Annotated in this window: 37 protein-coding genes and 1 pseudogene; 18 read left to right on the top strand and 20 right to left on the bottom strand. The window is 69.5% G+C overall.

Going from position 1 to position 41,819, the window contains the following annotated elements; translation table 11 throughout:
• Positions 1–140: 140 nt before the first annotated feature.
• Entirely contained in the window at positions 141–1,925 is a 1,785-nt protein-coding gene (gene fadD6, locus AWC19_RS00805) for a long-chain-acyl-CoA synthetase FadD6 (protein WP_085076204.1), read from the bottom strand.
• A gap of 44 nt (positions 1,926–1,969) precedes the next feature.
• A complete protein-coding gene (locus tag AWC19_RS00800) occupies positions 1,970–2,533 on the bottom strand; it encodes an LOG family protein (RefSeq protein ID WP_085076203.1) in 564 nt (187 codons plus the stop codon).
• A 61-nt stretch (positions 2,534–2,594) separates the two neighbouring features.
• On the opposite strand from AWC19_RS00800, the gene AWC19_RS00795 reads away from it, so the two are divergent.
• Together AWC19_RS00795 and AWC19_RS00790 are read left to right on the top strand one after the other, a co-directional pair.
• Complete coding sequence (locus AWC19_RS00795; protein ID WP_169718058.1) at positions 2,595–4,709, top strand: AAA family ATPase; 2,115 nt, start codon at positions 2,595–2,597, stop codon at positions 4,707–4,709.
• Between the two features lie 91 nt (positions 4,710–4,800).
• Positions 4,801–6,297 carry a cellulase family glycosylhydrolase gene (locus AWC19_RS00790; RefSeq protein ID WP_085076202.1) on the top strand — a complete coding sequence of 499 codons (1,497 nt, stop codon included), beginning with the start codon at positions 4,801–4,803 and terminating at the stop codon, positions 6,295–6,297.
• A gap of 11 nt (positions 6,298–6,308) precedes the next feature.
• On the opposite strand, the gene AWC19_RS00785 is transcribed toward AWC19_RS00790, so the two are convergent.
• From AWC19_RS00785 to dapE, 3 genes are read right to left on the bottom strand one after another with little or no spacing between them, the layout of a single operon-like run.
• Positions 6,309–6,704 carry a type II toxin-antitoxin system VapC family toxin gene (locus AWC19_RS00785; RefSeq protein WP_085076201.1) on the bottom strand — a complete coding sequence of 132 codons (396 nt, stop codon included), beginning with the start codon at positions 6,702–6,704 and terminating at the stop codon, positions 6,309–6,311.
• Position 6,705: 1 nt separating this feature from the next.
• On the bottom strand, positions 6,706–6,954 hold the full coding sequence (locus AWC19_RS00780) for a type II toxin-antitoxin system Phd/YefM family antitoxin (protein ID WP_085076200.1): 249 nt from the start codon (positions 6,952–6,954) through the stop codon (positions 6,706–6,708).
• Between the two features lie 27 nt (positions 6,955–6,981).
• The gene (gene dapE, locus AWC19_RS00775; RefSeq protein ID WP_085076199.1) at positions 6,982–8,055 is read right to left on the bottom strand and encodes a succinyl-diaminopimelate desuccinylase; all 1,074 of its coding nucleotides are present in this window, start codon (positions 8,053–8,055) and stop codon (positions 6,982–6,984) included.
• Between the two features lie 46 nt (positions 8,056–8,101).
• Here dapE and dapD point away from each other — a divergent pair, with 46 nt between their 5' ends.
• Positions 8,102–9,055 (top strand): 2,3,4,5-tetrahydropyridine-2,6-dicarboxylate N-succinyltransferase, encoded by a 954-nt coding sequence (dapD, locus tag AWC19_RS00770; RefSeq protein ID WP_142280901.1) that lies wholly within the window; start codon positions 8,102–8,104, stop codon positions 9,053–9,055.
• Here the strand turns inward: dapD and AWC19_RS00765 are convergent.
• From AWC19_RS00765 to AWC19_RS00750, 4 genes are all read right to left on the bottom strand, one after another.
• The gene (locus AWC19_RS00765) at positions 9,052–10,335 is read right to left on the bottom strand and encodes an MFS transporter (RefSeq protein ID WP_085076208.1); all 1,284 of its coding nucleotides are present in this window, start codon (positions 10,333–10,335) and stop codon (positions 9,052–9,054) included. The two genes, dapD and AWC19_RS00765, sit on opposite strands and share 4 nt — an antisense overlap.
• Positions 10,336–10,542: 207 nt before the next feature.
• Positions 10,543–11,964: an acyl-CoA synthetase gene (locus AWC19_RS00760; RefSeq protein WP_085076197.1), complete on the bottom strand. Its 1,422-nt coding sequence runs from the start codon at positions 11,962–11,964 to the stop codon at positions 10,543–10,545.
• Between the two features lie 38 nt (positions 11,965–12,002).
• Entirely contained in the window at positions 12,003–12,911 is a 909-nt protein-coding gene (locus tag AWC19_RS00755; RefSeq protein ID WP_085076196.1) for an alpha/beta fold hydrolase, read from the bottom strand.
• A gap of 54 nt (positions 12,912–12,965) precedes the next feature.
• Entirely contained in the window at positions 12,966–14,435 is a 1,470-nt protein-coding gene (locus tag AWC19_RS00750; protein WP_085076195.1) for an aldehyde dehydrogenase family protein, read from the bottom strand.
• Between the two features lie 212 nt (positions 14,436–14,647).
• On the opposite strand from AWC19_RS00750, the gene AWC19_RS00745 reads away from it, so the two are divergent.
• From AWC19_RS00745 to AWC19_RS00720, 6 genes are all read left to right on the top strand, one after another.
• Positions 14,648–15,826, top strand: a complete 1,179-nt coding sequence (locus AWC19_RS00745) for a cytochrome P450 (RefSeq protein ID WP_085076194.1) — start codon at positions 14,648–14,650, stop codon at positions 15,824–15,826.
• A gap of 88 nt (positions 15,827–15,914) precedes the next feature.
• Positions 15,915–16,391 (top strand): MaoC family dehydratase, encoded by a 477-nt coding sequence (locus tag AWC19_RS00740; protein ID WP_372508555.1) that lies wholly within the window; start codon positions 15,915–15,917, stop codon positions 16,389–16,391.
• Positions 16,391–16,804, top strand: a complete 414-nt coding sequence (locus AWC19_RS00735) for a Zn-ribbon domain-containing OB-fold protein (RefSeq protein ID WP_085076193.1) — start codon at positions 16,391–16,393, stop codon at positions 16,802–16,804. Before AWC19_RS00740 ends, AWC19_RS00735 begins: the two co-directional genes overlap by 1 nt.
• On the top strand, positions 16,801–17,259 hold the full coding sequence (locus AWC19_RS00730; protein ID WP_085076192.1) for a MaoC family dehydratase: 459 nt from the start codon (positions 16,801–16,803) through the stop codon (positions 17,257–17,259). Before AWC19_RS00735 ends, AWC19_RS00730 begins: the two co-directional genes overlap by 4 nt.
• The gene (locus AWC19_RS00725) at positions 17,256–18,425 is read left to right on the top strand and encodes a lipid-transfer protein (RefSeq protein WP_085076191.1); all 1,170 of its coding nucleotides are present in this window, start codon (positions 17,256–17,258) and stop codon (positions 18,423–18,425) included. Before AWC19_RS00730 ends, AWC19_RS00725 begins: the two co-directional genes overlap by 4 nt.
• Positions 18,422–19,024 (top strand): TetR/AcrR family transcriptional regulator, encoded by a 603-nt coding sequence (locus tag AWC19_RS00720; protein WP_085076190.1) that lies wholly within the window; start codon positions 18,422–18,424, stop codon positions 19,022–19,024. Before AWC19_RS00725 ends, AWC19_RS00720 begins: the two co-directional genes overlap by 4 nt.
• A gap of 261 nt (positions 19,025–19,285) precedes the next feature.
• Here the strand turns inward: AWC19_RS00720 and AWC19_RS00715 are convergent, their stop codons facing one another.
• The 3 genes from AWC19_RS00715 to pruA are packed head-to-tail and all read right to left on the bottom strand — an operon-like array spanning position 19,286 to position 22,107.
• Positions 19,286–19,507 (bottom strand): hypothetical protein, encoded by a 222-nt coding sequence (locus AWC19_RS00715; RefSeq protein ID WP_085076189.1) that lies wholly within the window; start codon positions 19,505–19,507, stop codon positions 19,286–19,288.
• A 3-nt stretch (positions 19,508–19,510) separates the two neighbouring features.
• Positions 19,511–20,476, bottom strand: coding sequence for a proline dehydrogenase family protein (locus AWC19_RS00710; protein WP_085076188.1), 966 nt, complete (start codon positions 20,474–20,476; stop codon positions 19,511–19,513).
• A complete protein-coding gene (pruA, locus tag AWC19_RS00705) occupies positions 20,476–22,107 on the bottom strand; it encodes an L-glutamate gamma-semialdehyde dehydrogenase (RefSeq protein ID WP_085076187.1) in 1,632 nt (543 codons plus the stop codon). The genes AWC19_RS00710 and pruA overlap by 1 nt, the downstream gene beginning before the upstream one ends.
• Before the next feature lie 83 nt (positions 22,108–22,190).
• Between pruA and AWC19_RS00700 the strand changes: the two are divergent.
• Positions 22,191–23,768, top strand: a pseudogene (locus tag AWC19_RS00700) (PucR family transcriptional regulator); the annotation flags it as partial.
• A 429-nt stretch (positions 23,769–24,197) separates the two neighbouring features.
• Positions 24,198–24,542, top strand: coding sequence for a hypothetical protein (locus AWC19_RS00690; protein ID WP_085076184.1), 345 nt, complete (start codon positions 24,198–24,200; stop codon positions 24,540–24,542).
• 15 nt (positions 24,543–24,557) lie between these two features.
• Here the strand turns inward: AWC19_RS00690 and AWC19_RS00685 are convergent, their stop codons facing one another.
• Entirely contained in the window at positions 24,558–25,547 is a 990-nt protein-coding gene (locus AWC19_RS00685; protein ID WP_158090815.1) for a class I SAM-dependent methyltransferase, read from the bottom strand.
• 165 nt (positions 25,548–25,712) lie between these two features.
• On the opposite strand from AWC19_RS00685, the gene stf0 reads away from it, so the two are divergent.
• From stf0 to AWC19_RS00665, 4 genes are all read left to right on the top strand, one after another.
• A complete protein-coding gene (gene stf0, locus AWC19_RS00680) occupies positions 25,713–26,516 on the top strand; it encodes a trehalose 2-sulfotransferase (protein ID WP_085076182.1) in 804 nt (267 codons plus the stop codon).
• Entirely contained in the window at positions 26,513–27,433 is a 921-nt protein-coding gene (gene cysD, locus AWC19_RS00675) for a sulfate adenylyltransferase subunit CysD (protein ID WP_085076181.1), read from the top strand. The genes stf0 and cysD overlap by 4 nt, the downstream gene beginning before the upstream one ends.
• Positions 27,433–29,358 carry an adenylyl-sulfate kinase gene (gene cysC / locus AWC19_RS00670; RefSeq protein WP_085076180.1) on the top strand — a complete coding sequence of 642 codons (1,926 nt, stop codon included), beginning with the start codon at positions 27,433–27,435 and terminating at the stop codon, positions 29,356–29,358. The genes cysD and cysC overlap by 1 nt, the downstream gene beginning before the upstream one ends.
• Positions 29,359–29,514: 156 nt before the next feature.
• Positions 29,515–30,651, top strand: coding sequence for a YeiH family protein (locus AWC19_RS00665; protein WP_372508554.1), 1,137 nt, complete (start codon positions 29,515–29,517; stop codon positions 30,649–30,651).
• 21 nt (positions 30,652–30,672) lie between these two features.
• Here AWC19_RS00665 and AWC19_RS00660 read toward each other — a convergent pair whose 3' ends face one another.
• The 3 genes from AWC19_RS00660 to fdxA all read right to left on the bottom strand — a co-directional run bounded on the left by AWC19_RS00660 (position 30,673) and on the right by fdxA (position 34,620).
• Positions 30,673–33,057, bottom strand: coding sequence for an APC family permease (locus tag AWC19_RS00660; protein ID WP_085076178.1), 2,385 nt, complete (start codon positions 33,055–33,057; stop codon positions 30,673–30,675).
• 100 nt (positions 33,058–33,157) lie between these two features.
• The gene (dapC, locus tag AWC19_RS00655; protein WP_085076206.1) at positions 33,158–34,249 is read right to left on the bottom strand and encodes a succinyldiaminopimelate transaminase; all 1,092 of its coding nucleotides are present in this window, start codon (positions 34,247–34,249) and stop codon (positions 33,158–33,160) included.
• A gap of 44 nt (positions 34,250–34,293) precedes the next feature.
• Entirely contained in the window at positions 34,294–34,620 is a 327-nt protein-coding gene (fdxA, locus tag AWC19_RS00650) for a ferredoxin (RefSeq protein WP_085076177.1), read from the bottom strand.
• Between the two features lie 405 nt (positions 34,621–35,025).
• Here fdxA and AWC19_RS00645 point away from each other — a divergent pair, with 405 nt between their 5' ends.
• Complete coding sequence (locus AWC19_RS00645; protein ID WP_085076205.1) at positions 35,026–35,358, top strand: hemophore-related protein; 333 nt, start codon at positions 35,026–35,028, stop codon at positions 35,356–35,358.
• Between the two features lie 16 nt (positions 35,359–35,374).
• On the opposite strand, the gene AWC19_RS00640 is transcribed toward AWC19_RS00645, so the two are convergent.
• Together AWC19_RS00640 and AWC19_RS00635 are read right to left on the bottom strand one after the other, a co-directional pair.
• Positions 35,375–35,755, bottom strand: a complete 381-nt coding sequence (locus AWC19_RS00640) for a maleylpyruvate isomerase N-terminal domain-containing protein (RefSeq protein ID WP_245848618.1) — start codon at positions 35,753–35,755, stop codon at positions 35,375–35,377.
• A 42-nt stretch (positions 35,756–35,797) separates the two neighbouring features.
• Positions 35,798–38,392 (bottom strand): bifunctional FO biosynthesis protein CofGH, encoded by a 2,595-nt coding sequence (locus tag AWC19_RS00635; RefSeq protein ID WP_142280899.1) that lies wholly within the window; start codon positions 38,390–38,392, stop codon positions 35,798–35,800.
• A gap of 230 nt (positions 38,393–38,622) precedes the next feature.
• Here AWC19_RS00635 and AWC19_RS31060 point away from each other — a divergent pair, with 230 nt between their 5' ends.
• Positions 38,623–39,561 carry a PE family protein gene (locus tag AWC19_RS31060; protein WP_085076175.1) on the top strand — a complete coding sequence of 313 codons (939 nt, stop codon included), beginning with the start codon at positions 38,623–38,625 and terminating at the stop codon, positions 39,559–39,561.
• A 9-nt stretch (positions 39,562–39,570) separates the two neighbouring features.
• Here AWC19_RS31060 and AWC19_RS00625 read toward each other — a convergent pair whose 3' ends face one another.
• Complete coding sequence (locus AWC19_RS00625; protein WP_085076174.1) at positions 39,571–40,026, bottom strand: hypothetical protein; 456 nt, start codon at positions 40,024–40,026, stop codon at positions 39,571–39,573.
• A 93-nt stretch (positions 40,027–40,119) separates the two neighbouring features.
• On the bottom strand, positions 40,120–41,034 hold the full coding sequence (gene mshB, locus AWC19_RS00620) for an N-acetyl-1-D-myo-inositol-2-amino-2-deoxy-alpha-D-glucopyranoside deacetylase (protein WP_085076173.1): 915 nt from the start codon (positions 41,032–41,034) through the stop codon (positions 40,120–40,122).
• 84 nt (positions 41,035–41,118) lie between these two features.
• On the opposite strand from mshB, the gene AWC19_RS00615 reads away from it, so the two are divergent.
• Positions 41,119–41,730 carry a TetR/AcrR family transcriptional regulator gene (locus AWC19_RS00615; RefSeq protein WP_085076172.1) on the top strand — a complete coding sequence of 204 codons (612 nt, stop codon included), beginning with the start codon at positions 41,119–41,121 and terminating at the stop codon, positions 41,728–41,730.
• Positions 41,731–41,819 lie beyond the last annotated feature (89 nt).

Below are 41,819 nucleotides of genomic sequence, written 5' to 3'. Positions count from 1 at the left end.
CGACACGCCACACCCCACCCGGGGGTTCTCCTCACATCAAGCCGACACGCCTGCTACCAACGTCCTGGCCGAGTACAGCTAGCCCCGTTCGCGTCGCTCAAGCACGCGCTGGACGCAGTCTCGGCGCAGCCGAAGCCGGCTCAGCCTTGCGGCCGCTTGCCCGCCGCCACCTCGTCGGGATACTCGTCGTAGTACGGCACGTAGCCCTCGTCGCGGCCGGCCAGCACATACAGCGGGTCCTTGACGTCGGGGCCGTAGCCCTGCTGGCGCAGCTCCACCTTGCGGCTCTTGAACGTCGTGGTGTGCTCGAGCGACTCGACCAGCCGCAGAAACAACGGCAGCGCGTAGGCCGGCAGCTGGTCGTACACCGCACGGCCCAGGGACTTGCCGTCGAACTCGGCGCCGTCGCGCAGCTTGACCGCGGCCATGCCGGCCCGCCCGCCGGTGCGCGGAATCTCCACACCGAAAACCGTGCACTCCTCGACCGACTCGTCGGAGGCCAGCGCCGCCTCGACCTGCGTGGTGGCGACGTTTTCGCCCTTCCACCGAAAGGTGTCGCCGAGCCGGTCGACGAACGCCGCGTGGCCCATGCCCTGCGGGCTCATCACGTCGCCCGAGTTGAACCAGCAGTCCCCCTCGCGAAAAGCGTTGCGCACCAACTTCTTTTCGGTGGACTCTTTGTCGGTGTAGCCGTCGAACGGCTGCAGCCGGTTGACCGGGCTCAGCAGCAGGCCGGGCTGGCCGGGGGGCACCCGGCGCACCCGCCCGTTCTCGTCGCGCAGCGGCTCGCCGGTGTCGGGGTCGTATTCCACGTAGGCCAGCGGCATCGGGAAGACCCCGGTGCTGCGCGGCACGTTGAACACGTTGATGAACGCGGTGTTGCCCTCACTGGAGGCGTAGAACTCGCAGACGCGCTCGATGCCGAATCGCTTGGTGAACTGGTCCCAGATCTCGGGGCGCAGCCCGTTGCCGGCGATCACGCGAACCTTGTGCGCGCGGTCGGTCGGCTTGGGCGGCTGATTGAGCAGGTAGCGGCAGATTTCGCCGATGTAGATGAACGCCGTCGCGTCGTTGGCGATCACCTCGTCCCAGAACTTCGACGCCGAGAACGACTTGCCCAGCGCCAGGGTGGCCCCGGAGTTGATCACCGACGACAGCGCCACCGTCAGCGCGTTGTTGTGGTACAGCGGCAGGCAGCAATACAGCGTGTCGGAGCTCTTGAGGCGCAACCCGATTCCCCCGAACGCCGCGAGCGCCTTCAGCCACCGCAGGTGGGTCATCACGCTGGCCTTGGGGAATCCCGTTGTACCCGAGGTGAAGATGTAGAAGGCGGTGTCGCGGGCCTGCACGGCCGACGCCGACTCCGGGTTGACGGCCGGCGCGCTCTGGGCGAACCGCTCCAGGTCTTCGACGGTCACCGTCTCCGCGCTGCCCGAGCCGCCACAGTCGGCCACCGCGCTGACCAGGTCGGTCTCGGCGATCAGCACCTTGGCGTCCAGCAGGCCCAGGCTGTGCGCCAGCACCTCGCCGCGCTGGTGATAGTTGAGCATTCCGGCCACCGCCCCACACTTGACCGTTGCCAGCATGGCCAGCACCGCGTTGGGCGAGTTGCGCAGCATGATCGCGACGACGTCGCCGCGGCCCACGCCGCGGGAGGCCAGCACCGCGGCGTACCGGTTGGCCGCCGCGTTGGCGTCGCGGTAGGTCAGGTGCTGGTCGCCGAACCGCAGGAAGACCCGGTCGCCGTAGCGGGCGGCGCGTTCCTGGAACACCTTGCCGATCGATTTCTTCGAACCCGGCTGGGCCAACAGCCCGGTCAGCGCCCCGCGCATGATCACCGGCGTGTCCGCCAGGACGCCAGGCACCCCAGATGCGATGTCGGTCAGCCTGACCGCCGTGCGCGCTGCCCCGTCGTGATCGGACACGTGATCCCCTCGATTCGTTGGCGGTCCCGCTAAGTCGCCGTCGGTCAGGCGGGAGCGCACGCCTCTAGTGCGGCACCCACCTTATCGACCAGCATCAACCGGTCCATCGCGGCTTGCGAGATGTAGCCGCTGTCCAGCAGTCCGTTCAGCCAGAGCCAGAGGCCCTCGTAGTGTCCGAACGGGTCCAGCATCACGATCGGTTTACCGTGCAGGCCGAGGTAACCCGTCGTCCAGGCGTCGAACAGTTCGTCGAGGGTGCCCACGCCGCCGGGCAACACGATGAACGCGTCGGCGCGGTCCTCCATCAGCTGCTTGCGCTCGTGCATGGTGTCGCTGACGATCAGCTCGTCGGCCTCGGCGTCGGCGATTTCGCGGCGCATCAGGATTTGCGGGATCACACCGACGGTGCGGCCGCCGCGGGCGCGGGCGGCGGTTGCCAACGCGCCCATCGCCGAGACCCGGCCGCCGCCCCACACCAAAGTCCAGCCACGCTCGGCGATCGCCTCGCCGAGTTCCGCAGCAAGCTCAAGCAATTCGGGATGCTCGGGTCCCGACGCGCAGTACACACACACCGCCCATGGGCGTGACGGATCGCGGGCGGCGGGCATACCACGAAAGGTAGACCAAGCCCGGTATGGGGCGCACATCGCGCGCAATAAAATTCGGGCGGTGCCGATTCGATGGAACGTGCCACAGCACGCGGCGGCCTCAGAGCGGCTGGACGCGGCGCTGCGCGCCGGGCGGGGGGCGGTGGTGCTCGGACCCGACGGCTGCGGCAAATCCACGCTGGCCCGCGTGGCCGCCGGAAGGGACGGCGGCGGGGTCACCCGCTGGGTCACCGGGACCCCCACCGAGCGCGTCGTTCCGTTCGGGGCGTTCGGCCACCTGGTCGATATCGCGGAGGTCGGCAAGCCCGCCGCGCTGCTGCGGGCGGCCCGGGCCTCGCTGAACGACTCCGCGCGTGGCGACCTGCTGCTCGTCGTCGACGACGCCCACCACCTCGACGTCCTGTCGGCCACCCTGGTCTACCAGCTGGCCCTGGCCGGCACGGCCCGGATGATCGTCACGGCCCGCGCCGAGGCCGCGCCGGAAGCCATCGCCGCGCTGTGGACGGACGACCTGCTGCAGCGCATCGACGTCGAGGCGCCCGGCGGGGTGACGACGCCGGGCGAGGTCGACGCCTTCCTGGCCGAGCTGCCGCCGGCGGCGCGGTCGGTGCTGGACTACCTCGCCGTCCAGGAGCCGCTGTCGCTGGCGGACCTGACCGCACTGGCCGGCGACGGCGCGGTGACGGAGGCGACGGAGTGGGGAGCCGCCGAAACCCGGATTCGCGGGGGACGTTCCGACGACCCGGTGGTCTACACGGCCCACCCGCTGTTCGCCGAGCGTGCGCTCGACGCGCTGGGCGCCGACGAGGCGCGACGGCGCCGCACCGAGGTGGTCAAGCTGCTGGCCCAGCACCCGCGCGACCACCTCAGCGACCGGCTGCGGCTGTCGTCGCTGGCGCTGGCCAGCGACGCGCCGCAGCGGTCCTCCGAGGTCGTCGCCGCCGCGCAGCAGGCGCTGCGGCTGGGCGATCTGGCGCTGGGCGAACGGCTGGCCCGCTCGGCGCTGGAGCGGTCCGGCGGTTTGGCGGCGCGGCTGGCGCTCGCGCACGCCCTGGCGTGGCAGGGGCGCGGACGCGAGGCCGACGAGGTGCTCGGCGCCGTCGACCACACCGCCCTGGCCGAGCCCGCGCTGATGGACTGGACGCTGCTGCGGGCGGCCAACCAGTTCTGGATGCTCAGCGAGCCCGAGCGCGCCACGGCGTTTCTGCGCACCATCCGCAGCCGGGTCACCGACGCGGGCCCGCGCACCACCCTGGACGCGCTGAGCGCCACCTTCGCGATGAACGCCGGCAACGTCGGGCACGCCGTCAAGGTCGCCGGGGAGGTGCTTGCGTCCCCCTCGGCCGACGACCAGGCGGTGGCGTGGGCGGCCAGCGCGGCGGCGTTGTGCGCGGCGCGGCAGGGCCGTTTCGACGACGTCGAGCCGTTGGCGCAACGCGCCCTGGCCGGCGAGCATCCGGGGCTGCTGCGCTTCACCATCGGGCTGGGTCAAACGACGGCGCTGCTGATGGCGGGCCGGCTGGACGCGTCGCGCCGACTCGCCCAGCAGTTCACCGACTTCGCCGAACTGCAGCAGCCGGGCCGCGCGATCGGCGAGGTGCTGCTCGCGCACGTGCTGCTCGCCGAAGGCGAATTCGCCCGCGCCGCAGCGTTACTCGCCCCTGCCGCCGCCATGCTGGAACGCACCGGCTACTCCTGGGGCCCGCTGTCGCTGACGCTGTTGGCCACCGCGCTGGCCCAGCAGGGCGACACCGCAGCGACCGCGAAAGCCCTGAGCAGGGCCGAGTCTCGGCACGGGACCAAGTCGGCGTTGTTCGCCCCGGAGCTCGGCGTGGCGCGGGCGTGGCGGCTGGCGGCGATGCGCGACCCGCACGGCGCGGTGGCCGCCGCCCGCGAGGCCGCCCGGATGGCAGAACGCGGCGGGCAGTTCGGCGTGGCGCTGCGCGCCTGGCACGAGGCGGTCCGCCTCGGCGACATCCGCGCGGTCGATCCGCTCACCCGGCTGTGCGGCGAAATCGACTGCGTCGTAGGCAGAATCGTCCTCGCCCATGCGCGGGCCCTGGCCGACCGAGACGGCGCGGCGCTGCGCGCGGTGTCCGACGACCTGGCCGAGGTCGGGATGCGCGCAGCGGCCGCCAGCGCCGCCGAGCAAGCGCGGGAGCTCCAAACCCGTTAGCCTGCAACGCAAACGGCGCGCCGCATTGTGCGCGAACCGTAACACCACCGTGTCGCCCCGGTGACCATTACCCCTCACTGTTTGCAGGACCATGCGTATCCGCCCCGCCCGCGTGGTCGGCCTGTTCGCGGCCGGCCTGCTGGTTGCCGCGCTGACGACCGACGCCTGGTCCGTCGTCGCGCCGCCGGCCGCGCGGGCCGCCCCCACCGGCCCGACGCTGCCGCTGGGCCACGCCGGCAGGTGGATCACCGACGCCGACGGCCGCGTCGTGGTGCTGCACGGGCTCAACCACGTCTACAAGATCCCCCCGTACGAGCCGGCGGCCGACGGTTTCGGCGACGACGACGCCGCCTTCTTGCAGGCCAACGGGTTCAACGCGATGCGGGTCGGCGTCATCTGGGCGGCCGTGGAGCCGCAGCCGCTCACCTACGACGACAACTACCTCACCTCGATCGCCCAGACCGTCGCGACGCTGGCGTCACACGGGATCGTCAGCCTGCTCGACTTCCATCAGGACCTCTACAACGAGGCGTTCCAGGGCGAGGGCGCACCCGCGTGGGCGGTGCAGACGGCCGGCCTGCCCAACCCCCAACTCGGCTTTCCCGGCAACTATTTCGCCAACCCCGCCGAAGAGCATGCCTGGCACGCGTTTTGGAGCGACGCACCGGCGCCCGACGGGATCGGGCTGCAGGACCACTACACGCGCGCCTGGGCGCACGTCGCGTCCTTCTTCCGCGGCAACCCGGGCGTATTCGGCTACGAGGTGCTCAACGAGCCGTGGCCCGGCTTCATCTGGGAGGGCTGCTTCAACCCCGTCCTGGGCTGCCCGCTGCAGGACCACAAGCTGACCGTGTTCTATCGCAAGGTGGTGCCCGCGATTCGCGCCGCCGACCCGACCACGCTGGTGTTCTTCGAACCAAACACGTTGTTCGACGAGGGAATTCACACCGATCTTGGCCACATCGTCGACCCGAGCACCGGCTTTTCCTTCCATGACTACTGCGCCATCGAAGCGGTGCTGCACCGAAACATCGCCTGCCGCTTCGAGGACGGTGTCACGATCACCAACGCGAGCCTCTACGCCGATTTCAATCACATCCCGCCGTTGTTGACCGAGTTCGGCGCCACCAACGACCTGAACAACATCGCCGAGGTGATGCGCCACACCGACCGCCATCGGATGGGCTGGCTGGAGTGGGCCTACACCGGCAACGACAAGACCAGCTCGTCCCCGAACGACCAGGCGCTGGTCTTCGATCCCAGCCGGCCGCCGACCGGCGCCAACGTCAACGCGGCCAAGCTCGGGGTGCTCGCCGCCCCGTACCCCCAGGTGGTGGCCGGCACACCGAGGGACTGGTCGTTTCGGTCGGGCGTTTTCCGGCTGCGCTATTCGACCGAGCGGGCCGACCGCGCGGGCAGCTTCGCGCCCGGCACGCAGACGTTCATCTCGGTGCCGCCGGTCGAGTACCCGAACGGATATCAGGTGAGTGTCGCAGGCGGACAAGCGGTTTCGGCGCCCAACGCGCCCGTGCTGGCCGTGGTGGCGGACGCCGGCGCGACCACGGTCGACGTCGCCGTGACGCCCTGACGTCCGTCGGCTCAAATTGCCAGGACCCAAACAAGGCCTTCGAGGCCCGCAAAATCGTCGCCGTTTCGGGTGTAAAGGTCCAGGCCGCTGGCGTGTGCGGTCGCCGCGATCGGTAGGTCGGCGAAGCGGCTCATCGGTCTCCTTCCTTCGCGAACGACTGCTGCAACGACGAGTCCATAGCTGCGTGCGGCGGCCGCATCGAACGGAATAGGTTCGAGGAGCGACTCGACCTCCTGCAGCCGGGCCTGCCGTTTCGCCGCTTCCACAGCGTCCGCGGTTACGTGCGGGCCCGCCGCCAATTCGGCTGCCGTGACCGCAGATATCGCGATCTCGTCGGGGAGTGCGGTCACCGCGGCTGGATCGTGCCATTCGACGACGACGGAGGTGTCGAGGAGGCCCGACGACAACTCAGAGCCCTTGGTCGATCAAGCCGTCAGTGTCGGCGCGGAAGCGTCGGTGATCGATGCGCACGGCGGACGTCGCCAGCGCCGCCACTTCGTCGCGGGAGATGAAAGCACGGCGGCCCGCTCGAATCGGGCGCAGCTCCGCAACCGGCTCGCCATTGCGCATGACGACGAAAGTCTTACCCGCCGTTACCGCTTCGATCACCTTGGCGTTCCCGTTGCGCAATTCCCGCTGGGCGACAGTCTTCACCATCCAGCGAGCAAGTTGTGCTACAGGAAGCTACGCGCTCAGGTAGCCCCGCAGCAGCTCCACCGCGGCGGTGATGTTGGCGACCGGGACCCGTTCGTCGCGGCGGTGCGCCACGTTGGGGTCGCCGGGCCCGAAGTTGACCGCCGGTATGCCCAGCGCGGCGAACCGCGCCACGTCGGTCCAGCCGTACTTCGCCCGGACGCGGCCGCCCGCGGCCTCGACCAGCGCCTTGGCGGCGGGCTGCGACAGGCCGGGCAACGCCCCCGCCGCGGCGTCGGTCAGCTCGATCCGGACGTCGAGCCCGTCGACGACGTCGCGCACGTGTTGCAGCGCCTGGTCCACCGACCGGTCCGGCGCGAAGCGGAAGTTGACCGTCACCGACGCGGCGTCGGGGATCACGTTGCCGGCGACCCCGCCGTCGATGCGCACCGCCGACAACCCCTCGCGGTATTCACACCCGTCGATGTCGACGGTGCGCGCGCCGTAGGACGCCAGCCGGTCCAGGACGGCGCCCAGCTTGTGAATGGCGTTGTCGCCCAACCATGATCGCGCCGAGTGGGCGCGGGCGCCGGTCGCGCTGATCACCACCCGGAGCGTGCCCTGGCAGCCGGCCTCGATGTAGCCGGCGGTGGGCTCGCCCAGGATCGCCACGTCGGCGGCCAGCCAGTCCGGCAGCTCGCGCTGGATGCGGCCCAAACCGTTTGCGGCGGCGTCGATTTCCTCGCAGTCGTAGAACACCAGGGTCAGGTCGTGGGCCGGGTCGGCCACGGTGGCCGCCAGGTGCAGGAAGACCGCGTCCCCGGATTTCATGTCGGCGGTGCCGCAGCCGTAGAGGTCGCCGTTTTCGCGGTGGCTGGGCAGATTATCGGCCGCCGGGACGGTGTCGAGGTGCCCGGCCAGCAGCACCCGCGACGGCAGCTGTCGGTGGGTGCGGGCCAGCACCGCGTTGCCGTTGCGCACGATCTCGTACCCCAAAGCCTGGGGAGTCTGGGCGCGCAGCGCGGCCTCCACCTCGTCGGCGAGGCGCGCCTCGTCGCGCGATTCGCTGGGGATGTCGACCAGAGCCGCGGTCAGCTCGATCGGGTCGCCACGCAAGTCCAGCACGCCCCAAGGGTAGTGGGTCCGCCTGTTGCGGCGAGGCCCAAGTAACCTGTCGGCCGTGACTGGAGCTGCGGGCATCGGGTTGGCGACACTAACCTTCGACGGGTCGGTCCTCGACACGTGGTTCCCGGCCCCGGAGCTGACCGAGGGCGGCGCCAGCGCAACGTCACGGCTCGCCCTGTCGGACATCCCCCCGGAATTGGCCGCGCTGGTCGGCCGCGACGACGACCGCGGCACCGAGACCGTCGCGGTGCGCACCGTCATCGGCTCGCTCGACGACCCGGCCACCGACGCCCACGACGCCTACCTGCGGCTGCATCTGCTGTCGCACCGCATCGTGGCGCCGCACGGGTTGAACGCCGGCGGATTGTTCGGGGTGTTGACCAACGTCGTGTGGACCAACCGCGGCCCCTGCGCGATCGAGGGCTTCGAGGCGGTCCGGGCGCGGCTGCGCCGGCACGGGCCGGTGACCGTCTACGGCATCGACAAGTTCCCGCGGATGGTCGATTACGTGCTGCCCACCGGGGTGCGCATCGCCGACGCCGACCGCGTCAGGCTGGGCGCCCACCTGGCGCCGGGCACCACCGTCATGCACGAAGGCTTCGTCAACTACAACGCCGGCACCCTGGGCGCGTCGATGGTCGAGGGCCGCATCTCGGCCGGCGTGGTGGTTGGCGACGGCTCCGACGTCGGGGGCGGCGCGTCGATCATGGGCACGCTGTCCGGGGGCGGTACCGAGGTCATCTCGATCGGCAAGCGCTGCCTGCTCGGCGCCAACGCCGGGCTGGGCATCTCGCTGGGCGACGACTGCGTCGTCGAGGCCGGGCTGTACGTCACCGCCGGCACCAAGGTCAGCACCCCCGACGGGAAGACGGTCAAGGCCCGCGAGCTGTCCGGGGCGAACAACCTGCTGTTCCGGCGCAACTCGGTGACCGGCGCGGTCGAGGTGGTGGCCCGCGACGGCCAGGGCATCGCCCTCAACGAGGACCTGCACGCCAACTAGCGGGTCGCGTCCTTTGCGCCCGATCCGAGCGTCGTGCCGTTGGTTTCCGGCAGCAGGTAGGTGCACACCAGGCCGGTCAACATGAGGGCACCCAGCATGAGGCCGATCGCCCAGCTCCCGTAGGTGGCCAGCAGCGTCCCGGCGAGCAGCGGCGGCAGGGCGCCGCCCACCACGCCCGCCAGGTTGATCGCCAGGGCCGAACCGCTGTAGCGGTAGCGGGTGGCGAACAACTCCGGAATGAACGCCCCGGTCGGGCCGGACCCGATCCCCGCGATCGCGCACATGCCCAGGATCGCGATGACGTAGCAGACCCGGTTGCCGGTGTCCAGCAGCGGCATCACCACGAACGCCCAGGGCAGGCAGCCCGACCACCCGATCAGCATCAGGCGGCGACGCCCGACCCGGTCGCACAGCGTGGCCGACAGCGAGACCGACGTGATGCTCACCAACCCGGCGAGCACCCCGACGGACCAGATGAAGGTTCGCGAATAGCCCAGGTGCGCATTGGCGTACATGGCCAGATACGTGTTGCCCATGTAGGCAAACCCCAGGCCGCCCAGGATGCTGCCGCCGGCCAGCACGATTTCGCGGCGCTGCAGCCGCAGCAACTCCCGCAGCGGCGCCTTGGGCACCAGGTTTCGCGCCTTCTCCTCGACGAACACCGGGGTCTCGTCGATGTTGAGCCGCACGTAGAGGGCGATGCCGATCAGCGCCGCGCTGATCAAAAACGGCAGCCGCCATCCCCACTGCATGAACGCGGGGCTGTGCTCACCGATGCTGACGTTGACGCCCAGGAACGTCAGGCTGGACAGCACCCCCGCGGTACCGCCGCCCAGCAGGGTGAACATGCCGTAGCGGCCGCGCTTGCCCGCCGGCGCGTATTCGGCGCTCAGCAGCGCCGACCCCGCCCACTCGCCGCCGACGGCGAACCCCTGCAGCAGCCGCAGCGCCATCAGGGTCAGCGGCGCCGCCGCGCCGATGGCCGCCGTGCTGGGCACCAGGCCGACCGACACCGTGGACACGGCCATGATCGACAGCGTGGCGATCAGGGTCTTCTTGCGGCCCAGCCGGTCGCCGAAGTAGCCGAACACGGCCGCGCCGAGCGGCCGGGACAGAAACGCCGTCGCGAACGTGCCCATCGACGCGATCATCGCGACGGTGGGGCTCAGGTGCGGGAAGAACACCGTCGGGAACACCAGCGCCGCGGCCGTGCCGTAGATGAGGAAGTCGTAGTACTCGATGGCGGAGCCGACCAGGCAGGCGGCCGCCACCCGGCGCATCGGCGTGGCGGCGGGGCGAGCGAGGACCGTCGCGCCGGCCGGGCGGCCGGGCTCACCCATGGGGGCCGCCGAGTGCTCGGTTACGTCTACTCATCTGTACGACGGTAGGTGAAGCTTCGCGGTCTCGCTCGACGGAGAACCTGACAAAATCCTGCGTGTCGCCTAAGGGCCGCGACGGTTCCCGGCGGCGGCCCTTCGACCGAAAGCTCAGCCCTCGGAGAGCAGCTGCTTCTTGAGCACCTTGCCCATGGCGTTGCGCGGCAGCGCGTCGACCATCCGCACCTCCCGCGGCCGCTTGTGGATGGACAGCTCCTGGGCCACATGGTTGATCAGCTCGTCGGCCTGCAGCTGCGGGGAGCCGACGACGAACGCGACGATGCGCTGGCCCAGGTCCTCGTCGGGCAGCCCGACGACCGCGGCCTCCCGCACGCCGGGGTGGCCGAGCAGCGACGTCTCGATTTCGCCCGCCCCGACGCGGTATCCGCCGGACTTGATGAGGTCGACCGACTCGCGCCCGACGATGCGGTGCATGCCGCCGTCGTCGATGACGGCGACGTCGCCGGTGTGATACCAGCCGTCGGCGTCGAAGACCTCGGCGGTGGCCTCGGGCCGATTCAGGTAGCCGTCGAACATCGTCGGGCCGCGAACATGAAGGCGCCCAACGGTTTCCCCGTCGGCCGGCACCGGGTTGTCGTTGTCGTCGAGCAGCCGGGTTTCCACGCCGGCGACCGGCAGGCCCACCCAGCCCGCGCGCCGCTCGCCGTCGGCCCGGGTGGAAATCGTGATCAGCGATTCCGAGGCGCCGTAGCGTTCGATCGGCTGGTGCCCGGTGAGCCGGGACAGCCCGTCGAACACCGGGACCGGCAGCGGGGCGCTGCCCGACACCAACAGCCGCGCCGGCCGCAGCGCCGATGCCGCCGACTCGTCGGCCACCACCCGCGACCACACCGTGGGCACCCCGAAAAACAGCGTGCCGCCGGCCTCCTCACGCGCCGCGGCGTAGCCGGCCGGCGTCGGTCTTCCCGTGTGCACGAAGCGGTTTCCGATGCGCAGCGACCCAAGCAGGCCCAGCACCAGCCCGTGCACGTGAAACAGCGGCAGGCCGTGCACCAGCACGTCGTCGGCCGTCCACTGCCACGCCTCGGCCAGCGCGTCCAGGTCGGCGGCGATCGCCCGGCGGCTCAGCAGCACGCCCTTGGGCAGCCCGGTGGTGCCCGAGGTGTAGATGACCATCGCGGTGGCGTCGGGCGACGGCTCGGGATACCGGTGCCAGGAGCGGGCATGCAAGCGAACGGGTATGTGCGGCAAGCCTTCCGGCTCGTCCGGTTCCGGCGCCAGCCAGGCTTCGGCCCCGGAGTCGGTGAGCATGTGCCGGCGCTCGGACGCCCCGACGTCCGAGGGGACCGGGACGAAGGGGACACCGGCGATCAGGCAACCGGTGATCGCCAGCACGGTCGAGGCGGTCGGCTTGGCCAGCACCGCGACGCGGCTGGCGCCGGCGACGCGCTCGGCCACCGACGTCGCGGCGCCGACCAGGTCGCTGCGGCTCAGCGTGGCGCCGTCGATTCTGACCGCGTCCGCAATGTCGGTGGTGGTGACGGCAGAGGGATTCAGGGATGCCAGCAGCACGAATGCAGGCTACCCGCGGGCGGTTCGACGACCGCCGGTCAGCCCTGCTCGTCCCAGATTTTGGTCAGCGTGGACAGGATCTCCTCGCCGCGGCCCAGCCCGCCCAGATGACTCTCGCCGGGCAGCACGATCAGCTCGGCGTCGGGCAGCAGGGACACGACGTGCTCGCCGTGGGAGAACGGGACGATGTGGTCGCTGTCGCCGTGCCACCAGCGGACCGGGACCTTGACCTCGTCGAGGCGAAACCCCCAGTCGCGGGTGAACAGGATGATGTCGTTGAAGGGCGCCGCCAGTTGCTTGCGGCTGCCGTTGAGCAGGTCGTCGAGGAACATGGCGCCGAACTCCGGCCGGGTGAGCAGGCGCCGGTCGCCCTCAGGCGATATCGCGGCGTACAGATACAGCGCGGGATTCGCGACCGGGCGGATCATCCGGACCACCAGGCTCGCGCCGATCCGCAGCGGGTCACCGCCGATTCTCAGCAGCGGCGCCACCCGCTTGCCCAGGTTCATCAGGCCGCTGGTGACGCCCTCGCCACCGAGGAACGGCGCGACGCCCCCGAGCACACCGACGGCCACCACGCGATCGGGCAGGACCGCCGCCGACGCGAGCGCGTACGGACCACCGCCCGACAGGCCGATGACGGCCATCTTGTCGATGCCCAGCGTGTCGGCGATGGTCCGCAGGTCCTCGCCGAACGCCCGAATGTTCTCGTAGCGATGCGGCGTCGAGGAGCCGATGCCCGGCCGGTCGAGGCCGATGAGCCGGATGCGGTTCTGTTCGGCGTAGACGCGGGCCTCGGTCGGGATCTGACGGCGGGCGCCGGGCGTCCCGTGCAGCCAGAACATCGCCCGCCCCTGGGGGTCGCCGAACTCGGCGAACCCGATCTGGCGGTCCTGCCCGACGGCGACGTTCCCTTCGAGCTTCGGGCGGGCGATCTGGATGGCCATGCCAGCAGCTTCGCATGTGACGAGCAGTTGACAAAAGCCTCACAGGCTCACCGGTCAGGCGGGGACCCCGATGGCCTTGACCTCCATGTACTGATGCAGCCCGGTGATCCCGCCGCTCTCCCGGCCGAACCCACTCAGCTTGAAGCCGCCGAACGGTGCGTCGCCGGGACCGACGCCGTTGACCGCGACCTGGCCGGTGCGGATCCGGCGGGCCACGCCGACGGCCCGGTCCACGTCGGCGCCCCACACTGCGCCGGACAGCCCGTAGCGAGAGTTGTTGGCGATCGCGACGGCGTCGTCATCGTCGCGGTAGCGCAGCACCGACAGCACCGGCCCGAACACCTCTTCCTGGGCGACCGCGGAATCGGGGTCGACGTCGGTGAGGATCGTCGGCTCGAAGTAGTAGCCGACGTCGCGGCCGGCCGGGCGACCGCCGCCGGTGGCCAGCTTGGCCCCGTCGTTGACCGCGCCGTCGACGTGCGCTTGGACGCGGTCCCGCTGCGCCGCGCTGATCAGGGGGCCCATCTGGGCCTCGGGGTCCCTGGGGTCGCCCACCTTGATGTCGCGGGCCAGGGCGACGAGCCGGTCGACGACGTCGTCGTGCAGCGCGTCGGGCAGCAGCAGCCGGCTGTGCAGGATGCAGGCCTGCCCCGCGTGCAGCGAACAGCCGTCGAACAGCATCTGCCGCAGCGTGTCGTCGGTCAGCTGCGCATCGTCGAGGACGATGCTGGCCGACTTCCCGCCGCACTCGAGCAGCAGGCGCTTCATCGCGTCGCCGGCGGCGCGCATCACCTCGCAGCCGACGGCCGAGCTGCCGGTGAAGCTGATCATGTCGACGCGGGGGTCGGTGGTGAGCAGCCGGGCGCCCTCGATCCCCGACGGCGTCACGACGTTGACCACGCCGGGCGGGATGTCGGTCTCCTCGTCGATGAGGCGCGCGAGCGCGAGCCCGGCCAGCGGCGTCAGCGGCGAGGGCTTGAGCACGACCGTATTGCCCGCCGCCAGAGCGTTATTCACCTTCATGACGTTGAGGCAGTGCGGGAAGTTCCACGGCGTCAGGATCGATACGACGCCCAGCGGCTCGCGCCGCAGCAGCGTCGTTCCCGCGCCTATCCCGGTGACCGGCTCGTCGGTCAGCTCGGTGGCGAGCTGGGCGGCGTGCATGGACATGTATCCGGCACCGTCGATCTGCATCACGCGTTCGTTGGCGACGCAGCCCCACTCGGCCTGCGACAGCGCGCAGAACTCGTCGGCGTGCTTGACCAGCGCCTCGCCGAGCTGGTTGAGGCACCGGGCCCGCCCCTCGGGGCTCGTGGTCCCCCACGCCCCGCCGTCGAAGGCGCGGCGCGCGGCCGCGATCGCGTCGCTGACTTGCGCGACGCTCGCGTCGGGCGCGGTGCCGATGGTCTGCTCGGTGGCCGGGTCGACGTCGTCGTAGCGGCCGCCCTCCGGTTCCACCCAACGGCCGTCGATATAGAGCTGATAGGCGTCGACAAGCGGTCCCGGAGGTGGTTTCTCGGCCATGTGCGTCCTCACCCGAAGGTCGGTCATCTTGAGGCTCAGTGTTCACCCGTGGCGTCGGTGCGTCAATCGTCAGCATGCCGAAACTGACCCAATTTCGCGGCTTTGACGGTCTATTGACACCGGCGGTCGCGCCAGGGTAGACACAACGGCGCGGACACATTGGCCCAATGTGTCGGATTTCGACCTTCGGGGTCCGTTGAGGGAGGCACGCCGTGCAGACCACCTTTCCGCTGCACTCCCCCGACTTCTACGCCGGCGACCCATACCCGGCGTATCGCGAACTGCGCGCCACCTCCCCGGTCTGCTGGAACGACGTCACCCACTTCTGGGCGCTGCTGAAGTACGAAGACATCCGCTACGTATCGAGCAATCCCGCGACGTTCACCTCGACCGAAGGCATCAACATTCCGGACCCGGCGATCCCGAACGCGGTGCAGCCGGGCAACCTGATCTTCACCGACCCGCCCCGGCACCGGCAGCTGCGCAAGCTGATCAACTCCGGATTCACCCGGCGGCGAGTTTCCTTGCTGGAGCCTAAGGTTCGCGAGATCGTCAGTGAAATCCTCGACGCGATCGAACCCGACTCGGTTCACGAGTTCGCCGAAGAGATCGCCGCGCCGCTGCCCACCCGGATGATCGCCGAGCTGATCGGGGCGCCGCCGGACGACTGGGAGCAATTCCGGGCGTGGTCGGACGCGGCCACCGGGACCGCGGACCCCGAGATCGAACTGGACCCGTTGGTGGCCATGGGCCAGTTGTTCGAGTATTTCCAGAAGCTGATCGCGGCGCGGCGCGCCGAGCCCCGCGACGACCTGCTGTCGGTGCTGGCCGGCGCCGAGATCGACGGCATCCGCCTGACCGATGAGGACCTGCTCAACTTCGCCTTCTTGCTACTGGTCGCCGGCAACGAAACCACCCGCAACCTCATCGCGCTGGGCACCCTCGCGCTGATCGCCCACCCCGACCAATGCCGCCTGCTCATCGAGGACCGGTCGCTGATCCCGCGCGCCGTCGAAGAGATGCTGCGGTGGAACAGCCCAGTGGTGCACATGGCCCGCACCGCGGTGACCGACGTCGAGATACGGGGACAGCGCATCGCCGAAGGCGACACGGTTGTGATGCTCTACGGGTCGGCCAACCGCGACGAGGACATCTTCGGCGCCGACGCCGAGGAGTTCAAGGTGATCCGCCATCCGAACCCCCACATCGCGTTCGGGTGCGGCGAACATTCTTGCGTCGGTGCGCAATTGGCGCGCCTGGAGGCGTCGGTCATGTTCGACGAGTTGCTGCGGCGCTTCCCGAATCTAGAGTTGGTCGGCGAAGTGGATCGGATGCGTGCCACGATGGTGCCCGGCGTGAAGCGAATGCCGGTGCGGTTCGGGTGCGGATAGATTGGAGTTCAAGTCAGTGACCGACGACGAAGCCGAAGTGCGCGACAAGCTGCGCGCCCTCGTGGGCCAGCCCACCAGCGGCACCGCAATGCCCTCGGTGGGACCGGATCCGGTCAACCAGCCGATGATCCGGCACTGGGCCCACGCGATGGGCGACATGAACCCGGTCTACCTCGATCCGGACTTCGCGGCGTCGTCGCGGTTCGGTGGCATCGTCTCGCCGCCGGTCATGCTGCAGACCTGGATAATGCCGGCCCCGAAACTGGAGGGGATCAAAGAGCGAGGCGGCGTCCCCGTCGAGATGGACGGCAATCCAACGGCGTTCCTGGACAAGGCCGGATACACCAGCACCGTGGCCACCAACTCGGAGTTCGAGATCGAACGCTATCCGAGGCTCGGCGATGTCGTGAGCTCGACGTCGGTGTTCGAGGAGGTCTCGGACCAGAAGAAGACCGCGCTGGGGACCGGGTACTTTTTGACGTGGGTGATCACCTACCGCGACCAGGACGGTGAGCTGTTGGGGCGACAGCGATTTCGCGTGCTGCGATTCAGGCCGGAACGCTGATGGCGCCCCGGCTGGCACCGGCGATAGGCCCGGACACCGAATTCTTCTGGAACGGGCTGCGCGAGCGCAAACTGCTGATCCAGCGCTGCGGCGGATGCGGCGCGCTGCGCCACCCGCCGCGCCCCATGTGTCCCGGCTGCCGTTCCCTGGACTGGGACACGGTCGAGTCGGCGGGCCGCGGCACGGTCTACAGCTACGTGATGCCGCTCGAGCCCCGGTTCCCCTTCTTCGACTATCCCTACATCGTGGTGCTGGTGCAGCTCGACGAGGGGGTGCGGCTGGTTTCGAACCTGTGCGGCATCGAGCCGGCCGATGTCACGGTCGGCATGCCGGTCGAGGTCTACTACCAGTCCTTCGATAATGACCTGGTGCTGCACCAGTTTCGGCCCGCGGCTTTGGAAGGACGCCGATGACGACGACCCCCACCCGCACCACCACGCTCGAGTGGGCCGACATCGTCGTCGGCGACGAGGTCACGCCGCTCGAAATCCCCATCACCACAACGCTGATCGTCGCCGGTGCCATCGCGTCGCGCGACTTCATGCCGGTCCATCACGACCGCGACTACGCCAACCAACAGGGCTCGCAGAACCTGTTCATGAACATTTTGACCACCAACGGTTACTGCGTGCGTTTCCTCACCGACTGGGCCGGACCCGAGGCGATGGTGAAGAACCTGTCGATTCGCCTTGGCGTCCCGTGCTTCCCCGACGATCCGCTGCGCTTCACCGGCAGCGTGACCGGCAAGACGCCGGGTTCCGGCGGGGAGAACTTCGTCGAGGTGACCTTCAAGGGCTCCAACAGCCTCGGCGACCACGTCTCGGGGACCGCGGTCCTCAGCCTGCTCGACGGGTCGTCGGGAACATGAGCGGCGTGCTGCCGGGCAGCTGCGCCATCGCGGGGATCGGTCAAACCGAGTTCTCCAAACAGTCCGGGCGCAGCGAGCTGCAATTAGCCTGTGAGGCAGTCAGTTCCGCGCTCGACGATGCCGGGCTGGCGCCCGGCGACGTCGACGGCATGGTCACCTTCACCATGGACTCGAGCGACGAGATCGACGTGGCGCGCAATGTGGGCATCGGCGACCTGAGCTTCTTTTCCCGCGTGCCGCACGGCGGCGGGGCGGCGGCCGGGACAGTGGTGCACGCGGCGATGGCCGTCGCGACCGGCATCGCCGACGTCGTCGTGTGCTACCGCGCGTTCAACGAACGATCCGGCATGCGCTTCGGTGGCAGCGGCCGCACCGACCTGGGGACTCCCCCGTTCATGGCGCACTACGCGCCGTTCGGGTTGCTCACTCCCGCGGCCTGGGTCGCGCTGCACGCCCAGCGCTACATGTCGACCTACGGTGTGACCAACGAGGATTTCGGCCGGATCGCCGTCGTCGACCGCGCGCACGCGGCGCGCAACCCCGACGCGTGGTTCTACCAGCGCCCGATCACCCTGGAAGACCACCAGAACTCCCGGTGGATCGTCGAACCCGTGCTGCGGCTGCTGGATTGCTGCCAGGAAAGCGACGGCGGCGTCGCGCTGGTGGTGACCAGCGCCGAACGCGCTCGCGACCTGCGGCAGCCGCCGGCCGTCATCGCCGCGGCCGCGCAGGGCGCCGCCGCCAACGGTGAAATGATGACCAGCTACTACCGCGACGACATCACCGGCCTGCCGGAAATGGGAGTGGTCGCCGAACGGCTGTGGCGCGATTCCGGCCTCAAGCCCAAAGACATCCAAACAGCGTTCATCTACGACCATTTCACGCCGTTCGTGTTCACCCAGCTCGAGGAGCTCGGTTTCTGCGGGCGCGGCGAGGCCAAGGACTTCGCCACGGTCGAACGGCTATCGCTCGGTGGCGAGCTGCCGATCAACACCAACGGCGGGCTGCTCGGCGAGGCCTACATCCACGGGATGAACGGCATCACCGAGGGGGTGCGCCAGATCCGCGGCACCTCGCACAACCAGGTCGAGGGCGTCGAGCACGTGCTCGTCACGTCGGGAACCGGCGTTCCCACCAGCGGGCTGATCCTCGCGCCGGCCGGATGATCCACGAGACCGCGACCGATACCCGCGAACTGATCGTCAAGTCCGCGTACGAATGTTTCTGTCGGCACGGCCTGAACAAGACGACGATCGTCGATATCGCCCGGGCCGCCCACGTCTCCCGAAGCACGGTCTACGAGTACTTCAACGACAAGAGCGCCATCCTGGAGGCGTGCGCCGAGCACGCGTCCGAGCAGTTCTATCGCGAGATGTCCCAGGCGATGGACCGAGGCAGTTCGCTGGAGGAAAAGCTCAGCCATGCCGCCGTTTTCGTGACACAGGCGCGGCGGGTCATCGCGTCCGGCAGGAACTTCGACGAGGACGCGATCAGCCTGCTGCTGACCAAGGACGCGGCGGTGCTGCTGCGCGAATGCGTCGACTTCTTGGCGCCCTACCTGTCGGCCGCCAAGCTCACCGGCGAGGTGCGCAAGGACCTGGACGTCCGGGCCGCCGGGGAATGGTTCGCGCGCATACTGTTTTCGCTGTTCAGCACGCCGTCGTCGACCCTGGACATGGACGACCCCGCGGTGGCAGCCGAATTCGTGCGCGCGCATGTGGTGCGCGGACTCGCCGGCGATCGCCCGCGGCCTCGCCGGGCGTAGCCGGGGCCTTGCGATTGCGCGGCAAGGGCTTTCCGTGTGAAGCCACGGCTCTGAGTGTGAAACCACGGCGTCGATTGTGAAGCCACGGCTTTCAGTGTGAAGCTGCGGCGGGAATGCCGCGATTTTTCAACCGTGAGTACACACTAAAATGCGTGAATACACAATCGAATCCGTGAGTACACACTCGAATCCCTGAGCGCACAAACGCCCGGCCAGGCCCCCGGTGCATATGCGCGCGACTACCCCAGACCCGACTACCCCTTAGGCGCCCCCGCCATCGTCGGCCAGGTAGCTGACCTGATACCACCGGCGGGGCGGTTGGACGCCCGTCTCATACGCCTCGGTCGCGGTTGCCGCGTCCAGCCGGATGTCCGTCAAGTGCGGGTTGCGCACGCGCACATAGTCTTCGAGCGCGGCGTGCAGGGCCCCGCCGGTGAGGGTCGCATCCGCGAGCGCCCGTGCCTCGTATCTCTTCCAGCTCACGCATCACATCTTGCTCCGCGCGACCGCCCGCAGGAAAAACGCCAGGTTGGCGGGGCGCTCGGCCAGCCGCCGCATGAAGTATCCGTACCACTGGCTGCCGAACGGGACGTACACCCGGACCTGGTTCCCGTCGTAGGCCAGCCGCCGCTGCTCGCGGTCGCGGATGCCGTACAGCATCTGATACTCGAAATCGACGGCGCTTCGTCCGGATGCGCGTGCCAGCGCCGGCACCCGTTCGATCACTGCCGGGTCGTGGGTGGCCACCATGGGATAACCGGAACCGGCCATCAGCACTCGCAGGCAGCGAAGGTAGGAGCCGGTGACGTCGGCGCGATCGCGATAAGCCACCGACGCCGGCTCGTCGTAGGCCCCCTTGCACAGCCGGACCCGCGCGCCGGCGGCGGCGAACTCCTCGCAGTCCCCCAGCGTGCGCCGCAGGTAGGCCTGCAAAACCATTCCCAGCCATGGGAAGTCGGCGCGCAGGTCGCGGACGATCGACAGCGTGGAATCGGTGGTGGTGTGGTCCTCGGCGTCCACCGTCACCCACACGCCGGCCCGCCGAGCGGCGTCGCAGATCGTGAAGGCGTTTTCGCGGGCGATCTTTTCCCCGTCGCGTTCCAGCGCCTGCCCCAGCGCGGACAGCTTCAGCGACACCTCCAGCGGCCGCACGCCGTCGGCGCCCGCGCCGTACCGGCCCAGCCTGTCGATCACATCGAGGTAGACCCGCACCGCCGCGTCCGCGTCGTCGGCGTTGGCGACGCCCTCACCCAGGTAGTCGACGCTCACGTAGCGGCCCGAGCCCCGAAGCGCCGCAACGGTGTCCAGGGCTTGGCCGATCGTCTCGCCGGGCACGAAGCGGGCCACCACCTTGCGGGTGACCGGCATCCGCTCGGCGGTGCGGCGCAGTCCCTCCCACCGGGCGGCGGCCATGATCGCCGGCCGAACGGTGTGTGCGAAGACCCCGGCCATCAGTCGGACTCCATGTGCGGATAGGTGTGCCGCGTCGCCGGGACGAACGTCTCCTTGATGGTGCGAACTGACGTCCACCGCAACAGGTTCAGCACCGAGCCGGCTTTGTCGTTGGTGCCCGAGCCGCGCGAACCGCCGAACGGCTGACGCCCGACGACCGCGCCGGTCGGCTTGTCGTTGACGTAGAAGTTGCCGGCGGCGAACCGTAGCCGGTCCTGCGCGGTCAGCACGGCCCGGCGATCGTCGGCGATGACGGCGCCGGTGAGCGCGTAGCGTGACCCGCCGTCGATGACGTCGAGGATCCTCTCGTAGGCGGCGTCGGGGTAGACGTGCACCGACAGCAGCGGCCCGAAGTATTCGGTCGAGAACGCCTCGTCGCCCACGTCGTCGGACAGCAACACCGTCGGCCGCACGAAATACCCCTCGCTGTCGTCGTATTCGCCGCCCACGGCGATGGTGACCCCCGGTGCGCCCTTGGCCCGCTCGATGGCGGTGACGTTCTTGTCGAACGCGCGCCGGTCGATCAGCGCGCCACCGAAATTGGTCAGGTCGGTGACGTCGCCGTAGCGCAGCGCGGCCGTCGCGCCCAGGAACTCGTCCCCCATGCGCTGCCACACCGAGTGCGCGATGTACGCCCGCGACGCCGCCGAGCACTTCTGGCCCTGATAGTCGAAGGCCCCGCGAATCAGAGCCGCGCACAACACGTCCGGGCGCGCCGAGGCATGCGCGACGACGAAGTCCTTGCCGCCGGTCTCGCCGACCAGTCGCGGGTAGCTTCGGTAGCGGCCGATGTTCGTCCCGACCCGCTGCCACAAACTTTGGAAGGTGGTGGTCGAGCCGGTGAAGTGGATGCCGGCCAGGCGCGGATCGGCCAGCGCCACATCGGAAACCGCGAAGCCGTCGCCGGTGACCAGGTTGATGACGCCGGGGGGCAGGCCGGCGGCCTCGAGCAGTTGCATGGTCAGGTACGCCGACAAGGTTTGGGTGATCGCCGGCTTCCAGACGACGGTGTTGCCCATCAGCGCCGGCGCGGTGGGCAGGTTTCCGGCGATCGAGGTGAAGTTGAACGGCGTGATCGCATAGACGAAGCCGTCCAGCGGGCGGTAGTCGCTGCGGTTCCACTCGCCGGGGCCGCTGATCGGCTGCTGCGCCAAAATCTGGCGGGCGAACGCCACGTTGAACCGCCAGAAGTCGACCTGCTCGCAGGGCGAGTCGATCTCGGCCTGGTAGACCGATTTCGATTGGCCCAGCATCGTGGCCGCCGCGATTTTCTCCCGCCACGGCCCGGCCAGCAGGTCGGCCGCCCGCAGGAACACCGCGGCCCGCTCGTCGAAAGGCAGCGCCGCCCAAGCGTTCTTGGCGGCCATCGCGGCCTCGATCGCCGCCGCGGCGTCGGCGTGCCCGGCGTTGGTCAGGGTGCCCAAGCGCGCGGCGTGCCGGTGCGGCTGGACGACGTCGATGCGCTCACCGTCGCCCATCCGGTGCTCGCCGCCGATGACGTGCGGCAGGTCGATGGGGTGCTCGGCCAGCGCGCTCAGTTCGTGCAGGAGGCGGGTGCGCTCCGGGGAGTGGGGGGCGTAGTCGTGGACCGGCTCGTTGGCCGGCGTCGGCACCTGGGTGATCGCGTCCATGTCGCCAGGATCCTCGCCGCGACGCCGAATCTGGTTGGCGGAATCACCAAGATTGAAGACAGCACCTAGTACGATCGGACAATATGCGGGCGGCCGGTGTCGGGCTGGGCCAGCTGTTGCTCGCGCTGGACGCGACGCTGGTCAGGCTGGTCGACGCGCCGCGGGGCCTGGACCTTCCGGTGGCCTCGGCGGCGCTGATCGACTCCGACGACGTGCGGTTGGGCCTGGCGGCGGCGGTCGCCTCGGCCGACGTCTTCTTCCTGCTCGGCGTCACCGACGACGAGGCGTTGCGGTGGCTGGATCGCCAGGCGCGCGTCCGGGCGCCGACGGCGATCTTTGCCAAGGAGCCCTCGAACGCGCTGGTGGCCGCGGCGGTCGAAACGGGCTCGGCGGTGGTGGCGGTGGAGCCGCGGGCCCGCTGGGAGCGGCTCTACCAGTTGGTCAACCACGTCGCGCAGCATCACGGCGACGGCGGCCCGGTCGACGATTCGGGCACGGATCTCTTCGGTCTGGCGCAGTCGCTGGCCGACCGCATCCACGGCATGGTCAGCATCGAAGACGCCGATTCGCACGTGCTTGCCTATTCGGCGTCCAACGACGAGGCCGACGAGCTGCGCCGCCTTTCCATCCTCGGCCGCGCCGGCCCGCCGGAGCACCTGAAGTGGATCGCCCAGTGGGGCATCTTCGACGCGCTGCGATCCAGCGGCGAGGTGGTGCGCGTGGCGGAGCGCCCGGAGCTCGGGCTGCGCCCGCGGCTGGCGATCGGGATCCACCGGCCGCCGGAGGGGGTCCGTCGACCGCCGCTGTTCGCCGGCACCATCTGGGTGCAGCAGGGTTCGCAGCCGCTGGCCGAGGACGCCGACGACATCCTGCGGGGTGCGGCGGTGCTGGCCGCCCGCATCATGTCTCGGCTGGCCGCGCGGCCGTCCACGCACGCGCGACGGGTGCAGCAGCTGCTGGGCCTCCGCGACGGCGAACCCGCCGACGTGGCGGCCATCGCCTCCGAGCTCGGCCTGTCCGCGGACGGCGCCGCGGCACTGATCGGGTGGGATGCCGCCGGGACCCGTCATCCCCGGCTGGCCGACGTTTTGGCGTTGAGCGCCAGCGCTTTTCGGCGAGACGCCCAGGTCGCCTCCAACGGCTCGCGGATCTATGCGCTGCTGCCGCAGACTGGGGCGACGCGCTCGGTCACCTCGTGGGTTCGCGGCACGATCGCCGCGCTGCGCACCGAAATCGGTGTCGAGCTGCGGGCAGCCATCGCCGCGCCGCTCGCCGGGCTGACGGAGGTGGCAGCCGCGCGCAGCGAGGTGGACCGGGTGCTCGATAGCGCCGAGCGGCACCCGCTTTCGATCGGCCAGGTGACGTCGCTGGCCGAGGCCCGCACCACCGTCCTGCTCGACGAGATCGTTGCCCTGGTGCGCGCCGACGAAAGGCTGATCGATCCGCGGATACGCGCCCTGCGGGAGCGGGATCCGGTGCTCTCCGAGACGCTGCGGGTCTATCTGGACAGCTTCGGGGACGTCGGCGCCGCCGCTCGGCTGCTGGGCGTGCATCCCAACACGGTCCGCTACCGGGTGCGGCGCATCGAAAGACTGTTGTCGGCCTCACTGTCGGATTCCGAAGCGCGGCTGGTGTTTTCGCTCGGGTTGCGGGCGACCGAGCCGCTACGGCGTGTCCTCGATGATCCGGGCCACGAACCCGACGGCGACGTTCCGCGCCCGGCCGAGCCAGGTCTCGCCGACGGCATGCCGCGCTGAGCCGTGGCGGGCGGCCAACGGGCCGGCGGTCGGCGGAGCAAACCGGCGGGCGCCGGTGCGGGGGACAGTGTTGTGCACCTGCTCGGCGGTGAGCCAGCCGCCCGCCGTCGGCGCGCCCGAAGCGATGCGCCTTTCGGCGTCGTCGTGGTCCATCGAAAAATCGTCTCACCGGGACGCCGCGCGCTCTGGTGATCGCGCGCGAAACGCAAGCTTTTCGCAAGCGGCCGGCGGCAAACTCAACGCATTCAGTTGGGATCGGTAGCGGCCGCGGCGTTATCGACTTCCATGCGAACGCGGGCCACCCGGACCGCGATTTGGAGGAGAAGGACAACCATGATGCGACGAATCGTGCGGTTGGCGACGACCGCGCTGGTGGCCGGCGGGGTGGGTGTCGCCGGTCTCGGACTGGCCGCGGGTACCGCCCACGCCGACGGCGGCCCGCACCGCTGGTGCCCGGGCGAGCCCTTGCCGCCGACCGGCAACCACGTCACCAACCCGGTCCGTTGGGACAACAACATCTGCCACACCTACTACTACGTCTACTTCGGGCAGGGCAACGTCGCCCAAAACATCTGGGACGGCGACAATCCGCCGGCGCCGCCCCCGCCGCCGCCGCCGGGGCTCATCAACAAGGACAACTGCCAACAAATCCTGGGCATCTTCTGCCCGCACGCGTGACGGGGCGGCGCCCGGCTAGGGCGCCGCCTTTCGGATCGCGACGTTGAGGTAGGGCGTGAACAGGCCGAAAGGCAGGTCGGGGCGCTGCCGGCGCAGCAGGTTGGCGTAGCGGCGGTTGCTGGACTGCAGGTAGTACAGCCGGCGCAGCGGGTTCTGCTTCATCTGGAAGCTCTGCCGGTCGGCCAGGAACTCCAGGCCCGTGACGGGACCCAGGGCCAGCTCGATGTCGTGGTAGCTCACGCCCCGGCCGCGCCGGGTGAGTCGCAGCGTGGCGTCCTCGGCGGTCGTGTCGAACGCCGACGCCCGGTACTTCGGCGTCTGCTTGAAATATTCCAGGGCGATCTCGTCCGGTAGCCAATGAAAAAACGGCAGGTCGGCGGTGTGGTCGTCGTACAGCCACAGCCGATTGGGCGCCTCGATAATGCAGAGGATTCCGCCGTCGGCCAACAATTGCCAGGCCGCCCGCAAACTGCCCAGGCGCTCGCGATGCGTCATGTGCTCTAGCGACGCGAAGAAAATGACGAAATCGAAGCTGGAGTGCTCGAAATTCGCGCCGATCTCGGTCGCGTTGAGGTGATGCAGGGGCGGTTGACGGAGGCCGAAAAACCGCAATCGCGCGCGCGAAACCTCGATGGATTCCGGCGCCACATCGACCCCCGTCACCTCGGCGCCCTGCTCGATCAGGGCCATGACGGACGAGCCGGTGCCACAGCCGATTTCGAACACCCGGGCCCCATCGAGGGGCCGAAGCGCATCGAGCCACGGCACGTATTCGTGCCGGTCGTAGACCAGGCGTCCGAACGTGTGCTCCTCGATGTCGCGGCGCCCGACGTCGGAATCCCAATAGTCCTTCGTCGACCAGTTCTCGCGCAGGTGATCACGGAAACGGTCGACGCTCAACGGATCCAGCGGCACAAAGCGTCGACGCAGATCGGTCGTAGTACCGCGGTCGGCCCGCCAGATGATTCGGCGGGCCGACGCCTTGGCACGCGCTTTGATCGCCAATGTCTCTCCCGTTGGCAATTGCTGGGTACGGACGGCTATCATCGCATTCGGCTCCCGCCATTGCGCGCCCGCACCGAAACGGCCGCCGCCCGGCGCAATGGTTATGCTCAGCCTGAAGCTAATTCAATGTGTTGCAGCCGATTTGCCACCGGATAGGCTTCCTAGGTGACAGAAACTCCGTCGTCGTATTTGGTGCTGGCCTCCCAGCGCAGCGGCAGCACGCTGCTGGTGGAATCGCTGCGCGCGACCGGCGTGGCCGGCGAGCCCCAGGAGTTTTTCCAGTACCTGCCCAACACCAGCCAGGCCCCGCAGCCGCGGGAGTGGTTCGCCGGCGTCGACGACGAGTCCATCGTGAGCCTGCTCGATCCGCTCGACGAGGGAAACCCCGACCTCGCACCGGCCGAGGTGTGGCGTGACTACATCCGCACCGTCGGCAGGACACCGAACGGCGTGTGGGGCGGCAAACTGATGTGGAACCAGACCCCGCTGCTGTTGAGCCGGGCGAAAGACCTGCCCGACCGCTCGGGCGACGGCCTGCGGGCCGCGATCCGCGACGTCGTCGGCGAGGAACCTCTTTTGGTCTACGTCTACCGGCCCGACGTGATCTCGCAGGCGGTGTCCTTCTGGCGGGCGGTGCAGACGCGGGTGTGGCGCGGCCGGCCCGACCCGGTCCGCGACGCGCGCGCCACCTACCACGCCGGGGCGATCGCCCACGTCGTCACCATGCTGCGCGCCCAGGAGCAGGGCTGGCGCAACTGGTTCGTCGAGGAGGACATAAAACCCATCGAGATTTCATATCCGGTGTTGTGGCGCAACCTGACTCAGGTGGTGGCCACCATCCTCGAGAAACTGGGGCTCGACCCGCGGCTGGCGCCCGAGCCGGTGCTGGAGCGTCAAGCCGATCAACGTTCCGATGAATGGGTAGACCGCTATCGTGCCGATGCCGAGAGGGAGGGGCTGCCGACATGACGGTGACACTGGCGGAGACGCGGCGCGTCGACGAACTGCGGCTGCTGGAGGCCGAAGCGGTGCACATCATCCGCGAGGTGGTCGCCGAATTGGAGCGGCCGGTCCTGCTGTTCTCGGCGGGCAAGGACTCGATCGTGCTGCTTCGCTTGGCGGAGAAGGCCTTTCGGCCGCTGCCGCTGCCTTTCCCGGTGATGCATGTGGACACCGGCCACAACTTCGGTGAAGTCATCGAGTTCCGCGATCGCCGGGTCACCGGCCAGGGCCACAAACTGATCGTCGCCTCGGTGCAGGAATCCATCGACAACGGCCGCGTGCCCGACCCGGGGCCCGGGGCCTCGCGCAACCGGGCGCAGACCCGCACGCTGCTCGACGCGCTGGAGGCCGGCGGCTTCGACGCGGCCTTCGGCGGCGCCCGCCGCGACGAGGAGCGGGCCCGCGCCAAGGAACGCATCCTGAGCTTCCGCGATGAGTTCGGCCAGTGGGATCCCCGCGCGCAGCGCCCCGAGCCGTGGTCGCTTTACAACGGGCGGATCAAGAAGGGCGAGCAGGTTCGGGTGTTCCCGCTGAGCAACTGGACCGAGCTCGACGTGTGGCGCTACATCGAGCTGGAAAACCTTGAAATACCGTCGATTTACTACGCACACGAACGCGAGGTCTTCGAACGCGACGGCATCCTGCTTGCGGTGTCGGAGTACGCCTCGCCCCGCGACGGCGAGACCTCGGCCGTCGAATGGGTGCGGTACCGCACCGTCGGCGACCTGACCATCACCGGGGCGGTGCGCTCGCGCGCCACCGACATCGCCGGGGTCATCGAGGAGATTTCCGCGGCCACCGTCTCCGAGCGCGGCGAGACGCGCGCCGACGACCGCACCTCGGCCGCCGCGATGGAAGACCGCAAGCGAGAGGGTTACTTCTGATGACCGCGACCGAAAACTCCGAGCACACAGAGCAATTCCAGCCCCGCAAGGACGTCACGCGTCAGCTGCTGCGCATCACCACCGCCGGATCGGTGGACGACGGGAAGAGCACCCTGATCGGGCGTCTGCTGCACGACACCGACAGCCTGCCGCTGGACCACCTGGCCGCCGTCACCGACGACGAGGGCGTTGCCGACCTGGCGGCGCTGAGCGACGGGTTGCGCGCCGAGCGCGAACAGGGCATCACCATCGACGTCGCCTACCGCTTCTTTTCCACCGTCACCCGCAGCTACATCCTCGCCGACACCCCCGGCCACGAGCGCTACACCCGCAACATGTTCACCGGCGCCTCCAACGCGCACGTGGCGATCCTGCTGGTCGACGCGCGCGCCGGGGTGCTGCGCCAGACACGCAGGCACGCCCGCATCGCAAAGTTGTTGGGGATCAAGCACTTTGTCGCGACGGTGAACAAGATCGACCTGATCGATTTCGACCGGGCCAGATTCACCGAGGTGGAAGACCAGCTGCGCCGGCTGGCGGATCGCCTGGGTGGCGTCGACATCACCGTGATCCCGATCGCGGCCAAGCACGGCGACAACGTCGTGCACCCCTCCGACCGCACGCCGTGGTACGACGGCCCGACGCTGCTGGAATACCTCGAAGGCGTCGAGCTGACCGCGCCCAACGCCGAGGCGGCGCGGCTGCGGCTGCCGGTGCAGTGGGTGTCGCGCCCGACCGCCGACGTGCGCCGCCGCTACACCGGGCGGCTCGCGGCGGGCACGCTGCGCGTCGGCGACCCGGTCGTCTCCCTGCCCGCCGGCACCCGCTCGACGGTGACCGCGCTGGACACCCTGGACGACAGCCGCACGACGGCCGTTGCGCCACTGTCGGTTTCGGTCGAGCTGGCCGACGACATCGACGTGGGCCGCGGCGACGTGCTGATCAGCGGCGCGGACGACGCGGTCGTGCCGGTGCTGGCCCGAGAGCTGGACGCGACGGTGTGCTGGTTCGTGGACTCGCCGCTGCGGGCCGGTGACCGGCTGGCGCTCAAGCAGACGACCAAGACGGTGCGGGCCACCGTGCAGGAACTGCATTCGCGGCTGGACCCCGAGACCCTCGACGAGCTCGACCAGCCGGTTGAGTTGGTGCTCAACGACATCGGCACCGTGACCCTGCGAACCAGTTCGACCGTCATCGCCGACGGCTACGCCGACAACCGGGACACCGGCGCGTTCATTTTGATCGACGAAACCACCAACGACACCGTCGGCGCCGGCACCATCGTCGAGGCGCGGGAGGTCAAGCCCGGCACCCATCCGCGCACCGACATCCGTTGGCACCCCTCGGCGCTGGACCGCGGGCACCGGTGGCGCGCCACCGGGCAGGCCGGCGCGACCATCTGGTTCACCGGCCTGCCGGCCTCCGGCAAGTCGACCATCGCGGTGGCCGTCGAACGCGCCCTCGTCGAATCCGGACGGGTCGCCTACCTGCTCGACGGGGACAACCTGCGCCACGGCCTGTCCGACGACCTGGGCTTCTCCCCCGGTGACCGCACCGAAAACATCAGGCGCGTCGGCCATTTGACCCGGCTGCTGGCGGACGCCGGCGTGGTCGCGCTGGCGTCGCTGGTGTCGCCGCTGCGGTCCGATCGCGAGACGGCCCGCGCGCTCAACGACGCCGCCAAGCTGCCGTTCATCGAGGTGCACGTCGCCACGTCGCTATCGGAGTGCGAGAAGCGGGATCCCAAGGGTCTTTACGCGCGCGCCCGCCGCGGCGAGCTGAAGGGCCTCACGGGTATCGACGCGCCGTACGAGCCCCCCGAGAACCCGGAGCTGGTGCTCGACACCGCCGCCGCCGACATCGACGAGCTCGCGGCCCGGGTCATCGCGCTGCTCGACGAGCTCAGCCCCCGCCCGCGGGGCTAAATTCAGCGCGAGCCAATTCCTTGGTCGGCCGGGCGCTGCACGCCACCATTGCGTCGTGAACCGGTTATCCGTGGACTGGTGGGCGACCCTGCTCGCAGCGGCGATCACCGCGTTGGCCGTCACCGGCGTGCTACCCAAGATTCCGTGGTGAGCGCGGTGACCACCACGCACGTCGAGCCCGCCGAGGGCTTCGACCCCGAAGAAACCCTGGACGAGGCGGCCTTCACCAGCCGCCGGCCGCTGGACTATGTGCCGGGCCTGTTGCTGCTCATCGGAGTCGGCCTGCTGGGCAAGTACGCCCAGATCTGGTGGAACGCGCTGGCCAAACACGAACACTGGCGGGTGCCCGACATCGAATACGTGTTGTGGGCCATCGTGATCGGGCTTTTGATCACCAACACCGTCGGCCTGCACCGGATATTTCGGCCCGGTGTGCAGACCTACGAGTTCTGGCTCAAGGTCGGCATCGTGGTGCTGGGGGCCCGGTTCGTGCTCGGCGACATCGCCAAGCTGGGCGGGCTGAGCCTGGTCCAGATCCTGGTCGACATGGCGGTCGCGGGCACCATCATCATCGTCGCGGCGCGCGCGTTCGGGCTGTCCGGCAAGCTGGGCTCGCTGCTGGCGATCGGCACCTCGATCTGCGGCGTATCGGCCATCATCGCCGCCAAGGGCGCGATCCGGGCCCGCAACTCCGACGTCGGTTATGCCATCGCGGCGATCCTGGCGCTGGGCGCGGTGGCCCTGTTCGTGTTGCCGCCGCTGGGACACGGGATCGGCCTGACCGACCGGGAATTCGGCATCTGGGCGGGACTCTCGGTGGACAACACCGCCGAGACCACCGCCACGGGTTACCTGTTTTCCGATCACGCCGGCAAGATCGCCGTGCTGGTGAAGTCGGCGCGCAACGCGCTGATCGGGTTCGTCGTCCTGGGCTTCGCGCTGTACTGGGCCGCGCGCGGGCAGGCCGACGAGATCGCGCCGGGGGCCCGGGCCAAGGCGGCGTTCGTCTGGAAGAAGTTCCCCAAGTTCGTGCTGGGCTTTTTGGCGGTGTCGGCGATCGCCACCGCGCACTGGCTGAGCAAGGGTCAGACCGCGAACCTGGCCAACGTGTCGAAATGGGCGTTCCTGCTTACCTTTGCCGGCGTCGGACTGAACACCGATTTCCGCCAGATAGCGCGCACCGGGTGGCGCCCGCTCGTCGTGGCGGTGATAGGGCTCGTCGTCGTGGCGTCGGTCTCGCTGGGCATCGTGCTGCTCACCTCGCGCGTGTTCCATTGGGGCGTGGGCGCATAACCCGGCGCGACCAGTCGCTGCCTACTTTGAACTACTTTTGCCGGCCTCCTCGGCCTCGTCAGACTCGGCTGTGTCCGCGGGGTCCTCGAGCACCTCGTACACCGGGTCGATCATCGACATCGGCCGGTTTCCGCTCTGCCTGGGCTTTCCGGTGATCCGCAGCAGCTGGCCGGGCTGGATGTCCGCGCCCCCGCGCCCCGGGCGGAAGGTCACGTTGATCTCGCCGCTGTCGTCGCCGACGACGATCCAGCGCAGCGTTCGACGCCGCTTGTTGATGTCCTCGACCTGGTTGACGCGTCCCTCGATGGTGGACCGTTGCCCCGGGATCAGGCCCGCCACGGTGATCACCGCCCGCGGCCGCTCGGGGTGTTCGTAGGCCTCGACATTGCGGTCCTCGTCCCTGGACACCCACGCTTCGACCTTGTCGAGCGCCCGAGCGATCCGGTGCTCGAAGTCGTCGGGAAACGCCTCTTTGATGCGCGACTCCACGTCGTAGGGAACGATCGTCGCCGCGGCGTCCGGGATCAGGCTGACCGCGCGGGCGATCTTGTCCGCGGTGCGGTCGTGCAGCAGGCGACCGAGCAGCGGGGAGTAGGTGCGCCGCGGCAACAGCACCGTCACGTTGGTGTCCGGATGTTCCTGCAGGGCCTTGGCGACCAGCAGCTGCGCCGACCGGTTGATCCGCCGGTCCGGACAGTCCACGACCCGCAGCCGCGTGGTGAGTTCGTAATGGTCCCAACGCTTTCGCAAGTGCGCGGCGTGGGCGGGGTCGACCATGAAGTGCACCGCGATGAGCTCGTCGGCGCGCAGCCCCATGCCGTACCGCAGCGCCTCGATCACCGCGAGGTCGACCGAGTTCACGAAGACGAACACCCGATGCCGCGCGTACTTGACCAGCTCGGGCCGGTCGGTGCGGAACATCTCGAGAATGGCCGCCTCGGCGCGGTATTCGCGGTTGAGCCGGATGAGCACGAACACCAGCACCGGGAAGACCACGACGACCAGCCACGCCCCCTCGGTGAACTTGGCGACCGCGAAGATCCCCACCACGATCGTCGACAGGATCCCCGCCGACAGGTTGATCGCCAACCGGCGCCGCCATCCCGCCTCGCGTTCGGTGAGATGGTGTTTAGTCATCCCGTAGCCGGCCATCGAGAAGCCGGTGAACACGCCGATCGCATAGAACGGCACCAGCGCGTTGACGGAGCCGCCGGTGGCCAGCAGCAGCGCCACCGACAGGGCCGTCAAGGTCATGATCCCGTTCGAAAACACCAGGCGGTGACCGCGTTTCGTCAGCTGCCGGGGCAGGAAGCGGTCTTCGGCGACGAAGCTGGCCAGCGCCGGGAAGCCGTTAAAGCTGGTGTTCGCGCCGGTGAACAGGATGGCCGCGGTCGAGGCCTGCACCAGCATGTAGAAGGCGTCACCGACCGCGCCGTTGCCGAACACCGCCCTGGCGATCTGCGACAGGACCGACGGGTATTCGCTGATGTACGGCGTGGCGTGCGTGGCGTAGGCGAGGAAGGCGACACCGGCCAGCAGGAAACCGAGGATGGTCGCCATCGCGGTGAGGACCCGGCGGGCGTTGCGGCCCTGCGGTTTTCGGAACACGTCGACGGTGTTCGAGATGGCCTCGACCCCGGTCAGCGACGAGCCACCGTTGGCGAACGCACGCAGCAACGTCAGGATGGTCGCGCCCATCACCAGGCCGTCGCCCTGGTGCACCGGCACCGTTCCGGGCACCTGCCCCGGGTCGTAAACCGGTAGGTCGCCGGTGACCGCGCGGGCCACGCCGACCACGATCATGAACCCGACCATGACGACGAAAAAGTACGTCGGCACCGCGAACTGCCAGCCCGCTTCCTTCAATCCGCGCAGGTTCGCATAGCAGATGACGAGCACGACGCCGATCGTGATCTGCAGGCTGTGCGGACCCAACGCCGGCAGCGCCGACACCACCGCCACCGTCCCGGCCGCCGACTGCACCGCCACGGTGACCACATAGTCGATCAACAGCGCCGCGGCGGCCACCTGCGCCACCCTGGGCCCGAAGTTGTCCCGCGCCACGATGTAGGAACCGCCCGCGCGGGTGTAGGCCATCAGGACCTGTCGGTACGACGCGGCCACAAGCACCAGGATCAGCAGAATGACACCGGTGATCGGCAGCAGCAGTGCAAAGGCCGCCAGTCCCGCGCGCGGCAGCAGTTCGATCAGGATCTGCTCGGGGCCGTAGGCGGTGGACGAGATCGCGTCCGGCGAAAGCGCGCCCAGGGCAACGGGATTGGACAGCTTCTCGGACCTCAGTTCCTCGGTGATCAGCGGCTTTCCCAGAAAGACCCGCTTGGCGATGTCGCCCACCGAGGTCGGGATGTACAGCTTGCCCGCCGAACCGCCAGCCGATGTTGTCACAAACCAAATCCTTGCCTGAGGTCGAAGCGCCGTCCTTGCAGATGCATTCTGCCGTTCGCGGCGGGCATGCGGCAGCGGACGCGCGAAGTCAGGCCCGCAGTCAGCCCTGGGTCAGCCGTTGTGCCGCGGCGGCGATGCGCTCGTCGCTGGCCGTCAAGGCCACCCGCACGTGCCGGGCACCGCCCGGGCCGTAGAAGTCGCCCGGCGCCACCAGGATGCCGCGGCCGGCCAGCCACCTCACGCTGTCCGCGCACGGCTCACCCCGGGTGGCCCACAGGTACAGGCCGGCCTCGGAATGGTCGACCCCGAAGCCGGCCGACCGGATCGCGGGCAACAGCGCCGCCCGCCGCCGTTCATACCGCTCGCGCTGCTGGCGTTCGTGGGCGTCGTCGTCCAGGGCGGCGACCATGGCGGCCTGCACCGGGGTCGGCACCATCATCCCGGCGTGTTTGCGCACGGCCAGCAGTTCGGCGACCACGGTCGGGTCACCGGCGACAAAGCCGGCCCGATACCCGGCCAGAGACGAGCTCTTAGACAGCGAATGGATCGCCAGCAGCCCGGTGTGGTCGCCGTCACAGACCGCGGGGTGCAGCACCGACACCGGCTCGGCGTCCCAGCCCAGGCCCAGGTAGCACTCGTCGGAGGCCAGCAGCACGCCGCGGTCACGCGCCCAGGTGACGACCTTGCGCAGGTGATCCACCCCGAGAACGCGCCCGGTGGGGTTGCTCGGCGAGTTCAGGTAGATCAGGGACGGGGTCAGCGGGCCGAGCTGGGTCAGCGAGTCCGCCCGCACCACCTGGGCGCCGGCCAGCCGGGCGCCGACGTCGTAGGTCGGGTAGGCCAGCTCGGGCACGACGACCGCGTCGGTGGATCCCAGCCCGAGCAGCGTCGGCAGCCAGGCGATGAGTTCCTTGCTGCCGATCACCGGCAACACGGCCGCCTCGGCCAGCCCGGTGATCCCGAAGCGGCGGTCCAGCGCGGCCACCGCCGATTCGCGCAGCCGCGCGGTGCCGGCGGTCGCCGGATATCCGGAAGCGGAACCGGCGGCGGCCAGCGCGTCACGGATCAGCGGCGCCACCGGGTCGACCGGGGTGCCCACGGACAGGTCGACGAGGCCGTCCGGGTGGGCAGCGGCCTGCGCCTTGGCGTCGGCCAAAGTGTCCCAAGGGAATTCCGGCAGGGAGGCCGACACGGCCGGCCGCGCCCGCAACCCCGGCCCGGGCAGCACCGGCCCGCTCAGTCGCCTTCGCCCTGGGGCGGCAGATCCTTGATCACCTGCGGGTCGTTGTCGGTCATGCCGACCTTCGCCGCACCGCCCGGCGACCCCAGCTCAACGAAGAAGTCGGCGTTGATCTGCGTGTAGTGGCTCCACTGCTCGGGCACATCGTCTTCGTAGTAGATCGCTTCGACGGGGCAGACCGGCTCGCAGGCGCCGCAGTCGACGCATTCGTCGGGGTGGATGTAGAGCATCCGGGCGCCCTCGTAGATGCAGTCGACCGGGCATTCCTCGATGCACGCCTTGTCCTTGATGTCGACGCAAGGTTCGGCGATCGTGTACGTCACAGACGTCTCCTCAAGTCTCTTCCATGTGCTGCCTGTGGGCTGCTGTTCGGCGCGCCGCGGCGCTTTAGCCGCTTCGCCGGAGAGCTCTCGGTTACTGATACTAGACGTTGCACATACACGTCAACCACCCGGCACGGGCGTGCCGACAATCGGGCCGGGCGCGAATCCGAACGCCGCCCGGGGCGCCCGGCTTCACGCTCGCCGGCGGCGGGGGTTTCACCCACGGCGAATACCGTGGGCAGGCCGGTGACCTGCGGAGAGTTACGTTATGTGGTTCCTGTGCGATAACGGTTGCGATGGAAGAACGCTCGCGGGGCCTGGTAACCTCGACCTCAGACGGCAACCGTTGGGCAGATGTCGTCGCCGTTCATACGGTGCATTGATAGGGGAAGGTGTCCACAGATGGTGAGGCTGTCGTTGACTAAGTTGGTCGCTGCAGTTGGCGGTGCGGCGTTCGCGTTGACGGCTGGCTCCGGGATCGCATCCGCCGATCCGCTGGATCCGGTCATCAACACGACTTGCAACTACGGGCAGGTCATGGCGGCGCTCAACGCGACGGACCCCGCAGCGGCCGCGCAGTTGAACGCATCGCCGATCGCAGTGAACTACCTGCGTAACTTCCTGGCCTCGCCGCCGCCGCAGCGGTTGCAGATGGCCCGCCAGATCCAGGCCATGCCGCAGGCCGCGCCGTACTTCAACGACGTGCTTGCCGTGGCCGGCAGCTGCAACAACTACTGATCGGACGCCGAAAACCTCAGTAGCCGCTGAGCAGTCGGCGGACCCGGCCCAACGTCTCGGGTCCAACGCGGCTGCAGATCCGCGACGGGTCCTCGGCGGCCGCCGCCACCTCGTCGAGGGCGGCCATCCGGTCGTGCAGCGCGTCCCACAGGTCGGCATCGCTCATCGCGCGCAGCGGCGCCTCGCGCTCCTCGAAGCCGCGGGTGCCCACGGGTTCGCCCTGTACGTGCGCGCCCAGCACGCGGGCGAGTTCTTCGGCGTTTCCGGCTTGGTGGACGACGATATCGCGGACGGTCCAGGCTTCACACCAGGTGCCGGCGTCGGGCCTGCGCTGCTGCACCGCGTCCGAAAACGGTCGCCACTCGGGAAATCGCTCTCCGTCGATGTGTCGCTTCACGGCGTCGGATATACCCGCCCGCACCGACGGGTAAGCCGCCGATCACGCCGCCAGCGAGGCGTAGGTGGTGGTGCGCTGGCGGGCGGGGCGGCCTATCCCTTCGGCGATCGCGGCCAGCTCGGCCACGCTCTTCGAGGACCCGTGTTCGGATCCCGCCATCCGCGAGATCGTCTCCTCCATCAGCGTGCCGCCCAGGTCGTTGGCGCCGCCGTTGAGCATCACCTGGGTGCGCTCGACGCCGAGCTTGACCCAGCTGGTCTGGATGTGGGAAATGCGGCCGTGCAACATGATTCGCGCCAGGGCGTGCACGGCCCGGTTGTCGCGGTGGGTGGGCCCGGGACGCGCCGCGCCGGCCAGGTACAGCGGCGAATTCTGGTGCACGAACGGCAACGGCACGAACTCGGTGAATCCGCCCGTGCGGTCCTGTATTTCGCGCAGCACGTTGAGGTGCGCCACCCAATGTCGCGGGGTGTCGACGTGGCCGTACATCATCGTCGACGACGACCGCAGCCCCACCTCGTGCGCGGTGGTGACGATCTCGATCCACATCGACGTCGGCAGCTTGCCCTTGGTGAGCACCCAGCGCACCTCGTCGTCGAGGATTTCGGCGGCGGTGCCCGGGATGGTGTCCAGGCCGGCCTCGCGCAGGGCGGTCAGCCACTCGCGAACGCTCAACCCGCTCTTGGTCACCCCGTTGGCGATCTCCATCGGGGAGAACGCGTGCACGTGCATCGAAGGCACCCGGGCCTTGACGGCCCGAACCATCTCGGCGTATCCCGTCACCGGCAGTTCGGGGTCGATGCCACCCTGCATGCACACCTCGGTGGCGCCCTGTACGTGCGCCTCCCACGCCCGGTCGGCGACCTCGTCGATCGACAGCGAGTACGCGTCTGCGTCGCCCTTGCGCTGCGCGAACGCGCAGAACCGGCACCCGGTGTAGCAGATGTTGGTGAAGTTGATGTTGCGGTTCACCACGAACGTGACGTCGTCACCGACGGTGTCGCGGCGCAGCGAATCAGCCAGCGCGGCAACGGCATCCAGCGCGGGTCCGTCGGCGGTGGCCAGCGCCAGGTACTCGTCGTCGCTGCAGCCGGCGGGATCGCGTTCGGCCGAGGCGAGCGCGGCGAGCACGTCGGTGTCTAGGCGTTCTGGCGCTTTGGCGCCCCGGGCCGACAGTTCTTGCGCGCGCGAGCGGATCGACTCCCAATCACCGAAGGCGCTGTGCAGGTCGCTGCGGGCCGCGGTGTTGCGGCCCTCGGTGTCGATCGACGCGTTCAGGTCCACCCGGCCGGCCGACTCCACGTCGTCGGGCTCCTGCCAGGGCACGCCCACCGGGTTCACGTCGCGGGCCAGGCCGGTGGCCGGGTCGGCCAGCGCCGCCACGTGGGCGCGCACCCGCGGGTCGATCCACGCCGCGCCGGCCTGGACGTACTTGGGTTGCGCGGTCAACCGCTGCACCAGTTCGTATCCGGCCTCGGCGGTGACGGCGGCCAGCTCGTCCAACGCGGGCCATGGGCGTTCGGGGTTGACGTGGTCTGGGGTCAACGGCGAGACACCGCCCCAGTCGTCGACTCCGGCGCCGATCAGCGCCAGGCATTCCTCGCGCGAGACCAGATTGGGCGGCGCCTGGATACGCATGCCCGGCCCCAGGACCAGCCGCGCGACCGCCACCGTGGCGAGGTAGTCCTCGATGCCGGCGTCGGGGACCGCGGCCATCGCGGTGTGCTCCTTGGCCCGGAAGTTCTGCACGATCACTTCCTGGACGTGTCCGAACTCCTTGTGCGACTTGCGAATCGCGTGCAGGGTGTCGGCGCGTTCGGTCAGCGTTTCGCCGATGCCCACCAGCAGCCCCGTGGTGAACGGGATCGACAACCGGCCCGCGTCGGTCAGGGTCCGCAGCCGGACCGCGGGGTCCTTGTCCGGGCTGCCATAGTGGGCAAGCCCTTTGGTTTCAAAGAGCCGCCGCGACGTCGTCTCGAGCATCATGCCCATCGACGGCGCCACCGGTTTGAGCCGCGACAACTCCGACCAGCTCATCACGCCCGGGTTCAGGTGCGGCAACAGCCCGGTTTCCTCCAGCACGCGGATGGCCATGGCCCGCACGTAAGACAGCGTGGAGTCATAGCCGCGCTCGCCGAGCCACTGGCGAGCCTCCGGCCACCGGTCCTCCGGCCGGTCGCCGAGGGTGAATAAGGCCTCCTTGCAACCGAGTTCGGCCCCGCGGCGGGCGATGTCGACAATCTCGTCGGGTTCGAGATACATGCCGGCGCCCTGGGCGCGCAGCCTGCCGGGAACGGTGACAAAGGTGCAGTAGTGGCAGGTGTCTCGGCACAAGTGGGTGACCGGGATGAACACTTTGCGCGAGTAGGTGATCGCCAGCCCGCCGCCGGGCCCGCGCCGTCCGGCCGACTTTAGGCCCGCGTCCCGCACCCGCGCCGCGCTCGCGCACAGGTCCGCGAGGTCGTCGCCGCGCGCGGTCATCGCGACGGCCGCCTCGTCGACGTTCAGCGCCACCCCGTCCCGGGCTCGCCGCAAGACGCGGCGCAGGGCAGACGCGCTGGCCTTGGCGAAGGCCGCGGCCGGGACAACGGGGCTGGGTAGAGGGACAGGCTCCTGGGCCGGACGCTCCGGTGTCAGTGGCACGTTGGTGTAACTTTCCCGCGATCGAATTTCATCCGTGCGTCCCGATCGAAACTATGGGCGGCGGTGCCATACGGGCAACAGTAGCGCCAGGCTACCGGCGGCCCGCGGTCGGGATTCGGGGAGTTTCGGCGGCGCCCGAGCCCTTTGGTCAAGTGTTTGACGGAGTTGCCGTCGGTCGAACTGTGATCGCGATACCATCCGTGCTAACTCAGCGGAGGTGTGCGATGTCGTTCCTGTTCGCGGCCCCGGAGGCGCTGGTCACAGCGGCTTCGGACTTGGCCGGCGTCGGTTCGATGCTCAACGCCGCCAACGAGGCCGTCGCGGGCCCGACCGCTGGAGTGGTGGCCGCGGCCGCCGACCAGGTGTCGGCACAGGTCGCCGCGTTCCTTTCCCAGCACGGGCTGGACTACCAGCGGCTCAGCGCGCAGGTGTCGGCGTTTCACGAGCGGTTCGTTCAGGCGCTGACCGCCGGGGCGGGCGCCTATGCGGCGGCCGAGGCCAACGCCGCGCGGACTTTGGCCGACGCGGTCGACGCGCCCGCCGCGGCGACGCTGGGCAACCCGGCGCTGGGCGGCGGCGCCGCCGGCGCGGTGTCGGGCGCGGTGAACCGCATCGAGAGCGCCCTGCTGGGGTCGGGTTTCCCGGGTGCCGCCGGGGTGCTCGGCGGCACGGGCGCAAGGTTCCTCGACGGCGCCGCCGGAGCCGTCGGTCAGGCCGAAGCGCTGCTGCTGCGGCCCGTGGGGGGAATCGGTGCGATCGCGGCCGGCGCGCTCCTCGCGCCGGCCGCCGCGTCCACCGCCGCCGTGGTCCCCGCGGCCAACGCGCTGGTTTCGATCGGGGACGCGATCGAGGCCGCCTACCTCGCGATCGAACCCTGGGTGCAGTACGGCTTCAACCTGGCCGCGTACGCGGCCGGCTGGCTGCCGTGGGTCGGTTGGCTGGCCCCGCAGATCAACTTCTTCTACTACCTTTTCGAGCCCATCGTGCAGAGCGTGTTGTTCAACACCATCGACTTCATCGACGGCACAGTCAGTTTCACGCAGGGCCTGAACAACATCTGGGCGGCCACAACCGCATCGGTCAACCAGTTCATCAACACCGAGATCTACTGGGTGCTCAGCTTTTTGCCCCCGCTGCCGCCGATCGGCGTGAACGTGCCTTAGTAAAAGCGCTCAGTGGCCGCGCCGCAACAACACCCACACCGGCGGCGCAACCCCGAGCACGATCAACACCAGGGCCCCGTAGCGCATCAGCCCTTGGCCGCCCAGGATCACGTCATCGCCGGGTCCGCCCATGCTCAGCACCACCACCGTGAGGAGCCACGTCCACAGCGGCAACGCGGCCACCCGCGGCGAGCGGGCCCATCGCCCCGCGGCCCAGACCAGCGCCGCGTTGAGCAATCCGCTGATCAATCCGCTGATCGGAAACGGGACCGAGCCGATATAGGAGGGCAGCAGCAGCGCGCCGGCCAATGCCGAGAGAACGCCGTCGACGGTCAGCAGCGCCAGTACGACGAAACGAATCGCGGGGTCCGTCGCGCCGCTGTCCTCGAGGGACGCGGCGCGTGGCTTTGTTTCGGTCAGGTCGGGACGCTGTCGATGTTGGACAGGATGGAGCCGATAACCCACTGCAGGCTGTCGAGTCGGTCCTGCCAATGCTGAAGGTTAGGGTCCAGGTCGGGGTCCATCGCGAGTTCCTTCCGTGGCTGCCTGTTTGGCAGCCTACCGCGTCGCTTCGGCGGTGAAACCAAGTCCTGCAAGCAGATCTGTTTCCCAGCCGCGCTCGTCGCGCTCGCCCGGGGAGCCGGCCACCAGGACGTAGTGCTCGTCGGCGACGATCGGCAGCGCCAGGTTGTTCGACAGCGCGCAGGCCCGCCCGGTGGGGCCGACGACGACCTGGGTGGCGTGGGCGGCGAGCGCCGCCGCCTTGGCATCGCGCGCTTCCGGGCCCGCCTCGACGACGGCGTCGATGTCGGAGTCGGCATAGCCGAAGTCGAACGCTTCCCGCGGCGGGATCGTCCAGCCCGGCAGCAGGTCGTCGTCGTTCAGGGCGCGCCACCCGTCGTCCATCGCAGTCTCGGACAGCACCGACCAATAGAACTTCGGCACCGTCCAGGGCTCGCCCGGGTAGTCGCCGGTGCCGGGCCCCAAACCGGCCGAGGCCACGGCGGCAGTCGTGACCCTGTGGGTGTGGATGTGGTCGGGGTGCCCGTACCCGCCGTTCGGGTCGTAGGTCACGACGACGTGCGGGCGCCGCTCGCGGATGATCGCCACCAGCGCGCCGACGGCCTCGCGTTCGTCGGCGTCGATGAACCGCTGCCGGCGCCGCCTGGGGGTGCCGGCCATGCCCGAGTCGCGCCAGCGGCCCGCGCCGCCGAGATAGACGGGCTCGCCGACGCCCAGCGCGTGCAGCGCCGCGGTGAGCTCGCCGACGCGGTAGCCGCCGAGCTGGTCCGCCCGGTCGACGGCGAGCTCGGCCCAGCGGTCGCCGATGACCTCGCCCTCCTCGCCCAGCGTGCAGGTGACCACCGACACCTGCGCCCCGCGGGCGGTGTAGTGCGCGATCGTGGCGCCGTTGCTGAGGCTTTCGTCGTCGGGATGCGCGTGGACGAACAGCAGCCGCGGAGTCTCGGACATGGACGCACAGTACCTCCGTGAGAACGCGGCACCAGTTTTGCCGGCCGCTCAGCAGCTAGGAACGCCGACGGCTACTATCGACGAATGCCCCAGCTCACCCAAGGTCGCAGCGGTAGCCGCAGCCGCCGGCGCGGCGAGGTGCTCGAACGCGCGCTCTACGAGGCCACGCTGGCGGAGCTGGCCGAGGTTGGATACGGCGGCCTGACTATGGAAGGGATCGCGGCCCGCGCCCACACCGGCAAGGCGGCGCTGTACCGCCGCTGGTGCAGCAAGCAGGCTTTGGTGCACGCCGCCCTGGTCTACACGCTGCCGCCGCTGCCCGAGCTGCGCCCCGGCAGGTCGGCCCGAGAAAACCTGCTGACGCTGTTGACCGCCCACCGCGACGTCCTGGCCGGGAAGACCGCCTTTCCCGGCATCGACATCGTTCACCAGCTCCTGCACGAACCGGAGATGCGCGCGATCTTCGCCGACGCCGTGGTGTGCCCGCGGCTGCAGATCGTGGAGTCGATCCTTCGGGCCGCGATCGACAACGGCGAGATCGACGCGGCCTCGGTCACGCCGCTGACGGCGCGGGTCGGACCGGCGCTGATCAACCACCACTTCTTGCTGACCGGCGAGCCGCCGAACCGGCGCGAACTGGCGTTGATCGCCGACACCGTCATCCCGCCGCGAGGGCGGGACAACGGCGTCGACTGATTCGGGGCTAGGTGTACTCGGCCAGGACGTTGGTAGCAGGCGTGTCGGCTTGATGTGAGGAGAACCCCCGGGTGGGGTGTGGCGTGTCG

The organism is Mycobacterium palustre, assembly GCF_002101785.1.
GTDB classification, from domain to species: Bacteria; Actinomycetota; Actinomycetes; order Mycobacteriales; family Mycobacteriaceae; genus Mycobacterium; species Mycobacterium palustre.
This window is presented reverse-complemented; position numbering and strand designations above follow the sequence as displayed.

Bases quoted from the DNA above. Each gene is read 5' to 3' on its own strand.
- AWC19_RS00800 (WP_085076203.1), bottom strand. From the start codon at position 2,533: ATGCCCGCCGCCCGCGATCCGTCACGCCCATGGGCGGTGTGTGTGTAC.
- AWC19_RS00790 (WP_085076202.1), top strand. From the start codon at position 4,801: ATGCGTATCCGCCCCGCCCGCGTGGTCGGCCTGTTCGCGGCCGGCCTG.
- AWC19_RS00780 (WP_085076200.1), bottom strand. From the start codon at position 6,954: ATGGTGAAGACTGTCGCCCAGCGGGAATTGCGCAACGGGAACGCCAAG.
- AWC19_RS00765 (WP_085076208.1), bottom strand. From the start codon at position 10,335: ATGCGCCGGGTGGCGGCCGCCTGCCTGGTCGGCTCCGCCATCGAGTAC.
- AWC19_RS00755 (WP_085076196.1), bottom strand. From the start codon at position 12,911: ATGGCCATCCAGATCGCCCGCCCGAAGCTCGAAGGGAACGTCGCCGTC.
- AWC19_RS00750 (WP_085076195.1), bottom strand. From the start codon at position 14,435: ATGGCCGAGAAACCACCTCCGGGACCGCTTGTCGACGCCTATCAGCTC.
- AWC19_RS00740 (WP_372508555.1), top strand. From the start codon at position 15,915: ATGCCCTCGGTGGGACCGGATCCGGTCAACCAGCCGATGATCCGGCAC.
- AWC19_RS00735 (WP_085076193.1), top strand. From the start codon at position 16,391: ATGGCGCCCCGGCTGGCACCGGCGATAGGCCCGGACACCGAATTCTTC.
- AWC19_RS00730 (WP_085076192.1), top strand. From the start codon at position 16,801: ATGACGACGACCCCCACCCGCACCACCACGCTCGAGTGGGCCGACATC.
- AWC19_RS00725 (WP_085076191.1), top strand. From the start codon at position 17,256: ATGAGCGGCGTGCTGCCGGGCAGCTGCGCCATCGCGGGGATCGGTCAA.
- AWC19_RS00720 (WP_085076190.1), top strand. From the start codon at position 18,422: ATGATCCACGAGACCGCGACCGATACCCGCGAACTGATCGTCAAGTCC.
- AWC19_RS00710 (WP_085076188.1), bottom strand. From the start codon at position 20,476: ATGGCCGGGGTCTTCGCACACACCGTTCGGCCGGCGATCATGGCCGCC.
- pruA (WP_085076187.1), bottom strand. From the start codon at position 22,107: ATGGACGCGATCACCCAGGTGCCGACGCCGGCCAACGAGCCGGTCCAC.
- AWC19_RS00690 (WP_085076184.1), top strand. From the start codon at position 24,198: ATGATGCGACGAATCGTGCGGTTGGCGACGACCGCGCTGGTGGCCGGC.
- cysD (WP_085076181.1), top strand. From the start codon at position 26,513: ATGACGGTGACACTGGCGGAGACGCGGCGCGTCGACGAACTGCGGCTG.
- cysC (WP_085076180.1), top strand. From the start codon at position 27,433: ATGACCGCGACCGAAAACTCCGAGCACACAGAGCAATTCCAGCCCCGC.
- AWC19_RS31060 (WP_085076175.1), top strand. From the start codon at position 38,623: ATGTCGTTCCTGTTCGCGGCCCCGGAGGCGCTGGTCACAGCGGCTTCG.
- mshB (WP_085076173.1), bottom strand. From the start codon at position 41,034: ATGTCCGAGACTCCGCGGCTGCTGTTCGTCCACGCGCATCCCGACGAC.
- AWC19_RS00615 (WP_085076172.1), top strand. From the start codon at position 41,119: ATGCCCCAGCTCACCCAAGGTCGCAGCGGTAGCCGCAGCCGCCGGCGC.